The organism is Halorhodospira neutriphila (assembly GCF_016584055.1).
Classification (GTDB): Bacteria; Pseudomonadota; Gammaproteobacteria; order Nitrococcales; family Halorhodospiraceae; genus Halorhodospira; species Halorhodospira neutriphila.
Window position 1 is genome coordinate 1 of sequence record NZ_NRSH01000002.1, and the last position, 47,240, is coordinate 47,240.

The 47,240-nt window shown below is 73.7% G+C and carries 45 protein-coding genes, 1 tRNA gene and 2 riboswitches; of the genes, 23 read left to right on the top strand and 23 right to left on the bottom strand.

Annotated features, from left to right (window positions below; genetic code table 11):
* Together CKO13_RS00310 and recC are read right to left on the bottom strand one after the other, a co-directional pair.
* Window positions 1–2,718 (bottom strand): UvrD-helicase domain-containing protein (locus tag CKO13_RS00310; protein WP_200255698.1); only part of this gene is annotated, 2,718 nt, incomplete at its 3' end.
* Window positions 2,715–6,050, bottom strand: a complete 3,336-nt coding sequence (gene recC / locus CKO13_RS00315) for an exodeoxyribonuclease V subunit gamma (RefSeq protein WP_200255699.1) — start codon at window positions 6,048–6,050, stop codon at window positions 2,715–2,717. The genes recC and CKO13_RS00310, both read right to left, overlap by 4 nt.
* A gap of 107 nt (window positions 6,051–6,157) precedes the next feature.
* Between recC and CKO13_RS00320 the strand changes: the two genes are divergently transcribed.
* Together CKO13_RS00320 and cysK are read left to right on the top strand one after the other, a co-directional pair.
* Window positions 6,158–6,901 (top strand): SDR family oxidoreductase, encoded by a 744-nt coding sequence (locus tag CKO13_RS00320; protein WP_200255700.1) that lies wholly within the window; start codon window positions 6,158–6,160, stop codon window positions 6,899–6,901.
* 106 nt (window positions 6,902–7,007) lie between these two features.
* Window positions 7,008–7,973 (top strand): cysteine synthase A, encoded by a 966-nt coding sequence (gene cysK / locus CKO13_RS00325; RefSeq protein ID WP_200255701.1) that lies wholly within the window; start codon window positions 7,008–7,010, stop codon window positions 7,971–7,973.
* Here the strand turns inward: cysK and CKO13_RS00330 are convergent.
* Window positions 7,934–8,524: an EamA family transporter gene (locus CKO13_RS00330; RefSeq protein ID WP_200255702.1), complete on the bottom strand. Its 591-nt coding sequence runs from the start codon at window positions 8,522–8,524 to the stop codon at window positions 7,934–7,936. The two genes, cysK and CKO13_RS00330, sit on opposite strands and share 40 nt — an antisense overlap.
* Before the next feature lie 201 nt (window positions 8,525–8,725).
* Between CKO13_RS00330 and CKO13_RS00335 the strand changes: the two genes are divergently transcribed.
* Complete coding sequence (locus tag CKO13_RS00335) at window positions 8,726–9,595, top strand: LysR substrate-binding domain-containing protein (protein WP_200255703.1); 870 nt, start codon at window positions 8,726–8,728, stop codon at window positions 9,593–9,595.
* A gap of 1 nt (window position 9,596) precedes the next feature.
* On the opposite strand, the gene CKO13_RS00340 is transcribed toward CKO13_RS00335, so the two are convergent.
* The 4 genes from CKO13_RS00340 to CKO13_RS12875 all read right to left on the bottom strand — a co-directional run bounded on the left by CKO13_RS00340 (window position 9,597) and on the right by CKO13_RS12875 (window position 12,517).
* Complete coding sequence (locus CKO13_RS00340; protein WP_200255704.1) at window positions 9,597–10,007, bottom strand: hypothetical protein; 411 nt, start codon at window positions 10,005–10,007, stop codon at window positions 9,597–9,599.
* Window positions 10,008–10,179: 172 nt separating this feature from the next.
* Complete coding sequence (locus tag CKO13_RS00345; protein ID WP_200255705.1) at window positions 10,180–11,034, bottom strand: ExeA family protein; 855 nt, start codon at window positions 11,032–11,034, stop codon at window positions 10,180–10,182.
* Window positions 11,035–11,094: 60 nt separating this feature from the next.
* Window positions 11,095–12,369, bottom strand: a complete 1,275-nt coding sequence (locus CKO13_RS00350; RefSeq protein WP_200255706.1) for an MgtC/SapB family protein — start codon at window positions 12,367–12,369, stop codon at window positions 11,095–11,097.
* A 16-nt stretch (window positions 12,370–12,385) separates the two neighbouring features.
* A complete protein-coding gene (locus CKO13_RS12875) occupies window positions 12,386–12,517 on the bottom strand; it encodes a hypothetical protein (protein WP_274600635.1) in 132 nt (43 codons plus the stop codon).
* 117 nt (window positions 12,518–12,634) lie between these two features.
* On the opposite strand from CKO13_RS12875, the gene CKO13_RS00355 reads away from it, so the two are divergent.
* The 3 genes from CKO13_RS00355 (at window position 12,635) to CKO13_RS12880 (ending at window position 18,070) form a co-directional block, all read left to right on the top strand.
* Window positions 12,635–14,935 (top strand): cache domain-containing protein, encoded by a 2,301-nt coding sequence (locus CKO13_RS00355; RefSeq protein WP_200255707.1) that lies wholly within the window; start codon window positions 12,635–12,637, stop codon window positions 14,933–14,935.
* A 233-nt stretch (window positions 14,936–15,168) separates the two neighbouring features.
* Window positions 15,169–15,378, top strand: a complete 210-nt coding sequence (locus tag CKO13_RS00360; RefSeq protein ID WP_200255708.1) for a dodecin — start codon at window positions 15,169–15,171, stop codon at window positions 15,376–15,378.
* 31 nt (window positions 15,379–15,409) lie between these two features.
* Complete coding sequence (locus CKO13_RS12880; RefSeq protein WP_200255709.1) at window positions 15,410–18,070, top strand: PAS domain-containing protein; 2,661 nt, start codon at window positions 15,410–15,412, stop codon at window positions 18,068–18,070.
* Here the strand turns inward: CKO13_RS12880 and CKO13_RS00370 are convergent.
* The 3 genes from CKO13_RS00370 to CKO13_RS00380 form a co-directional block, all read right to left on the bottom strand.
* Window positions 18,054–18,590: a superoxide dismutase family protein gene (locus tag CKO13_RS00370; protein WP_200255710.1), complete on the bottom strand. Its 537-nt coding sequence runs from the start codon at window positions 18,588–18,590 to the stop codon at window positions 18,054–18,056. The genes CKO13_RS12880 and CKO13_RS00370 overlap by 17 nt on opposite strands.
* Before the next feature lie 134 nt (window positions 18,591–18,724).
* Complete coding sequence (locus tag CKO13_RS00375; protein WP_200255711.1) at window positions 18,725–19,768, bottom strand: HD domain-containing phosphohydrolase; 1,044 nt, start codon at window positions 19,766–19,768, stop codon at window positions 18,725–18,727.
* A 2-nt stretch (window positions 19,769–19,770) separates the two neighbouring features.
* Window positions 19,771–21,189 (bottom strand): ATPase domain-containing protein, encoded by a 1,419-nt coding sequence (locus CKO13_RS00380; protein ID WP_200255712.1) that lies wholly within the window; start codon window positions 21,187–21,189, stop codon window positions 19,771–19,773.
* A gap of 315 nt (window positions 21,190–21,504) precedes the next feature.
* Here CKO13_RS00380 and CKO13_RS00385 point away from each other — a divergent pair, with 315 nt between their 5' ends.
* Window positions 21,505–21,819 (top strand): helix-turn-helix domain-containing protein, encoded by a 315-nt coding sequence (locus tag CKO13_RS00385; RefSeq protein ID WP_200255713.1) that lies wholly within the window; start codon window positions 21,505–21,507, stop codon window positions 21,817–21,819.
* A 24-nt stretch (window positions 21,820–21,843) separates the two neighbouring features.
* Here the strand turns inward: CKO13_RS00385 and CKO13_RS00390 are convergent, their stop codons facing one another.
* The 4 genes from CKO13_RS00390 to CKO13_RS00405 form a co-directional block, all read right to left on the bottom strand.
* Window positions 21,844–22,152, bottom strand: a complete 309-nt coding sequence (locus CKO13_RS00390) for a hypothetical protein (RefSeq protein WP_200255714.1) — start codon at window positions 22,150–22,152, stop codon at window positions 21,844–21,846.
* Between the two features lie 119 nt (window positions 22,153–22,271).
* The gene (locus CKO13_RS00395) at window positions 22,272–23,051 is read right to left on the bottom strand and encodes an ABC transporter ATP-binding protein (RefSeq protein WP_200255715.1); all 780 of its coding nucleotides are present in this window, start codon (window positions 23,049–23,051) and stop codon (window positions 22,272–22,274) included.
* A complete protein-coding gene (locus tag CKO13_RS00400; RefSeq protein WP_200255716.1) occupies window positions 23,048–24,139 on the bottom strand; it encodes a FecCD family ABC transporter permease in 1,092 nt (363 codons plus the stop codon). The genes CKO13_RS00395 and CKO13_RS00400 overlap by 4 nt, the downstream gene beginning before the upstream one ends.
* Entirely contained in the window at window positions 24,140–25,264 is a 1,125-nt protein-coding gene (locus CKO13_RS00405; RefSeq protein ID WP_200255717.1) for an ABC transporter substrate-binding protein, read from the bottom strand.
* Between the two features lie 34 nt (window positions 25,265–25,298).
* Window positions 25,299–25,521: riboswitch (cobalamin riboswitch) on the bottom strand.
* A gap of 135 nt (window positions 25,522–25,656) precedes the next feature.
* Window positions 25,657–25,903: riboswitch (cobalamin riboswitch) on the top strand.
* A gap of 132 nt (window positions 25,904–26,035) precedes the next feature.
* Here CKO13_RS00405 and CKO13_RS00410 point away from each other — a divergent pair.
* From CKO13_RS00410 to CKO13_RS00445, 8 genes are all read left to right on the top strand, one after another.
* Window positions 26,036–28,084 (top strand): TonB-dependent receptor plug domain-containing protein, encoded by a 2,049-nt coding sequence (locus CKO13_RS00410; protein WP_200255718.1) that lies wholly within the window; start codon window positions 26,036–26,038, stop codon window positions 28,082–28,084.
* 13 nt (window positions 28,085–28,097) lie between these two features.
* A complete protein-coding gene (locus tag CKO13_RS00415) occupies window positions 28,098–28,775 on the top strand; it encodes a MotA/TolQ/ExbB proton channel family protein (RefSeq protein ID WP_200255719.1) in 678 nt (225 codons plus the stop codon).
* Complete coding sequence (locus CKO13_RS00420; RefSeq protein ID WP_207132024.1) at window positions 28,765–29,166, top strand: ExbD/TolR family protein; 402 nt, start codon at window positions 28,765–28,767, stop codon at window positions 29,164–29,166. The genes CKO13_RS00415 and CKO13_RS00420 overlap by 11 nt, the downstream gene beginning before the upstream one ends.
* Window positions 29,163–29,567, top strand: coding sequence for an ExbD/TolR family protein (locus CKO13_RS00425; protein WP_200255721.1), 405 nt, complete (start codon window positions 29,163–29,165; stop codon window positions 29,565–29,567). The genes CKO13_RS00420 and CKO13_RS00425 overlap by 4 nt, the downstream gene beginning before the upstream one ends.
* A complete protein-coding gene (locus CKO13_RS00430) occupies window positions 29,567–30,481 on the top strand; it encodes an energy transducer TonB (RefSeq protein WP_200255722.1) in 915 nt (304 codons plus the stop codon). Before CKO13_RS00425 ends, CKO13_RS00430 begins: the two co-directional genes overlap by 1 nt.
* 90 nt (window positions 30,482–30,571) lie before the next feature.
* Window positions 30,572–31,531: a CHAD domain-containing protein gene (locus CKO13_RS00435; protein WP_200255723.1), complete on the top strand. Its 960-nt coding sequence runs from the start codon at window positions 30,572–30,574 to the stop codon at window positions 31,529–31,531.
* A gap of 31 nt (window positions 31,532–31,562) precedes the next feature.
* Entirely contained in the window at window positions 31,563–33,320 is a 1,758-nt protein-coding gene (locus tag CKO13_RS00440; protein WP_200255724.1) for a methyltransferase domain-containing protein, read from the top strand.
* A 115-nt stretch (window positions 33,321–33,435) separates the two neighbouring features.
* On the top strand, window positions 33,436–34,437 hold the full coding sequence (locus CKO13_RS00445; RefSeq protein ID WP_200255725.1) for a CobW family GTP-binding protein: 1,002 nt from the start codon (window positions 33,436–33,438) through the stop codon (window positions 34,435–34,437).
* A 51-nt stretch (window positions 34,438–34,488) separates the two neighbouring features.
* On the opposite strand, the gene CKO13_RS00450 is transcribed toward CKO13_RS00445, so the two are convergent.
* Genes CKO13_RS00450 through CKO13_RS00460 form a run of 3 tightly spaced genes read right to left on the bottom strand, consistent with a single transcriptional unit; the run spans window position 34,489 to window position 36,771 of the window.
* A complete protein-coding gene (locus tag CKO13_RS00450; RefSeq protein WP_200255740.1) occupies window positions 34,489–34,689 on the bottom strand; it encodes a CPXCG motif-containing cysteine-rich protein in 201 nt (66 codons plus the stop codon).
* 47 nt (window positions 34,690–34,736) lie between these two features.
* Window positions 34,737–36,308 carry a zinc ribbon domain-containing protein gene (locus tag CKO13_RS00455; protein WP_200255726.1) on the bottom strand — a complete coding sequence of 524 codons (1,572 nt, stop codon included), beginning with the start codon at window positions 36,306–36,308 and terminating at the stop codon, window positions 34,737–34,739.
* Window positions 36,292–36,771, bottom strand: a complete 480-nt coding sequence (locus CKO13_RS00460; protein WP_200255727.1) for a transposase — start codon at window positions 36,769–36,771, stop codon at window positions 36,292–36,294. The genes CKO13_RS00455 and CKO13_RS00460 overlap by 17 nt, the downstream gene beginning before the upstream one ends.
* A gap of 89 nt (window positions 36,772–36,860) precedes the next feature.
* On the opposite strand from CKO13_RS00460, the gene CKO13_RS00465 reads away from it, so the two are divergent.
* Complete coding sequence (locus CKO13_RS00465; protein WP_200255728.1) at window positions 36,861–37,253, top strand: SirB2 family protein; 393 nt, start codon at window positions 36,861–36,863, stop codon at window positions 37,251–37,253.
* Between the two features lie 61 nt (window positions 37,254–37,314).
* Window positions 37,315–37,785, top strand: a complete 471-nt coding sequence (locus CKO13_RS00470) for an RrF2 family transcriptional regulator (protein ID WP_200255729.1) — start codon at window positions 37,315–37,317, stop codon at window positions 37,783–37,785.
* 86 nt (window positions 37,786–37,871) lie between these two features.
* On the opposite strand, the gene CKO13_RS00475 is transcribed toward CKO13_RS00470, so the two are convergent.
* Window positions 37,872–37,945: transfer RNA gene (locus tag CKO13_RS00475), tRNA-Gly, on the bottom strand.
* Window positions 37,946–38,029: 84 nt separating this feature from the next.
* Between CKO13_RS00475 and thiS the strand changes: the two genes are divergently transcribed.
* From thiS to CKO13_RS00500, 5 genes are all read left to right on the top strand, one after another.
* Window positions 38,030–38,260, top strand: a complete 231-nt coding sequence (gene thiS / locus CKO13_RS00480; protein ID WP_207132025.1) for a sulfur carrier protein ThiS — start codon at window positions 38,030–38,032, stop codon at window positions 38,258–38,260.
* Between the two features lie 24 nt (window positions 38,261–38,284).
* Window positions 38,285–39,073: a thiazole synthase gene (locus tag CKO13_RS00485; protein WP_200255730.1), complete on the top strand. Its 789-nt coding sequence runs from the start codon at window positions 38,285–38,287 to the stop codon at window positions 39,071–39,073.
* A gap of 17 nt (window positions 39,074–39,090) precedes the next feature.
* A complete protein-coding gene (trmB, locus tag CKO13_RS00490; RefSeq protein ID WP_200255731.1) occupies window positions 39,091–39,807 on the top strand; it encodes a tRNA (guanosine(46)-N7)-methyltransferase TrmB in 717 nt (238 codons plus the stop codon).
* Window positions 39,797–41,158 carry a glutathione-disulfide reductase gene (gene gorA, locus CKO13_RS00495; protein ID WP_200255732.1) on the top strand — a complete coding sequence of 454 codons (1,362 nt, stop codon included), beginning with the start codon at window positions 39,797–39,799 and terminating at the stop codon, window positions 41,156–41,158. Before trmB ends, gorA begins: the two co-directional genes overlap by 11 nt.
* Window positions 41,159–41,229: 71 nt before the next feature.
* Window positions 41,230–41,784 (top strand): gamma carbonic anhydrase family protein, encoded by a 555-nt coding sequence (locus CKO13_RS00500; protein WP_200255733.1) that lies wholly within the window; start codon window positions 41,230–41,232, stop codon window positions 41,782–41,784.
* Here CKO13_RS00500 and CKO13_RS00505 read toward each other — a convergent pair.
* The 4 genes from CKO13_RS00505 to CKO13_RS00520 form a co-directional block, all read right to left on the bottom strand.
* Window positions 41,781–43,145 (bottom strand): sodium-dependent transporter, encoded by a 1,365-nt coding sequence (locus CKO13_RS00505; protein WP_200255734.1) that lies wholly within the window; start codon window positions 43,143–43,145, stop codon window positions 41,781–41,783. The genes CKO13_RS00500 and CKO13_RS00505 overlap by 4 nt on opposite strands.
* 74 nt (window positions 43,146–43,219) lie before the next feature.
* Window positions 43,220–44,050: an endonuclease/exonuclease/phosphatase family protein gene (locus tag CKO13_RS00510; RefSeq protein ID WP_200255735.1), complete on the bottom strand. Its 831-nt coding sequence runs from the start codon at window positions 44,048–44,050 to the stop codon at window positions 43,220–43,222.
* Window positions 44,047–44,679, bottom strand: a complete 633-nt coding sequence (locus CKO13_RS00515) for a thiol:disulfide interchange protein DsbA/DsbL (RefSeq protein WP_207132026.1) — start codon at window positions 44,677–44,679, stop codon at window positions 44,047–44,049. Before CKO13_RS00515 ends, CKO13_RS00510 begins: the two co-directional genes overlap by 4 nt.
* A 97-nt stretch (window positions 44,680–44,776) precedes the next feature.
* Entirely contained in the window at window positions 44,777–45,430 is a 654-nt protein-coding gene (locus tag CKO13_RS00520) for a c-type cytochrome (protein WP_200255737.1), read from the bottom strand.
* A gap of 407 nt (window positions 45,431–45,837) precedes the next feature.
* On the opposite strand from CKO13_RS00520, the gene yihA reads away from it, so the two are divergent.
* Complete coding sequence (yihA, locus tag CKO13_RS00525; protein ID WP_200255738.1) at window positions 45,838–46,440, top strand: ribosome biogenesis GTP-binding protein YihA/YsxC; 603 nt, start codon at window positions 45,838–45,840, stop codon at window positions 46,438–46,440.
* A gap of 149 nt (window positions 46,441–46,589) precedes the next feature.
* Here yihA and CKO13_RS00530 read toward each other — a convergent pair.
* A partial coding sequence (locus CKO13_RS00530; protein WP_200255739.1) for an ATP-binding cassette domain-containing protein occupies window positions 46,590–47,240 on the bottom strand: 651 nt, incomplete at its 5' end.

The following is a 47,240-nucleotide window of genomic DNA, read 5'->3' on the forward strand; positions in this document are numbered from 1 at the left end:
GCGGATCGGCCGCCCCTGCGCTAGCGGCCGCGGCGGCGGCTCGACGGCGACGGCCTGCGGCGCCGCCGCCGCGATCTCCCCCAGGCGGGCGCGCACCGTCGCCGGCTCGAGCCACGCCGGCGGCCTCTTGTGGCCCAGCCACGCCTCGGCGCTCGCCCCGTCCCGGCCGTGCAGCAGCCAGGCCAGGGCGCTGTCGGCGGCCTGGGTGGCCACCCCCCAGCTGGCGAAGCAGGCCTGCTCGGCGCGGGTCAGCGCCACGTAGAGCAGCCGCACCGCCTCCGCCTTGTGCTCGCGGACCGCGCGGGCCGGGCCGTCGGCGGCGGCGCCGTAGTCGAGCCAGGCGTCGCCGTCGCCGTCGTGGAAGACGTAGGGCGGCTGGGCCGGGCTGCCGAGGGTACCGAGGAAGGGGGCGAAGGGCACGAGGACGATGGGGTACTGCAGCCCCTTGACGCGGTGGACGGTGGTGATGCGCACCAGCGCCTCGTCGGACTCGAGGCGCAGCTGCTCGGCCTCGCCCGCCTCGGCCCCGCCGCCCTCGTCGATCGCCCCCTGGAGGTGGCGGATCAACCCGTCGAGGCCGAAGGTCTCCGCCTCGGCCTCCTGGAGCAGCTCGGCGAGCTGGAGGTAGTTGGTCAGCCGGCGCTCGCCGTCCTCGAGGCCGAGCAGCCGGGGGGCGGCCGCCTGCACGGCCCCCTCGAGCAGGGCGAGGACCCCCGCGGCCCGCCAGCGCTCATGGGCGCGCTGGTAGCGCTCGAGCACCGCCTGCCAGGCGGCCTCGTCCTCGCCGAGGGCGATGAGGTCGCCGAGCCGGTAGCCCTCCAGGGCCGTGGCCAGGGCGGCGCGGACCGCCGGCTCGTCGGCGGGCGCGGCGGCGGCCTGGAGCAGGCGCAGGACATCCTGCGCCTCGGCGCTGGCGTAGACGCTGTCCTGGTGGAGGCAGACGGCGGGCACGCCGCGGCGGCTCAGCGCCGCCTGGACCCGGCTCGCCTGGCTGTTGGTGTTGACCAGCACGGCGATATCCGCCGGCGCCACCGGCCGCTCCGCAGCCTCCCCCTCCCCCCTCTGGCGGCGCAGCACCGCCGAGCCGTCGAGCAGGTGCTGGATCTGCGCCACCGCCGCCTCGAGGAGGCGCTCCTCGGCCTCCCCCTTGCCTAGCGCCGCGCCGTCCTCCCCCTCGAGGGGCCAGAGGGTCAGCGCCGGCCAGGGCTGCGCGGCGCCGCCGTCCGCCGGGCGGCGCAGGAGCGCGGCATCGCCGGCCGGGCGGCCGGCGCGCACCGGGTGCAGCTCGATGCCCGGGATCAGGAAGGCCTCCCGGCCGCCGGCGGCGAAGACGGCCTCCACGGCCCGGAGCAGCTCCGGGGTGGCGCGGAAGTTGGTCCCCAGGTGGTAGCGGCCGTGGGCGGCCGCGGCGGCCTTGAGGTAGGCGAAGACGTCGCCGCCGCGAAAGCCGTAGATCGCCTGCTTGGGGTCGCCGATCATCAGCAGCCCGCCGCCCTCGCGCCCGGCGTAGATGCGCCGGAGGATCTCGTACTGCAGCGGGTCGGTGTCCTGGAACTCGTCGACCAGCGCCCAGGGCCAGGTCTCGTGGAGCGAGGCGGCCAGGTGCTCGCCGTCGGGCTCGGCGGTGATGGCCGCGTGGAGGCCCTCGATCAGGTCGGCGAAGCTGAACTGCCGGCGCTCGCGCTTGCGCGCCAGGGCCTCGGCGCGGACCCGCGCCAGCGCCTCGCGGATGGCCGCCAGGCGCCCCAGCGGCTGCAGCTCGGCCAGCGCCTGGACCAGCGCCAGCTCCTGGGGCCGGCACCACTGCTGGGCCGGCGCCTTCTTGAGGTGGCGGCGCGCGCCCGCGTCGCTGGCCAGGTCGGCGATCCAGCCGGGCAGCGCCGCGTGGCCCGCGGCGGTCCCGGCGAGGCCGTCGGCCAGGGCGCCGAGCAGGCCGGCCATGCCGCCGTGGCGGCGGCGGTCCTGGTCGAGCCCCTCGCCCTTGAGCAGCGCCCCCTCGGCCTCGGCGGCGAGGAGCAGGCGCTCGAGCTCGGCGCCCTCCTCCCGCCAGAGCGCCCGGGCGCGCTCGGCCCGCTCGGCGATATCCCCCGCCGGCGGGCCGGCGAGCCCGGCGTGGGGCTTGGCCAGCACCGGCCGGAGGGTCTCGTGCAGGGCACCGGGGCTGTCCCAGAGCTGGCGGAAGGCCTCGGCCTGGGCGGCGGGCTGGCCGATGACCTGGCTGCGCCAGTAGTCGGCGGCCGCCTCCCGGAAGAGCGGCTCGTCGTCGGCCTGCTCGCCGCGGTCGAAGGGCAGGCCGCCGTCGAAGGCGTTCTCGGCCGCCGCCTGCTGGGCGAAGCCGTGGATGGTGGTGATGGTCGCCTCGTCCATGCGCGCGGCGGCGTCGCGCAGGCGCTCGGCGAGCTGCGCCGGGCCCTCCGGCGAGGCCTCGAAGAGGGCCACGGCCGTGCGCTCCTCGGGGCGCTGGCAGGCCGGCCACGCCTGGGGCTCGGCGGCCAGGCGGGCCGCCTCCACCAGGCGGGTGCGGATGCGCTCGCGCAGCTCCTGGGTGGCGGCCCGGGTGAAGGTCATCACCAGGATCTGGTGGACGGCCAGGCGCCGCTCGACGAGCAGGCGCAGGTAGAGCCCGGCGAGGCTGAAGGTCTTGCCGGTGCCCGCGCTGGCCTCGATGAGCCGCAGGCCGTCGAGGGGCATGGACTCGATCGCGAAGGGCTCGCTCACGCCGCCTCCTCCGCCCGCAGGTGGGCCACCAGCGGCCCGCAGACCGCCTCGGCGATGCGGCAGAAGTCGCTCGTCGCCGGGTCCTCGCCCAGGTAGGCCGGCGGCGGCGCCGCCAGCCGGAAGTACGGGTCGGCCCGCCACTCCCAGGCCGGCCGCCACGTGTTGCTGAGGTAGCCGTTGCGGCTGCGCAGGGCCGCCGCCGCGTCCTTGGGCCGGCGGCTGGCGGCGGGGTCCTGGTCCACCTGGTAGTCCACGCCGAGGCTGGGCAGGAAGGGCAGCGGCCGGCGCTGCGCCTCGCGGTAGACGCCGACGAGGGCGTCGAGCCACGCCGCGGCGTCCGCCGCCGGGACCTCGGCCCGGCGCTGCTCCAGCGCGCCCTCCCGGTCGACGCCGGCGCAGCGCAGCCGCCCGCCGCCGCGCGCGGCGACCACGGCGAGGTAGTCGACCCAGTCGCGCAGCAGGCGCCGGCCGTGGAGGCGGCCGGGGTGGACCCGGCACAGCCCCGGCTCGCCGACGTCGCCGAGGCGCCCGATCAGCCGCGCGCCGCTGGGCAGGCGGCAGTCGATGGCCAGCGGCCCGGCGGCGGCGATCTCCGGCTGCCACGCCTGCCAGAGCGGCAGCAGCGGGCGGAGCTGCTCGAGCAGCCCCTGGTACGCCCCCTGGTCCAGCGGCGGCGGCGGCAGGACCCCGCGGGCCTGCAGGAGCGGGTCCGGCTGCGCCGGCGGCTCGGCCTGCGGCTCGCGCAGCGCCTCGAGCAGCTCGGCGCGCAGGCCGTAGCCGGCCAGCCCGTCGAGGCTGAGCGGCTCCTCGTCGGCCGGCGCGTCGGCGGCGCCCTCCAGCTCCAGGCCCAGCCGCTCGCGGAAGAACCACCGCGCCGGCGCCTCCAGGACCCGCTGCAGCGCCGCCAGCTCCACCGCCGGCTCGGCCTCCGGCTCGCCGAGGGCGCTGCCGTCGAGGAAGGCCGGCGCCGCGGCGCGCTCGCCGCGCAGGGCCTGGGTCCCGGCGTGCCACTGGGCGTCGAAGGTGAGCACCCGCGGGGCGTCGCTGCGGAAGTGGCGCTCGCTGAACGGCTGCATGGGCTGGCGGACCACCACCCGGGCGGCGGCCTCGGCGCGGCTGACCTCGGGGAAGTGGAAGCGGTGCAGGAAGTCGAGGAGCTCGCCGACCACCGGCGAGGGCTCGAGGGCCTCGCCGGAGCGCACGTCCTGGCCCGTATAGCTGAGGTAGAGCCAGTCCCGGGCGGCCATGAGCGACTGCAGGAAGAGCAGCCGGTCGTCGTCCCGGGCGCTGCGGTCGCCGAGGCGCGGCGAGCGGCGCAGGATGTTGAAGGCGCGGTTGCGGTCCTGGCGCGGGAAGGCGCCGTCGTCCAAGCCGAGCAGCGCCACCATCCGGAACGGCAGCGCCCGCAGCGGCATCAGCCCGCAGAAGGTGATCCCGCCGCCGAGGAAGGGCTGGCGCTCGCCGCCGTCGTCGAGCTCGGCGCGGACGATCTCGCGCACCGCCTCCCAGCCCAGCGGCTCGTCGCCGAGGCTCTGCGCGGCGCCGCCGAGCACGCCGACGGCCTCGCGCACCGCGGCCAGCGCGGCCTGCTCGTCGCCGTCCTCCGGGTCGAGCTCGAACAGGGCCTCGAGCCAGCCGTTGAGCCGCTCCTGCCACTGCGCCGCCGGCACCGGCCGCTCCATGGCGTCGCGCATCTCGCGCAGGCGCTCGACGAGGACGTAGAGCCGGCCGAGGTGCTCGGTGGCGCCGCCCTCCAGGTCCGACCACGGGGCGACGCCGTCGACGAGGGCCTGCTCGTCGGCCTGGGCGATGCCGGCGAGCAGCCGGTCGAGGCCGAAGGCCCAGGTGTGCTGCGACCAGTCGCCGGCGCCGAGGCGCCGGCGGGTCTCGGCGTCGAGCCCCCAGCGCACGCCGGCGGCCTGGGTCCAGGCGCGCAGCTCGGCCAGGGCCGCCTCGTCGAGGCCGTAGCGGCGCATCACCGCCGGCACCCCGGCGAGGGCGAGGACCTCGCTGGCGCTCCAGCGCGACAGGGGAAGATCGAGCAGCTGCGCGAAGGTCATCGCCAGCGGGTGGACGCTGCGGCGCGGCTGGTCGGAGACCGTGTACGGCAGCCGCTGCGCGGCGCCGCGGTCGCCGAAGACGCTGTGGATGGCCGGCGCGTAGCGGGCGACGTCGGGGAGCATGACCACGATCTCCCGCGGCTGCAGGGTCTCGTCGCGGCTCATGCGATCGAGGATCTGCTCGCGCAGGACCTGCACCTCGCGCAGCGGGCCGTGGCAGGCGTGGATCTCCAGCGAGGTGTCCCCCGCCGCCACGCCGGTCGCGGCGGGCCGGGCGTCCATGCGGATGATCCCCGACTGGACGCGGTGGAGGAGCGAGCCGTCGCCGGGCGGCTCGTAGGCGAGCGCCTCGCCGAGCTCCGGCTCCTGGATGGCGGAGAGCTCGTCGGCGTAGAGCACGCGCAGGAAGTCCCGCGCCGAGTGGCCGAGGCTGGCGAGCAGGGGGTGGCCCTCGGCGACGCCCGCCTCCCCCGGCGGGGCGCCGGCGGCCTCGGCGTCGTAGAGCCGGACGGGGCGGCGCTCGATATCCCCCCAGTAGACGTCGCTGGGGTTGGTGACCAGGTAGTGGACGTCGACGTCGCGGCCGATGCCGTAGAGCAGCCGCAGGTAGTCCGGCGGCAGGTTGACGAGGCCGAAGCAGTAGACGGCGGACGGCCAGTGGCTGCGCTCGAGGGGGCCGCCGGCCTCCACGGCCTCGAGGAGCTCGGTGAGCAGCCGCGCCCGGTGGCGGCGGCCGAGGCGCGCCACCAGCGCCCGCCAGACCGGCGCCTGCCACTCGTCGGGGCTGGCGGCGCGCTCCTCGCCGGCCTCCCAGGCGAAGAGCATATCGCGGCGGTAGATCAGGTACTGGTCGAAGACGTCGGCGAGCTGCTCGGCGAGCTGCAGCCGGCGCAGCTCCCGCGGCCGCTCGCTGAGGTACTGCGCCACGCGGGGCTGCTCGGCGCCGAGGCGCGGCAGCAGCGCGTAGAGGTGCCAGCGCAGGTTCTCGCGCTCGAAGGCCGAGCTGTCCGGCGTCCCCCCCTCCCCCTCGCCGCGGTCGACGGCTAGGCTGGTGCTGAGCAGCCACCAGATGAACTTCGCCGGCAGCGGCAGCGCCAGGTTGGCGGCCACGCCCTCGGCCTCGGCGAGCTGCATCTGCAGCCACCGCCCGACGCTGCGGTTGGGGACGAGGACCGTATCCGGGCGCAGGGGGTCGCCGGCCCGGCGCTCGCGCAGGGCCGCGAGCAGCTCGGCGAGGCGCGTCGGATCGTGGTGGTGGTAGAGGTAGAACATGGGCGGGGCGGTTCCTTGCCGGCGCACGCTCAGGCTAGCGGGCCGCGGCGCTCAGCGAAAGCCGGGCGGGGCCGTCCCACCCCCATCCCGCGTGACAGGAGGCACCCATGCCCGATACGCCCGTGGCCTTGATCACCGGCGCCGCCCGCGGCATCGGCCTCGGCATCGCCGAGCGCCTCGCCGCGGACGGCTGGCAGGTGATCGCCGCCGATCTCGCCGGCGCCGGCGCGGCCGCCGAGGCCCTCGGGCCGGGCGCCGCCGGCCTCGAGCTGGACGTCCGCGACGAGGCGCAGGCCCGGGCGGCCCTGGCCGGCATCGAGCGGGAGCGCGGCCGGCTCGACGCCCTGGTCAACAACGCCGGGGTCAGCGACCCGGCCTCCGGCCCGCTCGAGGCCCTCGAGCTGGCCGACTGGCACCGCTGGCTGGAGACCAACCTCACCGGCGCCTTCCTGCTGTGCAAGCACGCCCTGCCGCTGCTGCGCCGCCAGGGCGGCGCCGTCGTCAACATCGGCTCCACCCGGGCGCTGCAGTCCGAGCCGCACACCGAGGCCTACGCCGCGAGCAAGGGCGGCCTCGAGGCCTTCACCCACGCCCTGGCAGTCAGCGCCGGCCCCGAGGTGCGGGTCAACTGCATCCACCCCGGCTGGATCGACAGCCGCGGCGCGGCCGAGCGGCGCGCCGAGCCGCTCAGCGCCGCCGACCACGCCCAGCACCCCGCCGGGCGCGTCGGCACGCCGGCGGACGTCGCCGCCCTCGCCGCCTTCCTCCTCGGCCCTGAGGCAGGCTTCATCACCGGGCAGGCGTGGGCGGTGGACGGCGGCATGACGCGCCGGATGCTGTACACCGACTAGGAGGCCGCCCTCCGCCCGAGCCGGCGTACGCGGCCCTTGCGCCGCGGGCCGCTCCCGGCGGATCCTGGAGTGACATTCCGCAATCCGGTAACGCAGGAGTCCCGAGATGACCGCCCCCACCCAAGGCCCGCGCCTGCTCCACGGCCGCACCTACGACAGCGTCATCGAGACCACCTACAACACCCCGCTGGTGCGGCTGAACCGCCTCGCGCCGGCCGGGGCGACGGTGCTGATGAAGCTGGAGTTCTTCAACCCGCTGGCCAGCGTCAAGGACCGCATCGGCCGGGCGATGATCGAGGCGGCGGAGGAGGCGGGCACCATCGGCCCGGACACCCACATCATCGAGCCGACCAGCGGCAACACGGGCATCGCCCTGGCCTTCGTCTGCGCCGCCAAGGGGTACCGGCTCACCCTCACCATGCCGGAGTCGATGAGCCTGGAGCGGCGGGCGCTGCTGCGGGCCCTGGGGGCCGAGCTGGCCCTGACCCCCGCGGACCAGGCCATGAGGGGGGCGATCAGCAAGGCCGAGGAGCTGGTCGCCGCCGCCGGCAACGCCTGGATGCCGCAGCAGTTCGAGAACCCGGCCAACCCCGACGTCCACTACCGGAGCACCGGCCCCGAGATCTGGAACGACACCGAGGGCGGCGCCGACATGCTCGTCGCCGGCGTCGGCACCGGCGGGACGCTCACCGGGATCACCCGCTACTTCAAGGAGCGCAGGGATGACTTCCAGGCGATCGCCGTCGAGCCGGCGGCCTCGCCCGTGCTCACCGGCGGCAGCCCCGGCCCCCACAAGATCCAGGGCATCGGGGCCGGCTTCGTCCCCAAGAACCTCGACACCCAGCTCCTCGACGGCGTGGAGCAGGTGGACAACGAGACCGCCTTCGAGTGGGCCCGGCGCCTCGGCCAGGAGGAGGGGATCCTCGGCGGCATCTCCAGCGGGGCGAACGTCTGCGCCGCCTGCCGCCTGGCGGAGCGCCCGGAGAGCCGCGGCAAGACCATCGTCACCGTGGCCTCGAGCTTCGGCGAGCGCTACCTCTCGACGCCGATGTTCGACGGGCTGCGGGACTGAGCCGGGAGCCCTAGCCCAGCCGGCTGCCCGGTCAGCAGGTACAGCCCGAGCGCCAGCAGGGCGGCCTGGCCGAAGAGGCGGGTGTAGCCGCGGAACGGGATGGTCCCCGCCTGGCGCAGGTAGACCGAGAAGAGCGCCCAGGCGCCGCCGCTGAGCAGGCCGAGGCCGTAGGCGGGCAGCGGCGTCTCGGCGCCGCCGCCGTCGCCGGCGACCAGCGGGGCCACGCCGGCGAAGGCGATCGCCATGCCGAGCAGCACCCGCAGCCGCACGCCGCGCCCGGCGAGCCAGTTCGCCCCCACGACGAAGACCACCGGCCAGAGGTAGGTGACCAGCGCGATCCGGGCCGGATCGCCCCAGGCCAGGGCGGCGAAGTAGCAGTAGAGCGCCGCGACGAGGCCCCCCACCCCGCCGATCCAGTAGGCCAGGCTCGAGTCGTGCCAGGGACCTCGGGGCTCGCGCGCCAGAACCGCTGAGATCCGGGCCACGCCAGCGGCGGCGGCCAGCGCCACGACGGCTGTCATCATCGCCGGCAGATCAGTTAGTTGGCGCATAAGCGGCAGGCTCCCCCAGAGACTGACTGTAAAAACGCCTGCCACAAGCCCCGAAAGCACTGCACGATCGAGCAACTCCACGCCTCCCTTAGTTCGTCGTAAGCCTTTTGCTGCCAACGTTGTGCAATGCGTAATATAGGGATCGACAAGCGATTCTTGAAACGAATCTTTACGATCAACCCATCACGGAATCCGATCGCCATGGAGCAGCGCCCGCTCGACCTGACCCTGCTGCGGACCTTCGTGACGGTGGTGGACAGCGGCGGCTTCACCGCCGCCGGCGACGCCCTGCACCTCGCCCAATCGACGGTCAGCGCCCACCTCGCCCGCCTCGAGGAGGCGGTCGGCCAGCAGCTGCTACGCCGCGACCGGCGCCGCCTCGCCACGACGACCAAGGGGGAGCGGCTCCTCGTCCACGCCCGGCGCATGCTGCGCCAGAACGCCCTGGCCTGGCAGGAGCTGCAGGAGGAGCGGCTGGCGGGGAAGGTCCGCCTAGGGGTGCCCGACGACTACGTGGGGTTCCTGCCCGAGAGCCTGAGCGAGTTCGAGGGCCGCTACCCGGGCATCGAGCTGGAGGTCACCTGCGGGCTGAGCGTGGACCTGGTCGAGCGGGTCCAGGCCGGGCAGCTCGACCTGGCCGTGGTCACCCGGCAGCCGAAGAGCCCGGGCGGGGAGGCGCTGCGCCGCGAGCCCCTGGTCTGGGTGGGCGCCGCCGATCACGCCGCCGAGGAGCGCGACCCGCTGCCCCTCGCCCTCTCGCGGGCGGGCATCTGCGTCTTCCGGGAGCGGGCGCTCGCCGCCCTGGAGGCCACGGGGCAGCAGTGGCGCATCGCCTACACCAGCACCAGCCTCTCGGGGCTGCAGGCGGCGGTGCGCGCGGGGCTGGCGATCACCGTGCTCACCCCGTCGATGCTCGAGCCGGGGCTGCGCACCCTCGGCACGGAGCAGGGCCTGCCGGAGCTGCCCGGCGTGGAGCTGGCCCTGCACCGCAGCCCCGGGCGGCCCAGCGAGCCGGCCCGGCAGCTGTTCGCCACGCTCCAGGAGCGCCTGGGGAATATCAGCGCCTCTTAGGCTAGCGTGGCGGCCACCTTAAGGCGGAGGGGGAGCGCGGCGCCGTACGGCGCGGCCTCGCCTTCTTGCGGCGTCCCCACCGGTCCCAGACGGCCTGCGGGTAGCGCTCCTTCGCGGGCACGTAGTAGAGGGTGAGCACCGCCGGGCGGCGGCCGGTCTCGGCGCCGGGTAGCGGGGCATCGCGCCACTCGTTGTCCCAGTGGACGTGGACGAAGTCCTCCGGGGCGCCGTCGGCGGGCGGCAGGGCCGTCGCTGCCGGGGCGGGGGCGTCGGCGGCGGGATAGGGCCTGGCGACAATCCGCAGGCGCCGGCCGAGGTAGATCAGCTCCACGGGCTTCCCCGTCTCCAGGACCCAATCGATGACGGCGTAGATATTACCGCGCAGCCTTGATGCCGAGATAAAACGGTCCAACCCCCCTCCTTACCCGCGGTTACTGCCCACGAGGAAGCCCTCATCAGCGCCGCGAGGCGCCTATATCCCCTAGCTCAACCGCTGTTATTGTGCACTGCGCAACACCGGGGCGCAAACAGGGCCTCGCCGCTACAGGCCGGGCGCCTTCGCCGGGGTCGCCGGCGTGCGCGCCCTACCGCCGCTGGGGGTGGATCCAGGTGAAGGCGAGGCCGCGGCGCGGGACGGCGTCGGTGTCCTTGATGGCCCAGGCGACGTGGCGGCGGCGGATGGCGCCCTCGCCCTCGCTGCAGGCGACGAGCAGCGACTTGTGGGCGAGCGTGTTGACCAGCCGGGGCACGCCGTCGGCGGCGTAGGCGAGCAGCCGCACGGCGTGGGGGCTGAACAGCCCCGGCCCCTGGTAGCCGGCGACCTGCAGGCGGTAGTGGAGGTAGTCCGGCACCATCGAGCGCGGCAGCGGGTCGAGGCGGTGGGCGACCGTGCAGCGCTGCTGGAGCTGGCGCAGGTGCGGCTGCGCGAGGCGCTCGTCGAGCTCCGGCTGGCCGATGAGCACCACCTGCAGGAGCTTGTCCCGCTCGGTCTCGAGGTTGGTGAGCAGACGGATCATCTCCAGGCTCTCGTCGGGGATGACCTGCGCCTCGTCGATGAGCAGCACCGCCCGGCGCCCCGAGGCCGCCACCGCGTAGAGGCGCTCGTAGAGCCCCATGAGCAGCTCGTGGGCGTTGCCGCAGTCCTCCTCGGCCACGCCCAGCTCGTGGGCCACGACCTGGCGCAGGGCCTCGGCGTCGAGGGTCGGGTTGGGGATGGTCGCCGTCAGCCAGCCGGCGCTGAGCTCGTCGAGGAGCATGCGGCAGAGCAGCGTCTTCCCCGTGCCCACCTCGCCGGTCAGGCGGATGAAGCCCTCGCCGCTGGCGAGCGCCGCGCCCATGACCTCGAGGGCCTGGCGGTGGCCGCCGCGGGCGTAGAAGAACTCGGGGGTGGGGGTGAGCTGGAAGGGGTACTCCTGAAGACCGAAGTGCTCCAGATACATAGGGGCTGTCTCAACAGAGTCCGGTGATGGAGCGCAGGATGCGCCCGCGGCCGGCGGCTTTCAAGCGATGCCTAGCCGCAGCAGCAGGGCGGCGCCGCCGCCGGCGATCATCGCCGCGGCCGCCAGCGCCACCTGCCACGCCATGCGCCCGCCGGCGATGACGACCACCATCAGCGACTTGACCACCGTGTTCGTCATGGCCGCGATCACCATCCCCCGCACCGCCACCTCCGAGGACAGGCCGCGCTCGGTCATGCGCGCCAGCGACAGGGTGATGGCGTCGACGTCGGCCACCCCGGAGAGGAGCGCCAGCAGGTAGAGCCCCCGGTCCCCGAGCCAGCGCCCCGCCAGCTCGCTGAGCACGCCGATGACGGCCAGGGCGGCGGCGAACTGCAGGGCCACCTTGAGCTGGAAGGGCCGCGTCCCCTCGATGCCGGCGGGCCGGTCCGGGGCCCGGCGCGGGCGCAGCAGGACCGCGCCTGCCACGCCGAAGCCGACGAGCGCCATCGTGCCGAGCACCGGGGCCGCCGCGGCCAGGAGGCCGGGGCTGACCAGCGCCACCTCCACGAGCATGCGCAGGAACATCGTCGACGCGGCCACGGCCACGCCGATGGCGAGCCAGGGGTGGAGGGCCGCGTGCTCCCGGCCGATGCGCGCGAAGCTCAGCGTCAGCGCCGTCGAGGAGGCCAGGCCGCCGGCCAGCCCGGTGAAGAGCAGCCCCCGGCGCTCGCCGGCGACCCGGATGGCGAAGTGGCCGACGAAGGAGATCGCCGTGATCAGCACCACCAGCCACCAGAGGGCGTAGGGGTTCAGGGCGCCGCCGGGCCCGTAGCCCACGTCCGGGAGCAGCGGCAGGACCACCACGGAGATCAGCCCGAGCTGGAGGGCGGCGATGAGCTCCTGGCGGTCCAGCCGGCGCAGCCAGGCGTGGAGCTCCGGCTTGAGCCCGAGGAGGGTGGCGGTGATCACCGCGCCCGCCGCTGCCGGGGCCGGATGGCCGGCGACGGCGGCGGCGCCGAGGGCGAAGGTCGCCAGGGAGGCCACCTCGCTGGTGATGCCGTAGTCCTCGGTCCGCCAGGACGACTTGAAGTGGGCGACGATGAGGGTCGCGGCCAGCCCGGCGAAGCCGAGGCCGAGCATCACGCCGCCGTAGGCGTCGGCCAGCAGGGCGCAGAGGCCGCCGAGCAGGCCGATGAGCCCGAAGGTGCGCAGCCCCGCCACCCGCTGCCCCTCGGGGGCGTCGCGGTCGTGCCAGCCCCGCTCGAGGCCGATGAGCAGCCCCACGGCGAGGGCCACGCCGAGGGTGCCGAAGACGCGCCAGGGGATCTCGTCCATGGCCCCGGGGAGCGGCTCAGCGCACCACGCGGTTGCGGCCCGCCCGCCGCCGGCCGCAGTAGACAGCGCCCCGCAGGGCGCTGGGGAGCTCCGCCAGCCACCTCGGCTCCAGCTCCTCGGGCGGATCCGATTCCGACGTAGCGCTCACCTTCGATTCCCCCTGGAAAACGGCTCAGCAACCCGGAATGGTAATCGGCCACCCTGGAGTACGCGAGCCTTTTTCCCTAATCTGCAAAGGGTTAATCGCTTAGGTCAACGACCTGCCATGGCTCGATCCAAGCTCTTCCTGAAGGCCTTCTCGACCATCGTTGTCGCTGTACTGGTCTTCACGGCCGCCAGCTACCTCTCCTTCGTCCCCTGGGTCCGCGACACAGTGCAGCAGCAGGAGGAGCGCACCGGACAGCTGGTACTCGACAACATCCACGAGCTGCTCCGCAACGCCCACCACCACCTCGAGGCGTGGCGGCAGTCAGCCATGGCGGCGCGGCGCCGGGAGCTTCGCCACATCATCCAGGTCGCCGAGGGGGCGATCCAAGAGATCGAGCGGGAGAGCGAAGCCCAGGGGCTCTCGGAAGCGGCTACCACTGAGCGGATCCTCGAGGCCGTGCGCAAGCTCACCTACGGCCGTAACGATTATGTGTTCATCGCTGACTACGAGCACCGGCTCATCTCCCACCCCGACCCTCAGCTCCACGGCGTGGACTTCTCCAACGTCAAGGGGCCGCGGGGGAACCTGATCGTTCCGCCCATGGTCGAGGGCGCGCGGGAGCACGGTGAGGGCTTCCACACCTACTGGTGGAACCGGCTCGGCGAGGATGAGCCGGCGCAGAAGCTCACCTACTACAAGCACCTTCCCGAGCGCGACTGGGTCATCGGGACGGGGGTCTACATCGACGATGTCGAGGAGGCCGTCGAGACGCGCAAGGCCGCGATCACCCAGCGGCTACGCCGCCACCTCCACAACACCCGCATCGCCGAGACCGGCTACCTCTACGTCTTCGACGCAGACCTGAACATGATCATCCACCCCAACCCGAATATCGAGGGCACCAACTTCAGTGAGATGGAGAACCGGGTAACCGGACAGCCCATCGGCAAGGACCTGATCGCCGCAGCGCGCAGCGAGAGCGGCCAACTCAGCTACAAGTGGGATCGGCCGAACGACCCCGGCCACTACGTCTACGACAAGATCGCCTGGGTCCGCCACCTAGAGGGTTTCGACTGGTATATCGCCTCCTCGGTCTACCTCAGTGAGCTGCGCGATACCGCCGACGCCTTGACCCTGCGAATCCTCTCCGTGGCCGGGGTGGCGCTACTCAGCGCCCTGCTCGGCGCCTACCTCTTCCTACGCCGGCTGACGGTGCCGATCTCGCGGCTGGCGGAGACGGCCTCGCGGGCCGGCCAGGGGGACCTGACAGCGAAGACGGAGATCCGCCGCAACGACGAGATCGGCGTCCTGGCACAGACCTTCAACGCCACTATCGACCGGCTTCGAGACCAGATCGAGCACATGGACAGCCGGGTTAAGGAGCGTACCGCCGAGCTGAGCCGCTCGGTGCAGGACCTGGAGCGGCGCAACCGCCAGAGCGCCGCGATCAACCGAATGGGAGAGCTTCTCCACTCCTGCCGCAACGAGGCCGAGATCTTCACCGTCGTCGTCCAGACGGGCCGGGCGCTCTTCCCCGAGGATGCCGGCCGGGTCTATAGGGTTGTCGAAGGCGGCCTGCGGCTGGTCGGCGAGTGGGGACCGAAGGCGCCTGTCGAGGCGATGGCGGACCCGCAGGCGTGCTGGGCGCTCCGCCGGGGACAGACCCACCGCGATGGGCCCGACTGCAGCGAGACCCTCTGCCCTCACTGCTGCGAGCCGGGCATGAGCAGCCTGTGCATCCCCTTGCTGGCCGAAGACGGGGGCACCGGGATCCTCAAGCTCAATCCCGCCGCCGTCGGGGAGGACCTGGAGCAGACCCTAAGCGAGCGGGAATCTCTCGGAACCACCGTGGCTAAGCAGGCCGCCCTCTCCGTGACCAACCTGCGTCTGCAGGAGCGCCTGCGCCAACAGTCGATTCAGGACCCCCTGACCGGCCTGCTCAACCGACGCCGCCTCGAGGAGGACCTCGACCGGGAGCTGGCCCGGGCTGAGCGCCACGGCCTACAGATCGGGGTGATCATGCTCGACATCGACTGCTTCAAGCGCCTCAACGACACCTACGGCCACGAGAGCGGCGACGCGGCTCTCCGAGAGCTCGGGCAGCTGCTCGGCAGCGCCCTGCGCGGTGCCGATACCGCCTACCGCTACGGCGGCGAGGAGTTCACCCTGCTGGCCCCCGAGACCGATGAGCGGGGACTACGGGCCCTCGCCGAGCGGATCCGCGCCGAGACTGAGGCGCATATCAGCTCCACCCTAGGGCTATCGGCACCGGTAACCGTCTCCCTCGGGATCGCCGTGTACCCGCACCACGGCCAAGACGCGACTGCCTTGGTCAAGGCCGCTGACGAGGCCCTCTACACCGCCAAGAGCAGCGGCCGCAACCGCATCGCCGTCGCTGGTGAGGTCACGGCCCCCTAGGCCGGAAAGCGCCGCCTCCCACGACGTTGAGCCGCACGGGCTTGGCACGGACGTCGCCGCCCTCGCTGAGGCCGTGCAGTCCCGTGACGCCCTGCCACCGCCTCTCGATCCCTTGCGGCCTGCGGCGTCCCGCCGGTTGCCCGCAGCGCCGATAAGGGGCAGCGTAGGAAGGATCCTATTAGAGTAACCACTAAAGTAACCACCGCTTTAAGTAACCACCACGGGAGGCCACCATGAGCGACCACGTCTACAAGCACGTCGAGCTGACCGGCACCTCGCCCAACGGCGTCGAGGAGGCCGTCAACAACGCCATCCGCCGCGCCGGGGAGAGCCTGCGCAACCTGCGCTGGTTCCAGGTCATCGACACGCGGGGGCACATCGAGAGCGGCCAGGTCACCCACTGGCAGGTCACCATCAAGGTCGGGTTCACCCTCGAGGAGTAGTCAGGGGGGGAGCTCCCAGGGAGGGGGAGCCGTGGCAGAGCAGCGCCCAACGAGCCTCTGGGAGCAGCTCCCGGTAGGCGCCTTCGTCAGCACGCCGGGCCCCGAGGACCGGCTCCTCTACGCCAACGGCGCCCTGGCGCGCATGCTCGGGGCGGCGTCGGCCGAGGTGCTCAAGGCCTACCCGCCCAGCCGCTTCTACGCCGTTCCGGCGCAGCGGCGGGCCCTGAGCGAGATCCTGCTCCGCGAGGGGCACATCCACCGCCGGGAGGTCGTCCTGCGCACCCTCGACGGGCGCACGATCTGGGTGGCCGAGACCGCCAACTGCCGGCGCAGCGAGGCGGACGGCACCCCCCTGCTCGAGGGCTTCATCGAGGAGATCACCGAGCGCAAGCGGGCCGAGCGGGAGCGCGACCTGTTCACCGGCGGACCGGTGGTCGTCTTCCTCTGGCGCCCCGAGCCGGGCTGGCCGGTGGAGTACGTCTCCCCCAACGCCGCCGAGATCCTCGGCCATCAGCCCGAGGCGCTGATGGCCGGCCGCCCCGTCTACGCCGAGCTCGTCCACCCCGAGGACCTCGAGCGGGTGCGCCAGGAGGTGGCGGAGCACACCGCCGCCGGCGCCGGGCACTTCGAGCACGCCCCCTACCGGCTGCGCACCGGCGGCGGCGCCTACCGCTGGTTCCAGGACTTCACCGTCATCGAGCGCGACGAGCAGGGAGCCGTCGCGCGCTACTACGGCTACCTCCTCGACATCACCGAGCGCAAGGAGGCGGAGCTGACCCTCGCCCGCAGCGAGCAGCGCTACCGCCTGGCCCAGGCGGCGGCCCACTTCGGCATCTGGGAGTGGGACCTGCGCCGCGACCGGGTCTACTGGGACGCCGACTGCTGGCGCCTGCTCGGCTACCGGATGCAGGAGCGCGGCGCGCTGAGCTACGCGGAGTTCCGCGCGCGCATCCACCCCGAGGACCGGGAGGCGCTGGAGGACACGGTCCACAGGAGCCTCCTGCGCCTGCACGGCGAGACCTTCTCCGTGCAGTTCCGCTGCCGGCGGATCGACGGCGGGTGGCAGTGGCTCCACGGGCGCGGCCAGGTCACCGCCCGGGACGAGGCGGGCGCGCCGACCTACGTCATGGGGACCCACACCGACATCAGCCAGCTCAAGGAGGCCGAGACGACCCCGCGCGAGGCCGAGGAGCGCTACCGGCGCTTCCTCGACGACTTCATCGGGATCGCCTACCAGGCTCGCCTGAAGGGCCCGGAGCTGCTCCTGCTGCGCGGCATGGTCGAGGAGATCACCGGCTACCGGCAGGCCGACTTCTTCAGCGGCCGGCTCGGCTGGCAGGCGCTCATCCACCCCGAGGACTTCCCCGCGGTGCGGGCGCGCAACCGCGCCCTCATCGCCGAGGCCGGCGAGGGGGCCGTCACCGACCGGGAGTACCGGATCGTCCGGCGCGACGGGACGGTGCGCTGGGTCCGCGATATCGGCCGGCTGGTGCGCCTGCCCGCCGAGCGGGCGCTCACCCTGCAGGGGGCGATCTACGACATCACCGCCCAGAAGGAGGCCGAGCGCAGCAAGACCGACTTCCTCAACGCCGTCAACCACGACCTGCGCACGCCCCTGAACGCCCTGACGGGCTTCCTCGAGCTGCTCGCCGACTCGCCGCTCGCCGCCGAGCAGCGCCGCCACCTCGAGCTCTGCCGGAGCGCCGCCAAGCGCCTGCGCGGGCTCATCGACACCCTCCTCGAGCTCTCGCAGCTGCAGGCCGGGAAGATCGCCCTCCAGCCCGAGGCCTTCGAGCTGCGCCCCTTCCTCGACGAGCAGCTGGCGCTGCTGCACCTCCAGGCCGAGCGCAAGGGGCTGGAGCTGACGTCGACGGTGGACCCGGCGCTGCCGCGCTGGGTCCGCACGGATCCGACCCGCCTCGGCCAGGTGCTGCTCAACCTCCTCAGCAACGCCATCCAGTACACCGAGCAGGGCTCGGTGCGGCTCCACGTGGCGGCCGACGGCGACGGCCGGGCGCGGGCGGCCGTGACGGACACCGGCCCCGGCATCGACCCGCGGATGCAGGAGCGGATCTTCCAGGCCTTCGACCGGGCCGGCTGCGGCGACCGCCAGCAGGGCAGCGGGCTCGGGCTGGCCATCGCCCGCGAGCTCGCGGGGCTGCTCGGCGGCGAGCTGCGGCTCGACAGCGAGCCCGGCGCCGGGTCGACGTTCACGCTGACCCTCGAGCTGCCCGCCGCGGCGCCGCCGGCGGAGAGCGGCGAGGCGGGCGCCGGCGACGAGGAGCTGCCGGCGCTCGTCGGCGCCGGGCTCCGGGTGCTCGCCGCGGAGGACGACGCCGCCAACGCCCTGCTCACCCAGGCGCTGCTCGAGCGCCTCGGCAGCAGCGCCGAGCTCACCGAGGACGGGCGGGAGGCGCTCGAGCGCTGGCGGCAGAGCGCGCCGGATCTCGTGCTCCTCGACCTGCAGATGCCCCGGATGGACGGCCTCGAGGTCCTCGAGGCGATCCGGGCCGAGGAGGCGCTGCACGGCCTGGGGCGGACCCCCGTGGCCGTGCTGACCGCCCACACCCTCGACGAGCCCCAGCAGGCCTGCTGCCGCGCCGGCTGCGACGCCTACCTGAGCAAGCCGCTCCAGCAGCAGGGCCTGCACCGGCTGCTGGCGTGGGTTCAGCGCGCTAGCGCCCCTCGATAACGCCGCAGGCGATCCGCGCCCCGGCGCCGCCGATGGGCTGGCTCTCGTGGTCGTCCGGCCCCTCGTGGATGACCAGCGCCGCGCCGTCGCTGTCCCGGATCCGGGCCCCCACCGCGCCGTCGAGGCTGGCCCAGGGGGTGAAGAGCTCGGCGCGGACCCGCCCCCGGGCGTCGGCGTAGATGTTGGCGAAGTCCCCGGCGTCGGGCCCCTGGGAATTGAGCAGCCCGTGCTGGCGCCCCTGCGGGTTGAGGTGGCCGCCGGAGGCCTGGAACCCCTCGCCGGGGTCGCTGCAGTCGCCGCGCTGGTGGATATGGATGGCGTGGAAGCCCTCGCCCCCGGCGAGCCCGTCGAGCTCGAGGCGGACGAGGGTGCCCTCCGGCCCCTGGTGCAGCTCGGCGGTGCCGATGGGCTCGCCCTCCGTGTTGATGAGGCTGGCGCTCGCCGCCGGCCGCTCCGCCGCGGCCGCGGCGCCGGCGGCCGCCGCCCCGAGGATCGCCGCAATGGTGAAAGCACCCCGCATGGCCCCTCCTGCACTGGCGCTCTGGGTGGATGGGATCGGCGTTAGGGACACCCCTCAAGGTAGACCATCGGCGCCGGGCTCAAGGCCCGGCACGCCGAGGCCGGCCCATCGGGGCCCCGGGCGGCGGGCCGCCGTCAGTCCTTGAGGGTCTCCTGGATGCGGTCGAAGGCGGCGGCGTTGCGCTCGAAGGCGCGCAGGATCTCCGGGTCGAAGTGCTCCGGGGCGGTCCGGCCGTCCCCCTCGAGGATGATCCGGCGCGCCTGCTCGTGGCTGAAGGCGGGCTTGTACGGCCGCTCGGTGCGCAGGGCGTCGTAGACGTCGGCCAGCTGCACCAGGCGGGCCGAGAGGGGGATGGCGTCGCCCGCCAGGCCGTCGGGATAGCCGGTGCCGTCGTAGCGCTCGTGGTGCGAGCGGGCGACCTCCGCGCCGCGCTGCAGGTAGGGGGAGTCGGAGCCCTGGAGCATCCACTCGCCGTCGACGGTATGGCGCTTCATGAGCGCCCACTCCTCGGCGTCGAGGGGCCCCGGCTTGCGCAGGACGTGGTCGGGGACGGCGATCTTGCCGACGTCGTGGAGGGCGGCCACCTCGAAGAGCTCGCGGCACAGCTGCCCGTCGCAGCCGAGGGCGTCGGCGAGCTGCCGGGTATGGTGGCAGACGCGGGCGATGTGGCGGCCGGTGTCCGTGTCCCGGAACTCCGAGGCGCGGGTGAGCCGCTGCACCGTCTCGCTGAGCGTGTACTGCAGCTGCTCCGTGCGCTCGGCGACCCGGCGCTCCAGGACCTGGCTGTACGCCGCCGTGTCTGTCAGGCGGCCGTTGAGGTCCGCCGAGAAGGCGCGCAGGCGCAGGAGGTTCTGGATCCGCGCCCACAGCTCCGCCTTGCTCAGGGGGCGGCGGACCACGTCCTCGGCGGTGTCGCCGAGCCGCTCCGAGGCCTGCCGGACGCCGTCGCCGGAGACCATGAGCAGCACGGGGATCAGCAGCGGCGACCATATCGCCCGCGCCTGCCGGAGGGCCGGCTCCCAGCGGTGCAGGGCGCGCGGGTCCGCCACCACCAGCTCCGGCGGCTCCGCCTCGAGGCAGAGCTCCTCCTCGGCCATCACGGTATAGTGCGGGCCGAGGTAGTCGTGGAGCAGGCGGCGGTTGCCGCTGTGCTCCACCAGCAGCGCGACGCGGGCCACGACTAGACAGCCTGCTGACCGGCGCCGAGCTCCTCCACCTCGAGCCCGTAGGGGGTGAAGGCCAGGTAGGCGGCCCGCTCGTCGAAGCCGCCGGTGCGGCGCTTGAGCATCCGGAGCTGCTTGCGCAGCCGGCCCTCCTCGACGACCAGGTTGAACAGCAGCACGTTGTCGACGAGCGGGCTGAGGTCGAAGCTGCTGGAGCGCAGCTCACTCGCCGAGCGGGCGTTGATCTCGTTGACCAGGAGGACGGTCACGCCCATGTTCTTGAGGTACTGGCTCAGGGTGTGCAGCTCCAGCAGCGGATCCTGCCCGCGCAGGGCCAGCTGGTAGCCGGCGATGCTGTCGAGCATGACCAGGCGCACGTCGCGCTCCTCCACCTGGTGGCGCAGGAGGTGGGCGAGCTGCGTGGGCGTGTAGTGGAGCGGCTCGACCCGCTCAAGGTAGAGCGTGCCCCGCTCGAGCATGCCGCGCAGGGGCATCTGCAGGGCGTCGGCGCGGTGGAGCAGCGTCGCCGGGTCCTCCTCGAAGAGGAACAGCGCCGAGCTCTCGCCGCGGCCGGCGGCCTCCTTCATGAACTGCATCCCCAGGGTGGTCTTGCCGCTGCCGCTCGGCCCGGCGAGCAGCGTGGTGGTGCCGCGGTGGACCCCGCCGCCGATGAGCTGGTCGATCCGCGGCACGCCGGAGTTGATCACCTGGGGCTCGAAGCGGCTGCCGTAGTGCGAGGGGACGAGGCGGGGCCGCACCTGGATCCCCTGGGCATCGCCGAGGGTGAGGTCGTGCTTGCCCGAGAGGAAGCCGGAGCCGCGGAGCTTGCTCACCTCCAGGCTGCGGCTGCCGTCGGCCTCCAGCGTGAGCGTGATGACCCCGTCACTGAGGAAGCGCAGGTCGTCGTCCGGCGCCTCGCCGCTGGCCTCGGAGGTGAAGAGCACCGTCGCGCCCTGGTCGGTGAAGGTGCGCAGCAGGGCGAGGACCTGGGAGCGGAACTGCGCCGGATCGGGGCTCAGGTAGCGCAGCTGGGTGAGCGAGTCGATGAACACGCGCCGGGGCCGCAGGCGGGAGGCGGCCTCCTGGATGCGCTCGAAGACCGGCGCCACCTCGACCTCGTCGCTGTGGAAGAGGTCGTAGGCGGGGTGGCTCTGGAGATGGCTGGGGGCCGGCGAGAGGTCGAGGATCTCGATGGCCTGCAGCGCCCCGGCCAGGTCGCTGAAGTCGGCCCGGAGCTGCTCGGGCCGCTCGCCGAAGGTCACGTGGACCGCGCTCGCCTGGGGGTCCGCTGCCAGGAAGTGCAGCCCCAGGGTGGTCTTCCCGCACCCCGGGCCGCCCCGGATGTGGTAGACGCGCTCGCTCAGCAGCCCGCCCTGGAGGACCTCATCGAGCCCCGCTACGCCGGTGCTGAGCCGGCGGGTGCCTGTGCGCTCCATGGCACACCCTCCTTGACGGCTGCGCCGCTCCCGGGGATCTCTTCCCCTTCTACAGCCGCTGGACCGCCCCTGAAATCCCACCCTCGGGATCGTAGAACAGGGCAGCCTTCCCTTTGATGAAACGGCGGTGAATCGACCCGCAGAGGCGCAGCCTTTTAGCGCTATATAGTCCTTGATAAGGAACTATATGCACTTGCGTACCAATGAATCAATCCCTTCTGGCAGCATGGTTTTAGGTAACGGCAGCGCTCCCTCCCCCGTAGCGCCCTGCCCCGCTGCGCCCGAGCAGAAGCGGCCAAGCCGGAAGGGGGGAAGTTGGACCTAAGCCAGTATCTCAAGGCGCTGGAGGCCTTCAAGGCGCACGACCCCTTCATGTCGGCGCAGCTGATGGAGGTGTTCATCACGGTCTGCCTGAACGAGGGCCAGTCCGCCCAGGCGCTGGAGCTCCAGCTGGCCATCCCCAAGTCCACGCTCTCCCGCCACCTCGGCCACCTCGGCCCCCGGTACCGACGAGGCGCCCAGGGGCTCCAGCTGATCCGGCTCGAGGAGAACCCCGCCGACCGGCGGAGCAAGCTCGTCTACCTGACGGACCGGGGCCAGGCACTGCGGGAGGCGCTGATCCGGGCCTAGGCGCCCCCCGCCACACGCTGTCCTCTACTCCGCCGCGCTGAGCCCGCCGGGCTCGAAGAACTCCTCGTGGAGCTGCTTGACGGCGATGTGGAGCGCCTGCTCCTCGCTGACGCCGAGACGCCGGGCGCACTGCTGGAGCTCGCGGCGGCTCGCCCGGGCCGGCAGGCCGCTCTCCTCGGCCCAATCCCCGGCGCGCTCGAAGAGCGCCTCCTGCGCCGCCGCCGCAGCGCCTGCGGCGAAGGCCTGCTCGGCGTGGACGACCGTTACCGGCGCCTCCCGCGGGGGCTGCCCCCGCTGCGCCGCCGTGGTGCCGATGGGGTGCTTGGACGCCATGGCTGCCTCCTCCGCGGAATCTGTACCTGAAAGGTTGTATTTAAATGATAAATATTCTCATGCAGAAGTCAAGCACACCCCGCCGGCAGGCGCGGGCGCCCTGGGGAGACGGCGGCGGCTCAGCCGCCCGGCCGGGCGAGCTCGTAGCCGGCCACGAAGGGCGTGCCCCCGCGCTCGACAAGCCGGACGGCCACGCCGTAGGCGTCGCGGATACCGGTGGCGGTGACCACCTGCCGCGGGGGCCCGTCGGCCCGCACCTGGCCGTCGCGCAGCAGCAGGATGCGGTCGGCGAGCTGCACCGCCACGTTGATGTCGTGGAGCACCACCAGGACGCCCTGCCCCTGCTCGCGGGCGCAGCGGGTGAGGATCTCGATGAGGTCGCGCTCGTGCCGCATGTCCAGGTGGTTGGTGGGCTCGTCGAGGAGCAGGAACGGCGCCTCGCGCACCAGCGCCCGGGCCAGGGCCGCCTTCTGCCGCTGCCCGCCGCTGAGCTCCGGCAGCGGGCGCTGCGCCAGCTCCCCCAGGCCGAGCCGGGCCAGGACCCGCTCGGCCCGGGCCAGGTCCGCGGGGCCGTAGCGCCAGCTCGCCCGCCCCAGGCCGAGGAGGACGCTCTCGAGGACGGTCAGCGGCTCGGCGGCCTCCGAGCCCTGGGGCACGTAGGCGAGGTGGCGGGCGATGCGCGCCTGGCGCTGGCCGCGGAGGGGCTCGCCGGCGATGCGGATCTCGCCGCGGCGCGGGCGCAGGATGCCGGCCAGGCAGCGGAGCAGCGTGCTCTTGCCCGAGCCGTTGGGGCCGATGAGCGCCACCACCTCGCCGGCGTCGACGCGGCCATCGACCCCGTGGAGCACCTCGGCGCCCCGGTAGGCGTAGCGCAGCCCGCGGACCTCGATACGGCTCATGCCCCGCTGCCCCCCTCGCGGCGGCGCAGGATCAGGTAGACGAACAGCGGCGAGCCGAGGAAGGCGGTGACCACCCCGACGGGGAGCACCACGGCGTCGAAGGCGTGCAGCGAGACCAGGTCGGCCAGCGCCAGGAGCAGCCCGCCGATAAGCGCCGTGGCCGGGATCAGGAAGCGGTGGTCGGCGCCGATGAGCAGCCGGGCCAGGTGCGGCGCCACGAGCCCCAGGAAGCCGATGCCGCCGGTGAAGGCCACCACCACCGCCACCAGCAGCGCCACCAGGAACATCAGCGCCAGGCGCAGCCGGGCCACCGGGATGCCCAGGCTGGTGGCCGCCTCCTCGCCGAGGAGCAGCCGGTTCAGGTCCCCGGCCCGCAGCGCGAAGACCGGCAGCGTCAGCGCCAGGGCCGCGCTGATGAAGGCGAGGCTCTCCCAGCCGGCGCGGCTGAGGCTGCCCACGCCCCAGAACATCACCTCCCGGGTGGCGTCGGCGTCGGCGAAGTAGACCAGCAGCGTGGTCGCCGCCCCGAAGAAGTACATCAGCGCGATCCCGGCGAGGATCAGGCTCGCCGGCGTCGCCCCCTTCACCCGGCCGATGAGCAGGATCAGCAGCGACACGCCGAGGGCGAAGAGGAAGGCGTTGCCGACGATGCCGTAGGTGCCGACGACCGAGACGCCGAGGACGATGGCCAGCGCCGCCCCCAGCGAGGCGCCCGAGGCGATACCGAGGGTGAAGGGCGAGGCCATGGGGTTGCGCAGCAGGGTCTGGAGGATCACGCCGCCGAGGGCCAGCCCGGCGCCGGCGACCACCGCGGTGGCCAGGCGCGGCAGGCGGATGCGCCAGACCACGTGGGCGGTCTGCTCGCTCACCCACTCCGCGCCGAGGGGCCGGGCGAGCACGGCCTGGACGACCTCGGTGAGCGGGATCCCCAGCGGCCCGAGGCCCAGCCCGGCGAGGCAGACGCCGAGCAGCGCCGCCGCCAGGGCGAGGAGCACCACCCCCTTGCGCCGGACCGCCCGGGCGTAGGCCGCCGTGACGGCCGGCGCCCCGGCCTCCTCCGGGGCGCCGGCGGAGCCGGCCGCCCCCATCTACCTGCGGCCCTCGAGCCCGCTCTGCTCGGCCAGGTGCTCGTAGAGCCCCGGCTCGCCGTAGAAGAAGCGCAGGATCGCCTCGCCGCGCTCGGCGCGATCGACCCCGGCCATGGCCTGCGGGTAGAGGATCTTGGCCATGTGGACCAGGTCGACCAGGCCGGTGGCCAGGTCCCAGCCCATGTAGGTGCCCTTGAAGCGGTAGACGCGCCCCTGCTCGACGGCCTCGACGCCGGCCAGGCGCGCGTCGTCGAGGACCGCCTCGCGGCTCACGCGGCTCGCCTTGGAGGGGGTGTGGAGGAAGATATACGCCGGGTCCCACTTGACCAGCTCCTCGGCGCTGACCTCGCCGTCGCCGCCCGGGCGCCCGGCGGTGACCAGCTCGGCGCCGAGCTGCTCGGCCGGCGGGTAGAAGGCAACGTGGTTGTAGAGGTTGCGCCGGTGCGCCAGGTAGATCCGCGGCGCCGAGGCGGCCTCGGGGAGCCGCGACTGCACCTGCGCGACGCCGTCGCGGTAGTACTCGAGCAGCGCCGCCGCCCGCTCCTGGCGGCCGGTCAGCTCGCCCACCAGGCGGTAGGCGGTCTCGATCTCCTCGAGGGCCGCCTCGGCCGAGCTGCGGTCGCCGCCGAGGGTGCTGACGGCCACCACCGGCACGCCGAGCTGGCGCTCGAGGCGCTCCGCCCGATCGGCGAGCGCGCCGGGCTCGTCCCTGCGGGTGAAGGCCCAGTAGAGGAAGACGTCCGGGTCGGTGGCCAGCACCCGCTCGAGGTTGATCTCGGCGCCGGGCTGCCCGCCGCCGACCCGCGGCGTCTGCGCCAGGGCCTCGAAGGCCCGCGCCTCGATGGTCTTCTCCTCGGCGAAGCGCGAGCCGAACATGTTGCTGGGGATACCGACCAGCCGCTCGGCGGCGCCGAGGTGCAGGAGCATGCGGAAGGCGTCGACGTTGACCGTGGCGATGCGCTCGATCTCCCGCGGCACCTCGACGCTGCGGCCGAGCATGTCCTCGACGGTCCGGGTCCGCTCCGCGGCGGGCGCGGCGCCCTCCTCCGAGTCGGCGGGGCAGGCGGCGAGCAGCACGACGGCCGCGACGAGCGCGGCGAGCAGGCGGGAAGCGGGGTACGGCATGGGGCCTCCAGGCTTGGCGCGATCCCCCGTCGCGCGGTGTCCTCACCTCCAGGCCGGTCTCCGGGCTCGCGAGCGGCGCCCTGCGCCCGGCGCGGCGCCTTCCCGCACCGGGTGCCGGGGACACCCGGGTGCAGTGGCTCGTGCCGCGCCTGCTCTCGCCTACCGTTGCGGGGACAGCGCCGGCCTTGCCCGCGCCTTGCGGCGGCGGGCGCACCGGCTTCCCGATCCCGCGGCGCACCCGGCCGCGGGATCCCGGCGGCCTCCCGCCGGGGCACCTGGAGAGCGGATGACCCTAAGGGGGTAGCACGGGGGTGTCAATCGGGCCCGCTCGTAGCGGGCCGTCGCCGGGGCGCGATCCCCTGGCTTGCAACACACGGCCGTGCCCGTCTAAGATCCGCCGCCTTGATGTGGGTGCCCTGCGGGCGAGATCGCCTCGCCCGCCGGGTTAAACGGGAAGTCCGGTCCAGCTGCCCCGCTGCAGTGAAGCCGGCGCTGCCCCCGCAACGGTAGGTGGGTCCTGCGGATTACGGGCCACTGCGAGACAGCCGTCAGCCGGCGGCCCTCGTGGGAAGGCGATCCGCAGCGGCGCGTCCAGCGCCCCCCACGAGCCCGGAGACCGGCCCACAGCAACCCACGGAACGGCGTGCGGGCGGCGCGCCTGGGGGAAACGGTCGGTCCTACCTACCCGCCTCTGGCAACGGCGGCACGCTCGCCGTCGGCCTCCCCCAGCATGAGTCGCCAGCGCCCGTCGCAAGACGAGGAGCGCTGAAGATGCTGCATCCACCAACCGGGCGCCTGACGGGCGCCCTGCTCGCCGCGGCGGCCACCGTACCCGCCGCGGCCGCCGACGACGGAAGTGAATTATCGTCCACCAGCCTGTCGCCGGTGCGCGTCGAGGCCGGCGGCGACCCCCTCGAGCGCGGCACGGGGCGTGAAGAGCTGCAGCGCCGTCAGGCCTCCAGCAGCGCCGAGGTCTTCCGCGGCGAGGCCTCGGCGGAGGTCGGCGGCGGCAGCCGCAACGCCCAGCGGCTCTACCTGCGCGGCGTGGAGTCCAGCAACCTGAACGTCACCGTGGACGGGGCGCGCCAGGGGCGCGATCTCCACCAGCACCGCGGCGGCCTCACCGGCATCGACCCGGCCCTGCTCAAGGCCGTGGAGATCGACCCACGGCCGGCGGCGGACCAGGGGCCCGGCGCGCTAGGCGGCGCGGTCCGCTTCAAGACCGTGGACGCCCAGGATCTGCTCGCCCCCGGCGAGGATACCGGCGCCCGGCTGAGCGCCGGCTACGCCAGCGCCGACGATGCTGAGCGCGGCTCGACGACCCTCTTCGGGCGCCTGGGTAACGACTGGGGGGCGCTGGCGCACATCGGCGCGACCAACCGGGACGACTACCGGGTCGGGGGCGGCGGGACCATGCCGTACTCCGGCGGGCGCGACCGCGACTACCTGGTGCGCCTCAGCCGGACGCCGGCCTCGGGCCACCAGCTGCGCCTCGGGGCGCAGCGCAACACCTTCGAGGGGGACCACCCCTACGGCTCCTGGGGCAGTGACTTCGGCGACCCCCGCGAGACCCTCAAGCTGGAGCCGGTGGGCCAGGAGCAGCGCCGCGAGACCTGGACCGCCGAGCACCGCTACCGGCCGGCGAACTCGCTCGTCGACTGGCGGGCCCGGATCTACCGCAACGACAAGCGCCTGGAGCGCCAGGACGACAATACCGCCATCCGCGCCGTCGAGTACGGCGGCGACCTGCGCAACACCTTCACCCTGGAGGCCGGGGCGGCCCGCCACCGGCTCACCGTCGGCCTCGACTACTACACCGAGGACGGCCGTATCGAGCAGGCCGACGGCCCGCGGCTGAGCCACCGGTCCCGGAACCTCGGCGCCTTCCTGCAGGACCGCATGCGGTGGGAGCGGCTGCGCCTCTCGGCGGGCGTACGCCTCGACGACTACAGCACCGACCTGGTGGAGCAGGAGCTGGACGGCGACGCCGTCTCGCCCAACCTCAGCGCGGAGCTGGACCTGGCCGCGGGCTGGACCGCCTTCGCCGGCTACGGCGAGGCCGTCAACGGCGCCGGCACGCTGCCCATCGGCTGGCTGCAGTTCATCGACGCGGAGAACACCAACCTCAACGACGGCGAGCCGTTCCAGGCCGAGGAGTCCCAGCGCCGCGAGGGCGGCCTGCGCTACCAGGGGCGGGACCTGCTCACCGCCCGCGACCGCCTCGAGCTCGAGGCCACGCTCTTCGAGACGCGAATCGAGCACAGCATCGAGCGCAACGACCCCTGGGGGAGTCCGTTGAGCCCTAAGGCACGGGACAAGAACGATGGCGACCCCCTCATCGGCGAGATCCGCAACCGCCCCGACCCGGTCCGCCTGCGCGGCTACGAGCTGCGCGCCGCCTGGGGGGCAGGCGCTTACGACACCCGGGTGTCGTTCATGAGCGCCGAGGCCGTCGACGACGACGGCGAGCCGGTGGGCGTGAGCCGGCGCCTGGGCGGGGCCGGCGGCGACCGCCTGGTCTGGGATCAGCGCTGGGCCGTCCACGAGACCCTGACCCTGGGCTACACCCTCACCTGGGTCGACGACTACACCGATGTCCCCGACGACGAGCCCGAGCGCGACGGCTACCACCTCCACGACGTGCAGGCGCAGTGGCGCCCCTGGGCCGACGAGCGCCTGACCCTGGCGCTGGCCGTGAACAACCTCCTCGACGAGCAGTACGCCACGCATACCTCCCTGGCGGTTGAGGAGGACGGCGAGTTCCACATCCGCGAGGAGCCCGGCCGGGACGTGCGGGTGACCGGGACCCTGCGCTTCTAGAGAAGGAACGGCGATGAGCGACGCGATCCCCCTACAGCCTTTCGCCGAGGGCGGCATCGGCCAGCGGCTGCTGGCCGTTGTCGACAACGGCGGGCCGGTGCTGATCCTGCTGGCCCTGCTCTCCGTCTTCACGCTGACCCTGATCCTGCTCAAGCTCTGGCAGTTCAGCGCCGCCCGGCTCCACGACCGGCGGACGATGGCCCAGGCGCTGGCATCCTGGCACGCCGAGGAGCCGGGGCAGGCCCTGCAGCGCCTGGCGGCGAGCCGGCACATCGGCGCCGAGCCCCTGGCCGCGGCCATGCGCGGCCGCCTCGATCCGGAGGCCGACGAGGCGCGGCTCCGCGAGGAGGTCACCCGCCTGGCCAGCGGCCGGCTCGAGCAGCTGCGCGCCTACCTGCGCGGGCTCGAGGCCATCGGGGCGCTCAGCCCCCTGCTCGGGCTGCTCGGCACCGTGCTCGGCATGATCGAGGCCTTCCGCCAGCTCGAGGCGGCGGGCAGCCAGGTGGACCCGGCGATGCTCTCCGGCGGGATCTGGGAGGCGCTGCTGACCACGGCGGCCGGCATCGCCCTGGCGATCCCGGCCGTGGCCGCCCTGACCTGGCTCGAGCGGGTCGTCGAGCGCTTCCGGCACCGCCTCGAGGACGCCGTGACCCAGGTGTTCACCGCCGCCCCGCCGCGCCATGCGGCTTGAGCCGCCACCGCGGCGGCGGCGCCTGGTGAGCCTCACCCCGCTGATCGACGTCGTCTTCATCCTGCTGGTCTTCTTCATGATCGCCTCCTCGTTCGTGGAGTGGCAGGCGTTCAGCGTCAGCGCGCCGGGCAGGGACAAGGCCAGCGAGCAGGAGGAGGAGGATCCCTTGCGGCTGCACGTCGAGCAGCAGGGGTACCGCATCGGCGACGCCGCCCTGACGGCGGCGGAGCTGGACGAGCGGCTGCGGGCGGTGCACGCCGAGGACGCCGAGCGCCGGCTCCACCTCCTGGTCGGCGCCGGGGTGCCCGTGCGCCGCGTCGTCCAGGCGCTCGACGCCGCCTCGGCCGCCGGGCTGAGCCGCGTGGCCGTGCGACGCGGGGAGGCGGAATGAGGCTGCCCGAGCCCCGGCGGCGGGAGCCGGAGGAAGGCACCGTCCCGATGATCAACATCGTCTTCCTGCTGCTGATCTTCTTCATGGTGGCCGGGACCCTGACGCCGGAATCGCCCCTCTCCGTCGACCCGGCCGCGAGCGAGGCGGGGGAGGCAGCCCCGGAAGACCCGATCCGGGTGCTCATCGACGCCGAGGGGCGCCTGGCGCTGGGCGACGAGGTCGTGGACGGCCGCGAGGGCCTGCGCAGGCGCCTCCAGGAGCGCCTCGAGGAGGGCCCGGAGCGCCCCGTGGAGGTCAAGCCCGACGCCGAGGCCGACGCGGAACGGCTGCTCGAGGTCATGGATGACCTGCGCGCCGCAGGGCTCGAGCGGGTGCGGCTGATCACGCGCCGGGAGGACTGATGGTGCAGCTACAGTGGGTCCATTGGGTGGCGGCCGGCGCGGCGGCCCTAGGCGTCCACGCCGCCTTGCTGGCCATCCTCCTGGGGGCGCAGGAGGAGCCGGAGCCGATCCGCCCCCCTCAGGGTGTGGAGGTCCAGCTCGCCTCGGGATCCTCCGCGGCCGAGACGGGGCAAAGCGAGGCCGAAAAGGCGGAGGCCGAGGAGGCGGAGGCCGAGGAGGCGGACACCGAGCAGGCCGAGACCGACAACGCCACCCCCGAGCAAGCGGACACGGAGGAGGCAGAGCCGTCGGAGGCCCCCGCAGCCAATCCCGACGAGGGCGAGGCGAACGAGGCCGAGGAGCCGCCGCAGGAAGAAGCAGGGCCCGAGGATGCCGCCGAGCCCGAGCCGGAACCCGAGCAGGAGCCCGAGCCGGATCCCGAGCAGGAGCCCGAGCCGGATCCCCGGCCGGCCCCCGAGCCTGAGCCGGAGCCGCGGCCTGCCCCCGCGCCGGAGCAGCGCGAGGAGCCTGAGGAGCCGGAGGAGAAAGAGGAGCCGGAGACCGAGCCGGCCTCCCCCGGGCCGCAAGGCAGTGATAGGGCGAGCAAGGCGGGGGAGTCCCGCGAGGCGAAGATGGGGACCGCCGCGGATGTCGACGACGCCTACCTGGCCGAGCTCCGCCGGGCGCTGCAGGCGGAGCAGCGCTACCCGCGCACCGCGAGGCACCGCCGCCTTGAGGGCAAGGTCCTCCTGCGCTTCACCCTGGATGCCGACGGCACCGTACGCGACTGGGAGATCGAGGCCCCCTCGGGGCATGAGGCCTTCAACGCCGAGGTCGAGCGGATGATCGAGGCGGTACAGATGCCATCCCTGCCCGAGGAGGTGGAGGCCGAGCGCCTGGCGCTGACCGTCCCCATCGAGTTCCGGTTGCGCTAGCCCCGCGGCCCCGGGGGGGCGCCGCTCGCAGTGAGCCGGACAGGACCACTCTATGCTAAGGGCAAGGAGTCTACGATGCGGGGGTGAACAATGCCGGGGCCCGATCTGCTCTGCCACACCGAGGCCAGCCCGCCGGAGCACGGCGGCGCCTGGGCGAGCGAGCCCACGTCGGCGGAGGCCAGCTACGCCCGCTTCCGGCGCAATGCGCCGGCGCCCCCGGCGCTGGGCGGCGCCCACCCGGCCAAGCGCGTATCGCGGCAGCTAAAGCACCAGTACCGCCTCATCCGGGCGCTGGAGCCCGGCGTGATCGCCGGCCTCGACCCCGAGTTCCTGCACCAGTACCGGGTCAACCTGCGCCGCAGCCGGGCGATCGGCGAGTCCGTGCTGGCCGTGGTCAAGGTGCCGGGCCTCAAGGGGGCGCTCAAGGGCCTCAAGCGGCGCGCCCAGGCGACCAGCGACCTGCGGGACCTGGACGTCTTCCTGGCCTCGCTTGCCCAGCAACAGACGCCCCTGGCCCCCACCGCGCAGCCGGCCCTGCAGCGCTGGCTGAGCGCCCGCCGGGAGGCCGCGCATCAGGCGCTCTGCGAGCAGCTCTCGCAGGGCGCCTACGCCGAGGAGATGCACGCCTGGCGGGCCTTCCTCAGCTCCAAGGGGTTCCGAAAGCGCTTGCGGAAGCTGACCTCAAAACGCGTCCAGGCGGTGCTGGCCAAGCGCCTCACGCAGCACAACCGGGACCTGGCATCGCTCAGCGCCGCCAGCCCCGACGGGGCGCTGCACGAGCTGCGCAAGGGCGTCAAGCGCATCCGCTACCTGAGCGAGCTGCACCCCAAGCGCCACCGCGAGTTGCTGGCCCGCCTGAAGCAGCGCCAGACCCTGCTGGGCGAGTTCCAGGACCTGTGCACCTGGCAGGCCTGGATCGCGGGCTTCGTGGGCGAGCTCGGCGATGCCCCCGCCCAACGGGCGGAGTGCGACCGCTGGCTGGCCGAGCTCGAGCAGCAGAAGCAGGCGCTGCGCCAGCGCATCATGGACTTACCGCCCTGCGCCCTGTAGCGTTCCGGAGGAGCGCGCACAAGGGACGAGCATGCAGGACGGCAAGCGAGACCCGGCGATCCGCTGGTACGACGAGCACGCCGAGCGCGTCGCCGGCAACTACGAGTCGCTGTCCTTCGCCGACGTCCACAACTGGCTCATCTACCGCCTGCCCCCGCCGGGCGAGAGCACGATCCTCGACGTCGGCGCCGGCTCCGGGCGCGACGCCGCCTGGCTCGCCGAGCGCGGCCACGAGGTGGTCGCCGTCGAGCCCGCCACGGCCCTGCGCCGCGAGGCCGCCGAGCGCCACCCCCACCCGCGGATCCGCTGGCTCGACGACCGCCTGCCGGGCCTGGAGCAGGTCCACCGGCTGGGGCTGGGCTTCGACGTCATCCTGCTGAGCGCCGTCTGGATGCACCTCCCCGAGGGGCAGCGGCCCCGCGCCTTCCGCAAGCTCATCACCCTGCTCAAGCCCGGCGGCCTGCTCGCCCTCACCCTCCGCCTCGGCCCGGCGGAGCCGGAGCGCGGCCTGCGGGCCGTCTCGGTCGCCGAGCTCCAGCAGCTCGCCGCCGCGCACGGGGCGTACGTCGAGCACGTCAGCGAGAGTCCCGACGCCCTGGGCCGCGCCGAGGTCTCCTGGGCCGAGGTGGCCATCCGGCTGCCGGACGACGGCACCGGCGCCCTGCCCCTGCTGCGGCACATCATCCTCAACGACGACAAGAGCGCCACCTACAAGCTGGCGCTGCTGCGCTGCGCCTGCCGCGCCGCCGACGGCATGGACGGCCTCGCCGTAGCCGCGGAGGACGGCGACGCGGAGAGCCGCGTGGAGCTGCCGCTGGGCCTCGTCGCCCTGATCTGGGTCCGGCTCTTCCTGCCCCTCGTCCGCCACCGCCTGCCGCAGCTCCCGCCCCACGACGGCACGCCCCGCGGCCTCGGCTTCGCCGGCGACGGCTTCCGCAAGCTCCTCGAGCTCCAGGTCGCCCCGGAGGAGCTGCGCATCGGCGTGCGCTTCAGCGGCGACCGGGCGCGGGCCCTCTCCCTCGCCCTGCGCGAGGCGGCGGAGACCATCCGCAAGATGCCCGCCCACTACACCACCTTCCCCCAGGGCGGCCAGGTCTTCCACGCCGTGCGCGCCCGCGGGGTCCGCGCGCAGGACGAGGCGATCCTCGACGCCCCCTTCCTGTGGCGCTACGGCGCCTTCCGCGTGCCGCAGCCGCTGTGGCGGGCCCTGCAGCGGTTCAGCGTCTGGGTGGAGCCGGCGCTGGTCACCGAGTGGAAGCGCCTCATGGCCCACTACGCCGAGCGCCAGGGCCGAGCGCTGACGACCGGGACGATGGAGCAGGCCCTCGCCTGGCGCGAGCCGCAGCGCGACGTGCGCCTCGTCCGGGAGCGCATCGAGGCCCTGCGGGCGGCCGGCGAGCCGATCCACTGCGTCTGGAGCGGCCGCCGGCTGCGCCGGGATGCCCTCGACGTCGACCACTGCATCCCGTGGGCCGCCTGGCCCTGCGACGACCTGTGGAACCTGGTACCCGCCAGCCCCCGCGTGAACAGCGACAAGGGGGCGCGGCTGCCGGACGCGGCCACGCTCCAGGAGGCCGAGGACCGCCTGAAGGCCTGGTGGGAGCGCGCCTGGCAGCGCGCGCCGCAGCCGACGCTGGCCGAGCGCTTCGAGCGCGAGGCCGTGGCGACGCTACCCGGGCTGCGGGAGGCCGAGGCGAAGGACCTGGACAGCGTCTTCTCCGCCCTGGACCTGCGCCGGATCCGGCTCAAGCAGGACCAGCAGATCCCGGAGTGGTGCCGGAAGCGATAGCCTACCGCCACGCCCCCCAATGACGGCCGCTGATGCGCGTACCGTCCTACGGCGACCGCGCCCTGCTCGAGCCGAGCATTTGGATGGGCACGATCACCCGGCTATCCTCGGGAGGATGAGCGCACCCGTCCCCACCAACCTCATCACCGGCTTCCTCGGCGCCGGCAAGACCACCGCGATCCGGCACCTGCTCGCCGAGGCGCGCCCGCCGGACGAGCGCTGGGCGGTGCTGGTCAACGAGTTCGGCGATGTCGGCGTGGATGCCGCCGGCCTGGGGGACGGCGCTGCCGTGGAGGAGCTGCCCGGCGGCTGCCTGTGCTGCACGCTCGGGGTGCCGTTCCGCGTCGCCCTGGCGCGGCTGCTGCGCCGCAGCCGCCCGGCGCGGCTGCTCATCGAGCCCACCGGCCTCGGCCACCCGGCCCGCATCCTGGATCAGCTGCACGAGTTCGAGGAGCAGGGCGCCCTCACCCGGCACGCCACGCTGACGCTGATCGACCCGCGCCAGCTCGAGGACCCGCGCGTGGCCGCCCACGAGGCCTTCCACGACCAGGCCCAGCTGGCCGATATCCTCATCGCGCACAAGAGCGACCTGTGCACCGAGGCGCAGCTGGCAGCGCTGACGCGCTGGGCCCACGGCCTCTACCCGCCCAAGCGGGGCATCGAGCGGGCCGCCCACGGCCGGATCGAGGCGGCCTGGCTGGACGAGCCGATCGGCCGGGCCGGTCCCGCCGACCCGGCCGCCTCTGCCGAGGCCCCGCACCACCATCCCGAGCACCACCACGAGCGCAGCGGTCCGGCGCCCGAGCCCGGCCGCCCGGTCCGCGCGGAGCAGTCCGGCGGCGACACGGCGGCCTGCGGATGGCTCTTCCACCCCGAGGACATCTTCGAGCGTAACGCCCTGCTAGCGGTCCTGGAGGGACTGCGCGGCTGCCAGCGGACCAAGGGCGTGGTACGCACCGGAAGCGACTGGCTGCGCGTCGATGCGGATAGCGACGGCGTGCGCACCGAGGCGGTGGCCTGGCGCGGGGAGAGCCGGCTGGAGGTCATCGGCCCCGCCCCGGAGGTCACGTGGGACGGCGTCGAGGCGCAGCTCCTGGCAGCACGCCGCGGCTCCTGACGGCTCGCGTGATCGCGAGCGCAGGAGCCGGGAGGCGGGCCGCCGGGCGCCTCACTCGTCCCCGCGGCGCAGGGCCAGCTCGGGCTCCTCGGCGCCCAGGGGCCAGCGCACCGCCACCTCGATGGGCGCGCAGCAGACCGGGCAGTCCTCGACGTAGTCGGCCTCCGCGCAGTCCGTGTCCACGATCAGCAGGAAGGGCTCACCGCAGTACGGGCAGGAGACCGTCCGCTCGGGGCGCCAGCTGGAATCCATCAGGACCTCGACACCAGATTGCACATGTGGACACGCAAGCAAGGGCATTATTGCGTTGCGCTTCGACCCACGAGATCTTGTGGGTGCGCGCTCGGCAACGTGATCCTCGGGCCGGCCCGCGCATCAGGCCGATCCGGGTCACCCCTGGAGCCCCGCCCAGGGGATCGCCGCGCCGCCTCGGGTGGGTGGCACGGCTTTCGCTCGGCGAAGCGCCGGAGCGCCTCACCGAGGACAGCACGCCGGCGGCGGCGCGGGTTCCCCATGACGGGGCAAGAACGTCTCGCCCCGAGGTTCCGGGCCGCGTTGACGTCGGCGTGCATCCGGCGACCGCAGCAGCGGCACCGGAACTCGGACTGGCTGCGGCGGTTGGCCCGCTCGACCCAGCCGCAGTGCGAGCAGGTCTGCGAGCTGTAGGCGGCGTTGACCTCGGTGTGCGTCACGCCGTAGCGCTCCTCGAGGTCCCGGAGCTTGGCCCGGAGGACGCCGCGCCCGCAGTTGGTGAGGAGCCGGTTCATCCGCCGCGACAGCCCCGGCATCCGGAAGTCCAGCCGCTCGACCGTCAGGTGGGCGGGCCGGTGCAGGTACACGAGGCGGTTCAGGATGCGGTTGATCTCCGTGCGCAGCCAGCCACGCAGCTGCCGCACGGCCTTATCGTAGCGCCTCGAGCGCACCTTCAGCCCGGCCTTCTGCCGGTGCCGGGCGATGCGCGTGATGCGCCGGTCCAGCCGCTCCAGGTGCTGCAGCGCGCCCCGCCCCATCCGGTCGCCGGCGTCGGTGGCGATCAGCGTCGACAGGCCGAAGTCGATCGCGAGGTCGTCGCGCAGCGGGGTGTAGGCCGCCCGCTGCGCGGCGAACGGCGCCGAGACGTCCGTGACGACGCCCACGCTGATCCGTCCGTCCCGGTCCTCGTTGACCTGGACCGTCCGGCAGCGCTGGCCCGCCCGCCGCTCGAAGTACGGGTGGGACTGGAGCGGGATCTCGATCCGCCGGCCGTGCTCGAGCGTGCCCAGGCGCAGCCAGAGCGGGAACGCCGAGGCGCTCGCCGCGCTGGACAAGCTCGCCTGCCGGCGGTCGATCACCATGTTCACCCGCTTGAACGACGGCCGCCGGTGCCGGCCGAGCACATGCCGCATGATCCGCCGCGCCAGGTCGCGCACCGCGTCCGGGACCGGCTCGCCGGTGTCCGGCATGACGACGTCCCGGCACCGATCGAACCAGGCGCCGGCCTTGTTGACCACGTGCAGCATGTGCCGCGTGCGCTCGTCGAAGCCCTCGTGCCGGGCGACGAGCTCGGCGAACTCGTTCTGGCGGTTGGCGAGGAACGAGCTCAGCGTGCCGACGACCTGGTAGCGCACCATCTGCAGGCGCTGAGCGCCAATCTCCGCCTTGGCCGCAGCGACGCCGGGCGCGGCGGCCTCTTGGGCCGCCGGCAGGTTCTTGCGGAAGCCGCCGTCGCGGAAGAAGCGCGTCCACTGGTCCGCGGCCACCGCCCGCGCCGCCCGGCGCCAGGCGCGCAGCAGCTCGCGCACGGCGGCGGCCTTGCCGGCGTTCATCGCCGTGGGCAGCAGGTCGGTGCGGTGGATGGCCGTGGCTGTCATGCGGTCAGCGTCCGGAATCATCGTCGCCCGCGTGCTCCGGGCACGCGGGTAGGTCACCATCCACGTCGGTTTCGGCCATCTCCACGACCCTGCGCAGCACCGGATCGTCGCTGGCCATCATCCGGCGGATCCGGTGCGACAGATGCCAGGCGGTCCGGTACTGGAGGCCGAGCCGGAAGCCGAGCTGCCGGGCCGAGATGCCCTGGGATGAGCACGCCATCAGGAACATCGCGGTCAGCCAGGTCCGGACCGGCAGATGAGAGGCCGCCATCGGCGTACCGGCGCGCGCCGAGGTGGCCCGGCCGCAGTCGCGGCAGTGGAACAGCATCTTGCGCCCCGGCAGCCGGCGCGCGTTGCCGACGGAGCCGCACCAGCGGCAGACTGGGCCTTCCGGCCAGCGCGCCGACAGGAACAACACCTCAGCATGCGCCTCATCCGGCACCAGATCCAGGAAGCCTTGCAGGGTCAGAGGGTCATGCACCATACCCATCAAGATAGAGGGCATCATCACCAGAAAGCAATAGCTCCGAGGAAGAATACCCGCTCACTGCGGACAGCCAAGGAGAGACAAGGATGCACACGACGCTGACCTACACACACATCCTCGCCGCCTACCTGAGCATCACGCTCTTCGTCGCCCGCGGCGCCCTGACCTTCGCGGGCTCCGGCTGGGCGCGCCATGCGGCGCTGCGCACGGTCCCCTCCATCGTCGACACCGTCCTGCTCGGCACCGCCGTGGCGCTGCTCTTCGTCATCCAGGAGTACCCCTTCGTCGACCAATGGCTGACGGTGAAGGTCCTGGGGCTGGTAGTCTACATCGTGCTCGGCGCCCTGGCCCTCGGCAGCAGCGCCACCCGGGCCCGCCGGACGCGGGTGACCGCCTTCCTCGCCGCGGTCGCGGTCTTCGCCTACCTCTTCGGCGTCGGCTACACCCACAGTCCGCTCCTGACCACGGCGCTCGGCTGAGGCCCAGGGGCGGCGCCCCGGCGGCGGCACCGCGGCCCGGGGCCCGCACGAGGAGCAAGGCATGCGACTGACGCGCCACAGCGACTACGCCCTGCGGGTGCTGCTCTACCTCGGCGCCGCCGAGGAGGGCCTGGTCACCATCGGGGCGATCGCCCAGCGCTTCGGGATCTCGCGCAACCACCTCATGAAGGTGGTCAACCGCCTGGCCGCCTACGGCTACGTGGAGACCCTGCGCGGCAAGCGGGGCGGGATCCACCTCGCCGTGGCCCCGGAGGAGATCCGCATCGGGGCGCTGCTGCGGCGCACGGAGGAGGACTTCTCCCTCGCCGAGTGCTTCAACCCCCGCGGCCAGCGCTGCCGCATCGAGGGCACCTGCGCCGTGCGGGCGCTGCTCGGCGAGGCCCTCGACGCCTTCTTCGAGGTCCTCGACCGCTACACGCTGGACGACCTGCTGCAGAACCGCCACGACCTGGCCGCGGACCTCGCCCTGACCGAGCGCCCGCCGTGCCGCTCCTCGGGCTCCTCGACGTAAGCGCCAGGGGTCCACCAAGGGACCTGCCCTGGAGGGCTCGAGATCTATCGGTAGGGAGTAGAGTAATGGGTATCGAGGAGGGATACTGGAGCGGGTGATGGGAATCGAACCCACATCGCCAGCGTGGGAAGCTGGTGCTCTACCATTGAGCTACACCCGCAAGTCAGTTTCGTATCGTACCGCTGGCAGCCCCCGATGGCAACCGGTGCGCGCCGCTGCCGCAGCGCGTTATCCTGTGGGGGCTATGAGTACCGAGGCAGAGCAAGCGGTCATCCACGTCCGGATCAACGGCGAAGCGGCGCAGCTCCCCGCCGGGGCGAGCTGCGCCGACGTGCTGGCCCGGCTCGGCATCACGGAGCAGCGCCGGCTCGCCGTGGAGCGCAACGAGCAGATCGTCCCGCGCAGCCGGCTGGCAGAGCAAGAGCTCGCCGATGGCGACCGCATCGAGGTCATCCAGGCCATCGGCGGCGGCTGACCCAACAGCGGAGATCCCTCGACCATGCCCCATCGCGACCCCTTGGTGATCGCCGGACGCGAATACCACTCCCGGCTGCTCGTCGGCACAGGCAAGTACCGCGACCTCGAGCAGGCCGGCGCCGCGATCGAGGCGAGCGGCGCGGAGATCGTCACCATCGCCCTGCGCCGCAGCAACATCGGCCAGGACCCCGACGCCCCCAACCTCCTCGACGCCGTGCCGCCGGAGCGCTACACCCTGCTGCCCAACACCGCCGGCTGCTACACGGTCAAGGACGCGCTGCGCACCTGCCGGCTCGCCCGGGAGCTGCTCGACGGCCACAACCTCGTCAAGCTCGAGGTCATCGGCGACGAGCGCACGCTCTACCCCGACGTGGGCGCCACCCTGGAGGCGGCCGAGCAGCTGGTCGCCGAGGGCTTCGAGGTCATGGCCTACACCAGCGACGACCCCATCGCCGCCCGGCGGCTCGAGGAGATCGGCTGCGTGGCGGTGATGCCCCTCGCCGCGCCCATCGGCTCCGGGCTCGGCATCCAGAACAGCTACAACCTCCTCGAGATCGTCGAGCGGCTCGAGGTGCCGGTGATCGTCGACGCCGGGGTGGGGACGGCCTCCGACGTCGCCGTGGCCATGGAGCACGGCTGCGACGCCGTGCTGCTCAACACCGCCATCGCCGGGGCCGACGACCCGGTCCTCATGGCCTCGGCCATGCGCAAGGGCGTCGAGGCCGGCCGCGAGGCGTACCGGGCCGGGCGCATCCCCAAGCGCCGCCACGCCGCCGCCTCCTCGCCGCAGGCCGGGACCTTCTTCGAGTGAGCGCAGCGCGGCGGCCGATGCGCTCCTTCGTCCGCCGCGAGGGGCGCCTGACCCGGGGCCAGGCCCGCGCCCTCGAGCGCCTCTGGCCGGCCTACGGCGTCGCCCCCGAGGGGGCGCTCGAGCTCGACGCCCTCTTCGGCCGGCGCGCCCCGCGGGTGCTCGATATCGGCTTCGGCGACGGCGAGGCCCTCGTGGAGATGGCCGCCGGCGACCCGCAGCGCGACTACCTCGGCGCCGAGGTCTACCGGCCCGGCGTCGGCCACTGCCTGCTCTGCGCCGAGGCAGCGCAGCTCGCCAACCTGCGCGTCACCCCCCTCGACGCCGTGGCGCTGCTGCGCGAGCACCTCCCGCCGGCGTCCCTCGACGAGGTCCTGATCCTCTTCCCGGACCCGTGGCCGAAGAAGCGCCACCACAAGCGGCGCATCGTCCAGCCGGCCGTCCTCGACCTGCTCGCCGGGCGGCTGCGCGGCGGCGGCGTCCTCCACCTCGCCACCGACCGCGCCGACTACGCGGCGTGGATGCTCGAGACCCTCGAGGCGGACCCGCGCTTCACCAACCTCGCCGGGGCCGGGCGCTTCCTGCCGCCGCCGGCCCCGCGCCCGGAGACCAAGTTCGAGCGCCGCGGCCGCGAGCTCGGCCACGAGGTCTTCGACCTGCGCTACGCGTTACACTCGACGCACCCACCCACCACCGACCCCTCAGGCGAAAGCGGCGGAGGCTCCCATGGGCGATGAGTTCGATCTGGTCGTGGTCGGCGCCGGCAGCGGCGGCATCGCCACGGCGCGCCGGGCGGCGGCCCACGGCGCGCAGGTGGCGGTGGTCGAGCGCCACCGCCTCGGCGGCACCTGCGTCAACGTCGGCTGCGTGCCCAAGAAGGTCATGTGGTACGCCAGCGAGACGGCGGCGACCCTCGAGCGCGCCGGCGACTACGGCTTCACCCTCGAGGGCGCCGGGCTCGACTGGCACCGGCTGCGCAGCGCCCGGGACGCCTACGTCGAGCGGCTCAACGGCGTCTACGCCAGCAACCTCGAGCGCTCCGGGATCGCCCTCTACCGCGGCGAGGCGCAGCTGCGCGGCCCGCGCACGGTGGAGGTGGACGGCCGGCGCCTGCAGGGCCGCCACCTGCTCCTCGCCCCCGGCGGGCGGCCGAGCTGGCCGCAGATCCCGGGCGCCGAGCACGGCATCGACTCCGACGGCTTCTTCGCCCTCGACGAGCAGCCGCGGCGGGCGGCGGTCGTCGGCGCCGGCTACATCGCCGTCGAGATCGCCAGCCTCTTCCAGCACCTGGGCACGGAGACGACCCTGGCCGTCCGCCGCGACGGCCCCCTGCGCGGCTTCGATCCGCTGCTGCGCGAGGCCCTGGGCGAGGCCCTGGCCGTGGACGGCCCGGAGCTGGTCACCGGCCTCACGCCGGCGGCCTGCGAGCGCCAGGGCGACGGGACCCTCGCCCTCGTCGGCGAGGACGGCCGGCGCCTCGAGGGGCTCGACACCGTCGTCTGGGCCATCGGCCGCGAGCCGGCCACCGCCGGCCTGGGCCTCGAGGCCGCCGGCATCGCGCCGCGCAGCGACGGCGCCATCCCCGTGGACGCCTACCAGGAGACCGCCGTGCCGGGCGTCTACGCCGTCGGCGACGCCACCGGCAACGACTTCCCCCTGACGCCGGTGGCCATCGCCGCCGGGCGGCGCCTGGCCGACCGCCTCTTCGGCGGCGCCGAGGGGCGGCACCTGGCGTACCGCGATATCCCCACGGTGGTCTTCAGCCACCCGCCCATGGGGACCGTGGGCCTGAGCGAGCCCGAGGCGGCCGCCGAGTACGGCGCCGAGGCGCTCCGCTGCTACACGGCCCGCTTCATCCCCATGAACTACGCCCTCGCCCCGCAGGCGGTGAAGAAGCGCACCGCCATGAAGCTCGTCACCGTCGGCGAGCGCGAGCAGGTCGTCGGCGTCCACATCTTCGGCGAGGGGGCCGACGAGATGCTCCAGGGCTTCGCCGTCGCCGTGCGCATGGGGGCGACCAAGGCGGACCTCGACGAGACGGTGGCCATCCACCCGACCAGCGCTGAAGAGCTGGTCACCATGCGCTAAGCTGAAGGCGCTAACGAGGTTCTCGTGGAGGTTCCAGCCCCGGGCTCGCCGGAGCGCGGGAGGAGGCCCCGATGATTCGCACCTTCGCCGGGATAGCGCCCCGCCCGGCCAGCAGCGCCTGGATCGACGCCACCGCCCTGGTCATCGGCGATGTCCAGCTCGGCGAGGACGCCTCCGTCTGGCCCATGGCGGTCCTGCGCGGCGACGTCCAGCGCATCGAGGTCGGCGAGCGCTCCAACATCCAGGACGCCGCGGTGGTCCACGTCGCCCACGACGGCCCCTACAGCCCCGGCGGCCTCCCGGCGATCATCGGCCGCGAGGTCACCGTCGGCCACGGCGCCGTCCTCCACGCCTGCCGCATCGGCGACCGGTGCCTGATCGGCATCGGCGCCACCGTCCTCGACGGCGCCGAGGTCGAGCGCGAGGCCATCGTCGCCAGCGGGGCGCTCGTCCCCCCGGGCAAGCGCCTCGAGGGGGGCTGGCTCTACCTCGGCAACCCGGCCCGCGCCCACCGCGAGCTGACCGACCCGGAGCGCGAGCAGCTACGCTACTCGGCCAACCACTACATCGGCCTCAAGGACCAGCACCGCGGCGAGTCGCGCCCCTCGGCCCCGGCGCCCCGCTAGCCGAGCAGCCCGAGGGAGTTGATGAAGATCACCAGGATCGCCGCCGGCACGAGGTAGCGGATCGCCCCCCGCCAGAGCCGGTAGCCCCACTGCGCGGGGAAGGAGAGCTCCTCCGCCGTCACCTGGGCGGGGAGGACCCAGCCGGCGAAGACGGCGATGAGCAGCCCGCCGAGGGGCAGCATGATGCTCGTCGACAGGTACTCCATGATCTGCTGGAAGTTCAGGCCGAAGAGCTTGACCCCCGACCAGGCGTTGAACGACAGCACCGAGCCGATGCCGACGAGCCAGGCGGCGCCGGCCACCGCCGTGGTCGCCCAGGGCCGGCGCCAGCGCCGCGTCTCCACCAGGTAGGCCGTCGCCGGCTCCATGATCGAGATCGCCGAGCTCAGCGCCGCGAAGGAGACGAGCAGGAAGAACAGCGTCCCGAAGAAGGCGCCGGCCGGCATCTGCCCGAAGCCGTAGGAGAGGGTCACGAAGATCAGCCCCGGCCCGCTGCCCGGGTCGAGCCCGGCGGCGAGGACGATGGGGAAGACCGCCAGCCCGGCGAGGATGGCCACGATGGTGTCCGCGCCGGCGATCAGGCCGGTGTTCCCCGGCACCGAGGAGCGGCTCGAGAGGTAGGAGCCGTAGGCCATGATGGCGCCGAGGCCGATGCTCATGGAGAAGAAGGCCTGCCCCATGGCGACCAGCACCGCCTTGCCCGAGAGGGCCCCGAAGTCCGGCGTGAACATGTACGCCAGGGCCTCGGTGAAGGCGCCGGCGCCCATGCCGTAGCCGACCATCACCAGCAGCAGCAGGAAGAGCAGCGGCATGAGCAGCTGCACCCCCTTCTCGAGGCCGCGCTCGACGCCGCGGGAGACGATCCCCGCCGTCAGGGCCATGAAGAGCGTATGCCAGAGCAGCAGCTGCCCGGGGCTGGCGAGCAGCTGGCTGAAGAACTGCTCCACCGCCTGGGTGTCGGCGCCCGTGAAGGTCCCGGCGGCGCTGTACGGGACGTAGGCGAGCGCCCAGCCGGCGACCACGGAGTAGAACGACAGGACCAGGAAGCCGGCGAGCACCCCCAGCCAGCCGAGGGTCTGCCAGGCGGGCCGCGCCCCGTAGCGGCCCGGCAGCGCCCGCATGGTGTTGATCGGGCTCTGCCGGCCGTGGCGGCCGAGCAGGATCTCGGCCATCATCACGGGGACGCCGACGAGCAGGATGCAGGCGAGGTAGACGAGGATGAAGGCGCCGCCGCCGTTCTCGCCGACGATATACGGGAAGCGCCAGATATTGCCCAGGCCGACGGCCGAGCCCGTGGCCGCCAAGATGAAGGCCCAGCGCGATCCCCATTCACCGTGGATGGACTGGCGATTCTCCGGCATCGCCCTTACTCCCGGACGCAGAATGTGACGCAAGAGACTAATACAGTCCCTGACGGCCCACCAACCCCGCGAGGTCAGGCAGCAAGCCGCACCGGGCCGGGCAGGGAGAGCTCCATGGCGATGGGGAGGTGGTCGGAGAGGGGGTGGTCGAGGACGCGGGCCCGCTCGACCTCGAGGCTCGGCGTGACCAGGATGTGGTCGATGTTGCGCCGCGGCCGCCAGCTCGGGAAGGTGTGGAGGCCGTGGATCGGCTCGCGCAGCTCGGTCCTGCGGCTGAGGCGGCGCAGCTCCCGGCTCTCGGAGCGGCAGTTGAAGTCGCCCATGACGATCACGTGGCGGTGGGCGTTGACCAGCTCGGCGAGGAAGTCCATCTGCCGGAGCCGCGCCCGGCGCCCCAGGGCCATGTGCACCAGGACGACGTTGAGCGCCTGGTCCCCCGTACCGAAGCGGATCTGCAGGGCCCCGCGCCCCGGGATCACCCCCGGCAGGCGGTGCTCCCGGATCGCCGCGGGGCGGTAGCGCGCCAGCAGGCCGTTGCTCTGCTGCGCCAGGTGCCCCATGTCGCGGTTCGTCTGGAGGTACCAGTAGGGGAAGTCGGCCTTGTAGGCGAGGTACTCGACCTGGTTCATGAAGCCGGTGCGCAGGCTCCCGCCGTCGACCTCCTGGAGGCCGACGAGGTCGTAGGGGCCGATGCACTCGCCGATGCGGTCGAGGTTGCCGCGGCGCTTGGCGTCCGGCAGGACGTGCTTCCACCCGCGGGTGACGTAGTGGCGGTAGCGGGAGGTGGCGATCCCCCCCTGGATGTTGTAGCTCAGGACCCGCAGGGCCGCCGGGCCTTCCGGGGCCCGGGTCGGGTTCAGCGTCGCGTAGGCGCCCTCCCGGAGCCGGTGGGAGAGGTTCGTCATCCGCCCTCTTCGGCGTGGCGCTCCACCAGAGCGGCGATGGTCTCGATCATAGCCTCGAGGCTGCCCGCCTGGCGGGGCGTCACCAGGTAGGCCTCGGCCACCACCACGGAGGGGGTGACGCGGATCCCGTAGTCGGCCATGGCCTGCCGGGCCCGGCGCAGGCCGCGGTCGACGCCGATGCCATCCCAGGCCTGGTCGAACGCCTCGCCCTCGACGCCGTGCTCGACGAAGAAGGCGCGCAGCGCCTCCCGGCTGCCCAGGTTGCGCCGCTGCTCGTGGATCGCCCGGAAGAGGGGCCCGTGGACCTGCTCGACGGCCCCGAGCGTCTCCGCCACCCAGTAGGCGCGGGCCAGCGGCTCCCAGCTCGGGCGGAAGACCACGGGGATCTCCTCGACCGCCACCGGCGGCTGCGCCCGCTCGAGCCACGCCGAGAAGCGCTCGCTGAAGCGGGCGCAGTGGGGGCAGAGGTAGGAGAAGAAGTCCGCCACCGGCACGGTGCCGTCGTCGTTGACCCGCGGCTCGCCGACCTTGCGGTAGTCCTCGCCGGCCTTCAGCTCGGCCGCCGAGCCGCCCCCCGCCATCAGCAGGGCGGCCGCCGCCGCGAGCAGCACCCCACTCATCCGCCGCATCCAGCCTGTACGCTTGCCCGTCATGCTCGGTTCCCGTCCCTATCCACGGCCGGGGCGCCGGGGCAGGCCCCGCACCAGCGAGGCCTGCCCGGCCGCCTCACTGCTTCTGCGCGACCTGGGGCTCACCGCCGAGGGTGCTCATGTAGGCGGAGACCGCCTCGATCTGCTCCGCGGACATCCGTCCGGCGATATCGCGCATCATGGCGTTGCGGTCGCTCTTGCGCTCGCGGCTCTTGAAGGCCTTGAGGCTGTTGACCAGGTAGGTCTGCTGCTGCGCGGCGACCCGGGGGAACTGCGCGCCCTGGATCCCCTCGCCGTTGGGGCCGTGGCACGCCGTGCAGGCGGCGACGCCCTCCTCCGGGATGCCGGCGTAGTAGATCCGCTCGCCCTGCTCGGCGAGCGCCGGATCCACGCCCTCGGCGGGCTTCGGCGGCTCCTGCTGGGCGAGCCACGCCGCGATGTTGCGGATGTCCTGGTCGGAGAGCCCGACCGCATTGCTGGTCATCAGGTTCTGCGGGTCGTAGCGGTTCTCGTCCCGGAAGAGCTCCAGCTGGTGGCGGATATAGTCCGCGTGCTGGCCGGCGTGGCTCGGCCACTCGGCGACGGAGCTGACCCCCTTCGCTCCGTGGCAGGCGGCGCAGACCTCGGTATTGAGCTTCTCGGCGGCCTCGAGATCGACCTCGGCGCTCGCTGTCGCGGCGGCGAGGGCCAAGCCCGCGGCCAGGATGTAGGAATAGGCACGCTCGTACATGGCTTCCGTTGTGCTCCGCTGCTGGCGTGAACTCGTGACTCGGTCGCTTTCGGCAATCGAAACATGTATATCAGCCCGAGCACAGGGCGTCAATTTGCCTCCCCGCCCGGCGGCACTCGGCGGCGCCCGCACCGCGTGCTAGACTTGGCCCTCTATTCGCCATACTCGCGGTGCGGGTGCGGCCGGGGCGCTGCCCCCCGTCGGCGCCTGCCGAACGCGCCCTTCGGGTCCCCTGCGCTTCTCGCCCGAGCGGGAACGCGCGCTGAACTCGCTTCGCTCGGACAGCAGCGCGCTCCCCGAGCGGCTGGCGCCGCTCGGGCTGCGATGCTCGGCGCGTTCGAGAGGGCGCCGACGGGGGGCAGCGCCCCGGCCGCACCCGCACCGTTAAGCACCGCACCCGGAGCCCCTTGATCTACCGTCGCGCCCAGTTCCGCCTCAGCGCCCCCACCCCGGCCGATCTCGGCGAGGACAGCGGCCTCGAGGCCGCCTTCGCCGGCCGCTCCAACGTCGGCAAGTCTAGCGTGCTCAACGCCCTGACCGGGCAGCGCAAGCTCGCCCGGATCAGCGGCACCCCGGGGCGCACGCAGACGATCAACGTCTTCGACCTCGACGCCGAGCGTCGGCTCATCGACCTGCCCGGCTACGGCTACGCGCGCGTGCCGCAGGCCGTGAAGCGGCGCTGGGAGCAGGCCCTGCCGGCGTACCTGCAGGGGCGAGCGTCCCTGCGCGGGCTGATCGTCATCATGGACGTGCGCCACGCCCCCACCGAGCTCGACCTGCAGATGCTCGCCTGGTGCGCCGACGCCGAGCTGCCGGTCCACGCCGTGCTGACCAAGGCCGACAAGCTCAAGCGCGGCGCCGCCCGCAGCCGCCTGGCCGCCGTCCCCGAGGCCGTCGCCGAGGCGGGGCTGGAGCTGCCGAGCGTGCAGCTGTTCTCCGCGACCAAGGGCGACGGCGTCGACGAGCTCGCCGCCGTGCTCGACGATTGGCTCGAGGTGGGGAACTCCTAGCGCGACCTCGGGTCGCACCGTATGAGCGTCGCTACGGTGAGTCCACACTTCTCTCTCTCAAGCGTGGCGCACAGGCCCGGTCTCCCCCCAGGGCCGGGCGTTTTGGCCCCGATCCTTCCCCCCAAGGGTCGGGGCCTTCTTTTAGCCGGCTATCCGGCTCCCGGGGCGAGCTCGGCGAGCGCCAGCCGGCGGTGGTGGGGCGGCGCGGCGTCGGGCTCGTGGCTGACGATCACGGCGGTGCGCCCGGCCAGCCACGGCGCCAGGCGCCGGGCCACGAGGGCGGCGGTCCCGGCGTCGAGGCCGCGCAGCGGCTCGTCGAGGAGCACCACCGGGGCGTCCGTCAGCCACACGCGCGCCAGGGCCAGCCGGCGCGCCTCGCCGCCCGACAGGCGCGAGCCGCCCTCCCCGACCCACTCGTCGAGCCCGCGCGGCGCGCTGCGGATCCGCTCGGCCAGCCCGGCCGCCTCCAGGGCCGCCCAGAGGCGCTGCTCCGGCGCCTGCGGATCGGCGATGCGCAGGTTGGCGGCGACGGTGTCGGCGAAGAGCTCGGTGCGCTGGGTCAGGTAGGCCAGGGCCCGGAAGCGCGCCGCCTCCGGCAGCGCCCCGGCCTCGGCGCCGCCGATGGTGGCCCGGCCCGCCTCGGGGGCGGCGAGGCCGGCGAGCAGGTCGAGCACGGTGGACTTGCCGGCGCCCGAGGGGCCGTGGAGGACCACGGTCTCGCCGGTGGCGACGGCCAGGCTCGCCCCCTGCAGGAGCGGCTCGGCCTGCGGCGCGTGGCGGAAGGTGACGCCCTCCAGGGC

Coding starts and splice junctions, on each gene's coding strand:
- CKO13_RS00510 (WP_200255735.1), bottom strand. CDS start 44,050: ATGACGAACCTCTCCCACCGGCTCCGGGAGGGCGCCTACGCGACGCTG.
- CKO13_RS00485 (WP_200255730.1), top strand. CDS start 38,285: ATGCCCCATCGCGACCCCTTGGTGATCGCCGGACGCGAATACCACTCC.
- CKO13_RS00355 (WP_200255707.1), top strand. CDS start 12,635: ATGGCTCGATCCAAGCTCTTCCTGAAGGCCTTCTCGACCATCGTTGTC.
- trmB (WP_200255731.1), top strand. CDS start 39,091: ATGCGCTCCTTCGTCCGCCGCGAGGGGCGCCTGACCCGGGGCCAGGCC.
- CKO13_RS00335 (WP_200255703.1), top strand. CDS start 8,726: ATGGAGCAGCGCCCGCTCGACCTGACCCTGCTGCGGACCTTCGTGACG.
- CKO13_RS00440 (WP_200255724.1), top strand. CDS start 31,563: ATGCAGGACGGCAAGCGAGACCCGGCGATCCGCTGGTACGACGAGCAC.
- CKO13_RS00380 (WP_200255712.1), bottom strand. CDS start 21,189: ATGGAGCGCACAGGCACCCGCCGGCTCAGCACCGGCGTAGCGGGGCTC.
- CKO13_RS00370 (WP_200255710.1), bottom strand. CDS start 18,590: ATGCGGGGTGCTTTCACCATTGCGGCGATCCTCGGGGCGGCGGCCGCC.
- CKO13_RS00505 (WP_200255734.1), bottom strand. CDS start 43,145: ATGCCGGAGAATCGCCAGTCCATCCACGGTGAATGGGGATCGCGCTGG.
- cysK (WP_200255701.1), top strand. CDS start 7,008: ATGACCGCCCCCACCCAAGGCCCGCGCCTGCTCCACGGCCGCACCTAC.
- CKO13_RS00395 (WP_200255715.1), bottom strand. CDS start 23,051: ATGAGCCGTATCGAGGTCCGCGGGCTGCGCTACGCCTACCGGGGCGCC.
- CKO13_RS00460 (WP_200255727.1), bottom strand. CDS start 36,771: ATGGTGCATGACCCTCTGACCCTGCAAGGCTTCCTGGATCTGGTGCCG.
- CKO13_RS00350 (WP_200255706.1), bottom strand. CDS start 12,369: ATGGACGAGATCCCCTGGCGCGTCTTCGGCACCCTCGGCGTGGCCCTC.
- CKO13_RS00515 (WP_207132026.1), bottom strand. CDS start 44,679: ATGCGGCGGATGAGTGGGGTGCTGCTCGCGGCGGCGGCCGCCCTGCTG.
- CKO13_RS00470 (WP_200255729.1), top strand. CDS start 37,315: ATGCGACTGACGCGCCACAGCGACTACGCCCTGCGGGTGCTGCTCTAC.
- CKO13_RS00455 (WP_200255726.1), bottom strand. CDS start 36,308: ATGATTCCGGACGCTGACCGCATGACAGCCACGGCCATCCACCGCACC.
- CKO13_RS00410 (WP_200255718.1), top strand. CDS start 26,036: ATGCTGCATCCACCAACCGGGCGCCTGACGGGCGCCCTGCTCGCCGCG.
- CKO13_RS00390 (WP_200255714.1), bottom strand. CDS start 22,152: ATGGCGTCCAAGCACCCCATCGGCACCACGGCGGCGCAGCGGGGGCAG.
- CKO13_RS00435 (WP_200255723.1), top strand. CDS start 30,572: ATGCCGGGGCCCGATCTGCTCTGCCACACCGAGGCCAGCCCGCCGGAG.
- CKO13_RS00400 (WP_200255716.1), bottom strand. CDS start 24,139: ATGGGGGCGGCCGGCTCCGCCGGCGCCCCGGAGGAGGCCGGGGCGCCG.
- CKO13_RS00330 (WP_200255702.1), bottom strand. CDS start 8,524: ATGCGCCAACTAACTGATCTGCCGGCGATGATGACAGCCGTCGTGGCG.
- CKO13_RS00500 (WP_200255733.1), top strand. CDS start 41,230: ATGATTCGCACCTTCGCCGGGATAGCGCCCCGCCCGGCCAGCAGCGCC.
- CKO13_RS00415 (WP_200255719.1), top strand. CDS start 28,098: ATGAGCGACGCGATCCCCCTACAGCCTTTCGCCGAGGGCGGCATCGGC.
- CKO13_RS00465 (WP_200255728.1), top strand. CDS start 36,861: ATGCACACGACGCTGACCTACACACACATCCTCGCCGCCTACCTGAGC.
- CKO13_RS00445 (WP_200255725.1), top strand. CDS start 33,436: ATGAGCGCACCCGTCCCCACCAACCTCATCACCGGCTTCCTCGGCGCC.
- CKO13_RS00450 (WP_200255740.1), bottom strand. CDS start 34,689: ATGGATTCCAGCTGGCGCCCCGAGCGGACGGTCTCCTGCCCGTACTGC.
- gorA (WP_200255732.1), top strand. CDS start 39,797: ATGGGCGATGAGTTCGATCTGGTCGTGGTCGGCGCCGGCAGCGGCGGC.
- CKO13_RS00345 (WP_200255705.1), bottom strand. CDS start 11,034: ATGTATCTGGAGCACTTCGGTCTTCAGGAGTACCCCTTCCAGCTCACC.
- CKO13_RS00320 (WP_200255700.1), top strand. CDS start 6,158: ATGCCCGATACGCCCGTGGCCTTGATCACCGGCGCCGCCCGCGGCATC.
- recC (WP_200255699.1), bottom strand. CDS start 6,050: ATGTTCTACCTCTACCACCACCACGATCCGACGCGCCTCGCCGAGCTG.
- CKO13_RS00405 (WP_200255717.1), bottom strand. CDS start 25,264: ATGCCGTACCCCGCTTCCCGCCTGCTCGCCGCGCTCGTCGCGGCCGTC.
- CKO13_RS00420 (WP_207132024.1), top strand. CDS start 28,765: ATGCGGCTTGAGCCGCCACCGCGGCGGCGGCGCCTGGTGAGCCTCACC.
- CKO13_RS00360 (WP_200255708.1), top strand. CDS start 15,169: ATGAGCGACCACGTCTACAAGCACGTCGAGCTGACCGGCACCTCGCCC.
- CKO13_RS00430 (WP_200255722.1), top strand. CDS start 29,567: ATGGTGCAGCTACAGTGGGTCCATTGGGTGGCGGCCGGCGCGGCGGCC.
- CKO13_RS00520 (WP_200255737.1), bottom strand. CDS start 45,430: ATGTACGAGCGTGCCTATTCCTACATCCTGGCCGCGGGCTTGGCCCTC.
- CKO13_RS00425 (WP_200255721.1), top strand. CDS start 29,163: ATGAGGCTGCCCGAGCCCCGGCGGCGGGAGCCGGAGGAAGGCACCGTC.
- thiS (WP_207132025.1), top strand. CDS start 38,030: ATGAGTACCGAGGCAGAGCAAGCGGTCATCCACGTCCGGATCAACGGC.